Annotated in this window: 59 protein-coding genes, 1 tRNA gene and 2 pseudogenes (2 of these 62 only partly in view); 34 read left to right on the top strand and 28 right to left on the bottom strand. The window is 63.4% G+C overall.

The window, feature by feature from the left end; all coding sequences use genetic code 11:
- A protein-coding gene (locus PCLY_RS03350; RefSeq protein ID WP_061237822.1) for an FMN-dependent NADH-azoreductase crosses the window boundary here: on the top strand, positions 1-268 show its 3' portion. The gene continues 434 nt to the left of window position 1, outside the view; the window shows 268 of its 702 coding nt (coding positions 435-702); its start codon lies off the left edge, out of view; its stop codon occupies positions 266-268.
- Positions 269-305: 37 nt separating this feature from the next.
- Here PCLY_RS03350 and PCLY_RS03345 read toward each other — a convergent pair whose 3' ends face one another.
- Positions 306-1319 (bottom strand): sterol desaturase family protein, encoded by a 1014-nt coding sequence (locus PCLY_RS03345; RefSeq protein WP_061237821.1) that lies wholly within the window; start codon positions 1317-1319, stop codon positions 306-308.
- 85 nt (positions 1320-1404) lie between these two features.
- On the bottom strand, positions 1405-2148 hold the full coding sequence (locus PCLY_RS03340) for a class I SAM-dependent DNA methyltransferase (RefSeq protein ID WP_061237820.1): 744 nt from the start codon (positions 2146-2148) through the stop codon (positions 1405-1407).
- Positions 2149-2327: 179 nt separating this feature from the next.
- Between PCLY_RS03340 and PCLY_RS03335 the strand changes: the two genes are divergently transcribed.
- Complete coding sequence (locus PCLY_RS03335; RefSeq protein ID WP_061237883.1) at positions 2328-3638, top strand: methyl-accepting chemotaxis protein; 1311 nt, start codon at positions 2328-2330, stop codon at positions 3636-3638.
- 36 nt (positions 3639-3674) lie between these two features.
- On the opposite strand, the gene PCLY_RS03330 is transcribed toward PCLY_RS03335, so the two are convergent.
- A complete protein-coding gene (locus PCLY_RS03330) occupies positions 3675-5702 on the bottom strand; it encodes a methyl-accepting chemotaxis protein (RefSeq protein ID WP_061237819.1) in 2028 nt (675 codons plus the stop codon).
- A 190-nt stretch (positions 5703-5892) separates the two neighbouring features.
- Between PCLY_RS03330 and PCLY_RS03325 the strand changes: the two genes are divergently transcribed.
- On the top strand, positions 5893-6240 hold the full coding sequence (locus PCLY_RS03325) for a cupin domain-containing protein (protein ID WP_061237818.1): 348 nt from the start codon (positions 5893-5895) through the stop codon (positions 6238-6240).
- Between the two features lie 111 nt (positions 6241-6351).
- On the opposite strand, the gene PCLY_RS03320 is transcribed toward PCLY_RS03325, so the two are convergent.
- Positions 6352-6621, bottom strand: a complete 270-nt coding sequence (locus PCLY_RS03320; RefSeq protein WP_061237817.1) for a DUF2798 domain-containing protein — start codon at positions 6619-6621, stop codon at positions 6352-6354.
- Positions 6622-6735: 114 nt separating this feature from the next.
- On the opposite strand from PCLY_RS03320, the gene PCLY_RS03315 reads away from it, so the two are divergent.
- From PCLY_RS03315 to PCLY_RS03305, 3 genes are all read left to right on the top strand, one after another.
- Positions 6736-7689: a LysR family transcriptional regulator gene (locus tag PCLY_RS03315; protein ID WP_061237816.1), complete on the top strand. Its 954-nt coding sequence runs from the start codon at positions 6736-6738 to the stop codon at positions 7687-7689.
- 114 nt (positions 7690-7803) lie between these two features.
- A complete protein-coding gene (eco, locus tag PCLY_RS03310) occupies positions 7804-8280 on the top strand; it encodes a serine protease inhibitor ecotin (protein ID WP_061237815.1) in 477 nt (158 codons plus the stop codon).
- Between the two features lie 187 nt (positions 8281-8467).
- Complete coding sequence (locus tag PCLY_RS03305; protein WP_061237814.1) at positions 8468-9289, top strand: HDOD domain-containing protein; 822 nt, start codon at positions 8468-8470, stop codon at positions 9287-9289.
- Positions 9290-9372: 83 nt separating this feature from the next.
- Here PCLY_RS03305 and PCLY_RS03300 read toward each other — a convergent pair whose 3' ends face one another.
- Positions 9373-10017 carry a YecA/YgfB family protein gene (locus PCLY_RS03300; protein WP_061237813.1) on the bottom strand — a complete coding sequence of 215 codons (645 nt, stop codon included), beginning with the start codon at positions 10015-10017 and terminating at the stop codon, positions 9373-9375.
- A 154-nt stretch (positions 10018-10171) separates the two neighbouring features.
- On the opposite strand from PCLY_RS03300, the gene PCLY_RS03295 reads away from it, so the two are divergent.
- Positions 10172-12181 carry a peptidase U32 family protein gene (locus PCLY_RS03295; RefSeq protein ID WP_061237812.1) on the top strand — a complete coding sequence of 670 codons (2010 nt, stop codon included), beginning with the start codon at positions 10172-10174 and terminating at the stop codon, positions 12179-12181.
- Between the two features lie 88 nt (positions 12182-12269).
- Positions 12270-13478, top strand: a complete 1209-nt coding sequence (locus PCLY_RS03290; RefSeq protein WP_197432132.1) for a hypothetical protein — start codon at positions 12270-12272, stop codon at positions 13476-13478.
- An 8-nt stretch (positions 13479-13486) separates the two neighbouring features.
- Here PCLY_RS03290 and PCLY_RS03285 read toward each other — a convergent pair whose 3' ends face one another.
- Positions 13487-13966 carry a DUF2938 domain-containing protein gene (locus PCLY_RS03285; protein WP_231740100.1) on the bottom strand — a complete coding sequence of 160 codons (480 nt, stop codon included), beginning with the start codon at positions 13964-13966 and terminating at the stop codon, positions 13487-13489.
- 73 nt (positions 13967-14039) lie between these two features.
- Here PCLY_RS03285 and PCLY_RS03280 point away from each other — a divergent pair, with 73 nt between their 5' ends.
- Positions 14040-14474 (top strand): helix-turn-helix domain-containing protein, encoded by a 435-nt coding sequence (locus PCLY_RS03280; RefSeq protein ID WP_061237810.1) that lies wholly within the window; start codon positions 14040-14042, stop codon positions 14472-14474.
- Positions 14475-14722: 248 nt separating this feature from the next.
- On the opposite strand, the gene PCLY_RS03275 is transcribed toward PCLY_RS03280, so the two are convergent.
- Complete coding sequence (locus tag PCLY_RS03275) at positions 14723-15019, bottom strand: putative quinol monooxygenase (protein ID WP_061237809.1); 297 nt, start codon at positions 15017-15019, stop codon at positions 14723-14725.
- A 152-nt stretch (positions 15020-15171) separates the two neighbouring features.
- On the opposite strand from PCLY_RS03275, the gene mdaB reads away from it, so the two are divergent.
- Complete coding sequence (mdaB, locus tag PCLY_RS03270; RefSeq protein WP_061237808.1) at positions 15172-15759, top strand: NADPH:quinone oxidoreductase MdaB; 588 nt, start codon at positions 15172-15174, stop codon at positions 15757-15759.
- A 9-nt stretch (positions 15760-15768) separates the two neighbouring features.
- Here the strand turns inward: mdaB and PCLY_RS03265 are convergent, their stop codons facing one another.
- Entirely contained in the window at positions 15769-16629 is an 861-nt protein-coding gene (locus tag PCLY_RS03265) for a CAP domain-containing protein (protein ID WP_082768001.1), read from the bottom strand.
- Positions 16630-16814: 185 nt separating this feature from the next.
- Between PCLY_RS03265 and PCLY_RS03260 the strand changes: the two genes are divergently transcribed.
- Positions 16815-17855, top strand: coding sequence for a GGDEF domain-containing protein (locus tag PCLY_RS03260; protein WP_061237806.1), 1041 nt, complete (start codon positions 16815-16817; stop codon positions 17853-17855).
- Positions 17856-17866: 11 nt separating this feature from the next.
- Here PCLY_RS03260 and PCLY_RS03255 read toward each other — a convergent pair whose 3' ends face one another.
- Both PCLY_RS03255 and PCLY_RS03250 read right to left on the bottom strand, forming a co-directional pair.
- The gene (locus tag PCLY_RS03255; protein ID WP_061237805.1) at positions 17867-18316 is read right to left on the bottom strand and encodes a hypothetical protein; all 450 of its coding nucleotides are present in this window, start codon (positions 18314-18316) and stop codon (positions 17867-17869) included.
- A gap of 135 nt (positions 18317-18451) precedes the next feature.
- Positions 18452-18793, bottom strand: a complete 342-nt coding sequence (locus tag PCLY_RS03250) for a hypothetical protein (RefSeq protein ID WP_061237804.1) — start codon at positions 18791-18793, stop codon at positions 18452-18454.
- Between the two features lie 167 nt (positions 18794-18960).
- On the opposite strand from PCLY_RS03250, the gene PCLY_RS03245 reads away from it, so the two are divergent.
- The 3 genes from PCLY_RS03245 to PCLY_RS03235 all read left to right on the top strand — a co-directional run bounded on the left by PCLY_RS03245 (position 18961) and on the right by PCLY_RS03235 (position 21457).
- Positions 18961-19242, top strand: a complete 282-nt coding sequence (locus tag PCLY_RS03245) for a peptidylprolyl isomerase (protein WP_003462270.1) — start codon at positions 18961-18963, stop codon at positions 19240-19242.
- A gap of 88 nt (positions 19243-19330) precedes the next feature.
- Positions 19331-20857 carry a sensor domain-containing diguanylate cyclase gene (locus tag PCLY_RS03240; protein ID WP_061237803.1) on the top strand — a complete coding sequence of 509 codons (1527 nt, stop codon included), beginning with the start codon at positions 19331-19333 and terminating at the stop codon, positions 20855-20857.
- A 60-nt stretch (positions 20858-20917) separates the two neighbouring features.
- Positions 20918-21457 (top strand): DUF1003 domain-containing protein, encoded by a 540-nt coding sequence (locus PCLY_RS03235; RefSeq protein ID WP_061237802.1) that lies wholly within the window; start codon positions 20918-20920, stop codon positions 21455-21457.
- 7 nt (positions 21458-21464) lie between these two features.
- On the opposite strand, the gene PCLY_RS03230 is transcribed toward PCLY_RS03235, so the two are convergent.
- Positions 21465-22358: an EamA family transporter gene (locus PCLY_RS03230; protein ID WP_061237801.1), complete on the bottom strand. Its 894-nt coding sequence runs from the start codon at positions 22356-22358 to the stop codon at positions 21465-21467.
- A 139-nt stretch (positions 22359-22497) separates the two neighbouring features.
- On the opposite strand from PCLY_RS03230, the gene PCLY_RS03225 reads away from it, so the two are divergent.
- A complete protein-coding gene (locus PCLY_RS03225; RefSeq protein ID WP_061237800.1) occupies positions 22498-23232 on the top strand; it encodes a sulfite exporter TauE/SafE family protein in 735 nt (244 codons plus the stop codon).
- Between the two features lie 13 nt (positions 23233-23245).
- Here PCLY_RS03225 and PCLY_RS03220 read toward each other — a convergent pair whose 3' ends face one another.
- Positions 23246-24286: a DUF1176 domain-containing protein gene (locus tag PCLY_RS03220; RefSeq protein ID WP_061237880.1), complete on the bottom strand. Its 1041-nt coding sequence runs from the start codon at positions 24284-24286 to the stop codon at positions 23246-23248.
- A 370-nt stretch (positions 24287-24656) separates the two neighbouring features.
- Here PCLY_RS03220 and PCLY_RS25275 point away from each other — a divergent pair, with 370 nt between their 5' ends.
- The 6 genes from PCLY_RS25275 to PCLY_RS03195 all read left to right on the top strand — a co-directional run bounded on the left by PCLY_RS25275 (position 24657) and on the right by PCLY_RS03195 (position 28218).
- Entirely contained in the window at positions 24657-24791 is a 135-nt protein-coding gene (locus tag PCLY_RS25275) for a hypothetical protein (protein WP_269451513.1), read from the top strand.
- Between the two features lie 165 nt (positions 24792-24956).
- A complete protein-coding gene (locus PCLY_RS03215) occupies positions 24957-25658 on the top strand; it encodes a YebC/PmpR family DNA-binding transcriptional regulator (protein ID WP_061237799.1) in 702 nt (233 codons plus the stop codon).
- 41 nt (positions 25659-25699) lie between these two features.
- Positions 25700-26101: an NUDIX hydrolase gene (locus PCLY_RS03210; protein ID WP_061237798.1), complete on the top strand. Its 402-nt coding sequence runs from the start codon at positions 25700-25702 to the stop codon at positions 26099-26101.
- Positions 26102-26242: 141 nt separating this feature from the next.
- A complete protein-coding gene (locus PCLY_RS03205) occupies positions 26243-26572 on the top strand; it encodes a DUF2025 family protein (RefSeq protein WP_061237797.1) in 330 nt (109 codons plus the stop codon).
- Between the two features lie 80 nt (positions 26573-26652).
- Positions 26653-27063, top strand: a complete 411-nt coding sequence (locus PCLY_RS03200; RefSeq protein WP_061237878.1) for a GNAT family N-acetyltransferase — start codon at positions 26653-26655, stop codon at positions 27061-27063.
- Positions 27064-27171: 108 nt separating this feature from the next.
- Positions 27172-28218: a GGDEF domain-containing protein gene (locus tag PCLY_RS03195; RefSeq protein WP_061237796.1), complete on the top strand. Its 1047-nt coding sequence runs from the start codon at positions 27172-27174 to the stop codon at positions 28216-28218.
- Between the two features lie 4 nt (positions 28219-28222).
- Here the strand turns inward: PCLY_RS03195 and PCLY_RS03190 are convergent, their stop codons facing one another.
- From PCLY_RS03190 to PCLY_RS03180, 3 genes are all read right to left on the bottom strand, one after another.
- Positions 28223-28549, bottom strand: a complete 327-nt coding sequence (locus tag PCLY_RS03190; RefSeq protein ID WP_061237795.1) for a hypothetical protein — start codon at positions 28547-28549, stop codon at positions 28223-28225.
- A 142-nt stretch (positions 28550-28691) separates the two neighbouring features.
- Positions 28692-28767 (bottom strand) — tRNA-Thr (locus tag PCLY_RS03185).
- A gap of 54 nt (positions 28768-28821) precedes the next feature.
- The gene (locus PCLY_RS03180) at positions 28822-29664 is read right to left on the bottom strand and encodes a CvfB family protein (RefSeq protein WP_061237794.1); all 843 of its coding nucleotides are present in this window, start codon (positions 29662-29664) and stop codon (positions 28822-28824) included.
- Between the two features lie 240 nt (positions 29665-29904).
- Between PCLY_RS03180 and PCLY_RS03175 the strand changes: the two genes are divergently transcribed.
- Positions 29905-30096, top strand: coding sequence for a hypothetical protein (locus tag PCLY_RS03175; RefSeq protein ID WP_003462311.1), 192 nt, complete (start codon positions 29905-29907; stop codon positions 30094-30096).
- A 199-nt stretch (positions 30097-30295) separates the two neighbouring features.
- Here the strand turns inward: PCLY_RS03175 and PCLY_RS03170 are convergent, their stop codons facing one another.
- The gene (locus PCLY_RS03170) at positions 30296-31441 is read right to left on the bottom strand and encodes a PQQ-dependent sugar dehydrogenase (RefSeq protein ID WP_061237793.1); all 1146 of its coding nucleotides are present in this window, start codon (positions 31439-31441) and stop codon (positions 30296-30298) included.
- A gap of 83 nt (positions 31442-31524) precedes the next feature.
- Complete coding sequence (locus PCLY_RS03165; protein ID WP_061237876.1) at positions 31525-32226, bottom strand: substrate-binding periplasmic protein; 702 nt, start codon at positions 32224-32226, stop codon at positions 31525-31527.
- A gap of 171 nt (positions 32227-32397) precedes the next feature.
- Here PCLY_RS03165 and PCLY_RS03160 point away from each other — a divergent pair, with 171 nt between their 5' ends.
- On the top strand, positions 32398-33375 hold the full coding sequence (locus PCLY_RS03160; RefSeq protein WP_061237792.1) for a zinc-dependent alcohol dehydrogenase family protein: 978 nt from the start codon (positions 32398-32400) through the stop codon (positions 33373-33375).
- A gap of 154 nt (positions 33376-33529) precedes the next feature.
- Here the strand turns inward: PCLY_RS03160 and PCLY_RS24750 are convergent.
- Positions 33530-33670, bottom strand: a pseudogene (locus tag PCLY_RS24750) (MFS transporter); the annotation flags it as partial.
- Between the two features lie 232 nt (positions 33671-33902).
- On the opposite strand from PCLY_RS24750, the gene PCLY_RS03155 reads away from it, so the two are divergent.
- Together PCLY_RS03155 and PCLY_RS03150 are read left to right on the top strand one after the other, a co-directional pair.
- Complete coding sequence (locus tag PCLY_RS03155; protein WP_061237791.1) at positions 33903-36074, top strand: hypothetical protein; 2172 nt, start codon at positions 33903-33905, stop codon at positions 36072-36074.
- A 64-nt stretch (positions 36075-36138) separates the two neighbouring features.
- Positions 36139-38319, top strand: a complete 2181-nt coding sequence (locus PCLY_RS03150; RefSeq protein ID WP_061237790.1) for a putative bifunctional diguanylate cyclase/phosphodiesterase — start codon at positions 36139-36141, stop codon at positions 38317-38319.
- Positions 38320-38405: 86 nt separating this feature from the next.
- Here PCLY_RS03150 and PCLY_RS03145 read toward each other — a convergent pair whose 3' ends face one another.
- The 4 genes from PCLY_RS03145 to selD are packed head-to-tail and all read right to left on the bottom strand — an operon-like array spanning position 38406 to position 42255.
- Positions 38406-39185, bottom strand: coding sequence for a hydroxypyruvate isomerase family protein (locus tag PCLY_RS03145; protein ID WP_061237789.1), 780 nt, complete (start codon positions 39183-39185; stop codon positions 38406-38408).
- On the bottom strand, positions 39182-40072 hold the full coding sequence (locus tag PCLY_RS03140) for an NAD(P)-dependent oxidoreductase (protein WP_061237788.1): 891 nt from the start codon (positions 40070-40072) through the stop codon (positions 39182-39184). The genes PCLY_RS03145 and PCLY_RS03140 overlap by 4 nt, the downstream gene beginning before the upstream one ends.
- Before the next feature lie 48 nt (positions 40073-40120).
- Positions 40121-41221 (bottom strand): tRNA 2-selenouridine(34) synthase MnmH, encoded by a 1101-nt coding sequence (gene mnmH, locus PCLY_RS03135; protein ID WP_061237787.1) that lies wholly within the window; start codon positions 41219-41221, stop codon positions 40121-40123.
- Entirely contained in the window at positions 41221-42255 is a 1035-nt protein-coding gene (gene selD / locus PCLY_RS03130; RefSeq protein ID WP_061237786.1) for a selenide, water dikinase SelD, read from the bottom strand. The genes mnmH and selD overlap by 1 nt, the downstream gene beginning before the upstream one ends.
- Positions 42256-42409: 154 nt before the next feature.
- Between selD and PCLY_RS03125 the strand changes: the two genes are divergently transcribed.
- Genes PCLY_RS03125 through phnE form a run of 4 tightly spaced genes read left to right on the top strand, consistent with a single transcriptional unit; the run spans position 42410 to position 45628 of the window.
- Positions 42410-43252, top strand: coding sequence for a putative selenate ABC transporter substrate-binding protein (locus PCLY_RS03125; protein ID WP_061237785.1), 843 nt, complete (start codon positions 42410-42412; stop codon positions 43250-43252).
- Positions 43249-44049 carry a phosphonate ABC transporter ATP-binding protein gene (locus tag PCLY_RS03120; protein ID WP_061237784.1) on the top strand — a complete coding sequence of 267 codons (801 nt, stop codon included), beginning with the start codon at positions 43249-43251 and terminating at the stop codon, positions 44047-44049. The genes PCLY_RS03125 and PCLY_RS03120 overlap by 4 nt, the downstream gene beginning before the upstream one ends.
- A complete protein-coding gene (locus tag PCLY_RS03115) occupies positions 44043-44870 on the top strand; it encodes a PhnE/PtxC family ABC transporter permease (RefSeq protein ID WP_061237783.1) in 828 nt (275 codons plus the stop codon). The genes PCLY_RS03120 and PCLY_RS03115 overlap by 7 nt, the downstream gene beginning before the upstream one ends.
- Complete coding sequence (gene phnE, locus PCLY_RS03110; protein WP_061237782.1) at positions 44867-45628, top strand: phosphonate ABC transporter, permease protein PhnE; 762 nt, start codon at positions 44867-44869, stop codon at positions 45626-45628. The genes PCLY_RS03115 and phnE overlap by 4 nt, the downstream gene beginning before the upstream one ends.
- Positions 45629-46067: 439 nt before the next feature.
- Here the strand turns inward: phnE and PCLY_RS03105 are convergent, their stop codons facing one another.
- Positions 46068-46784 (bottom strand): hypothetical protein, encoded by a 717-nt coding sequence (locus PCLY_RS03105; RefSeq protein ID WP_061237781.1) that lies wholly within the window; start codon positions 46782-46784, stop codon positions 46068-46070.
- A gap of 128 nt (positions 46785-46912) precedes the next feature.
- Positions 46913-47335 carry a hypothetical protein gene (locus tag PCLY_RS03100; RefSeq protein WP_061237780.1) on the bottom strand — a complete coding sequence of 141 codons (423 nt, stop codon included), beginning with the start codon at positions 47333-47335 and terminating at the stop codon, positions 46913-46915.
- Positions 47336-47512: 177 nt separating this feature from the next.
- Here PCLY_RS03100 and PCLY_RS24745 point away from each other — a divergent pair.
- Positions 47513-47656: pseudogene (locus tag PCLY_RS24745) on the top strand (VOC family protein); the annotation flags it as partial.
- Positions 47657-47666: 10 nt separating this feature from the next.
- Here PCLY_RS24745 and PCLY_RS03095 read toward each other — a convergent pair.
- The gene (locus PCLY_RS03095; protein ID WP_061237874.1) at positions 47667-48152 is read right to left on the bottom strand and encodes a hypothetical protein; all 486 of its coding nucleotides are present in this window, start codon (positions 48150-48152) and stop codon (positions 47667-47669) included.
- 180 nt (positions 48153-48332) lie between these two features.
- Between PCLY_RS03095 and PCLY_RS03090 the strand changes: the two genes are divergently transcribed.
- Positions 48333-49022: a phytanoyl-CoA dioxygenase family protein gene (locus tag PCLY_RS03090; protein WP_061237872.1), complete on the top strand. Its 690-nt coding sequence runs from the start codon at positions 48333-48335 to the stop codon at positions 49020-49022.
- A gap of 8 nt (positions 49023-49030) precedes the next feature.
- On the opposite strand, the gene PCLY_RS03085 is transcribed toward PCLY_RS03090, so the two are convergent.
- Positions 49031-49903, bottom strand: coding sequence for an AraC family transcriptional regulator (locus tag PCLY_RS03085; RefSeq protein WP_061237779.1), 873 nt, complete (start codon positions 49901-49903; stop codon positions 49031-49033).
- Positions 49904-50041: 138 nt separating this feature from the next.
- Here PCLY_RS03085 and PCLY_RS03080 point away from each other — a divergent pair, with 138 nt between their 5' ends.
- Positions 50042-50797: an SDR family NAD(P)-dependent oxidoreductase gene (locus PCLY_RS03080; protein ID WP_061237778.1), complete on the top strand. Its 756-nt coding sequence runs from the start codon at positions 50042-50044 to the stop codon at positions 50795-50797.
- 66 nt (positions 50798-50863) lie between these two features.
- Here PCLY_RS03080 and PCLY_RS03075 read toward each other — a convergent pair whose 3' ends face one another.
- Positions 50864-51751, bottom strand: a complete 888-nt coding sequence (locus PCLY_RS03075; RefSeq protein WP_061237777.1) for a LysR family transcriptional regulator — start codon at positions 51749-51751, stop codon at positions 50864-50866.
- A 94-nt stretch (positions 51752-51845) separates the two neighbouring features.
- Here PCLY_RS03075 and PCLY_RS03070 point away from each other — a divergent pair, with 94 nt between their 5' ends.
- Both PCLY_RS03070 and PCLY_RS03065 read left to right on the top strand, forming a co-directional pair.
- Positions 51846-52622 carry an SDR family NAD(P)-dependent oxidoreductase gene (locus PCLY_RS03070; RefSeq protein WP_061237776.1) on the top strand — a complete coding sequence of 259 codons (777 nt, stop codon included), beginning with the start codon at positions 51846-51848 and terminating at the stop codon, positions 52620-52622.
- Positions 52619-53392 (top strand): SDR family NAD(P)-dependent oxidoreductase, encoded by a 774-nt coding sequence (locus tag PCLY_RS03065; protein ID WP_061237775.1) that lies wholly within the window; start codon positions 52619-52621, stop codon positions 53390-53392. The genes PCLY_RS03070 and PCLY_RS03065 overlap by 4 nt, the downstream gene beginning before the upstream one ends.
- Here the strand turns inward: PCLY_RS03065 and PCLY_RS03060 are convergent.
- Positions 53386-53901: the 3' portion of a substrate-binding periplasmic protein gene (locus PCLY_RS03060; RefSeq protein ID WP_061237774.1), read on the bottom strand. The gene runs 234 nt beyond the window's last position; 516 of the gene's 750 nt are visible here — the last part of the coding sequence; its start codon lies beyond the right edge, outside the window; its stop codon occupies positions 53386-53388. The genes PCLY_RS03065 and PCLY_RS03060 overlap by 7 nt on opposite strands.

Genomic DNA, 53901 nt, shown 5'->3' with positions numbered 1-53901 from the left:
GCGTGATGTGGTGATTCTCACCGCACGCGGTGGCATTGGTTTCGATGCGGGCGGCGAGATGGCGCACATGAACCATCTGGAGCCGAACCTGATCACCGCGCTCGGCTTCATCGGCCTCACCCGCGTGCACCAGATCGCCATCGAGGGTCAGGAAGTCGGCGGCGAGCTGCTCGCCGAATCGGTCGCACGGGGTTTGAACAAGGTCGATGCACTGGTAGCCGAGCTGCAGCGTTTATTGCAAACCGAGCGCGTCGAGCAGCCGGCGTGACGGCCACCCGCGCCGTGGAGGGGCGCACCGCCACGCGCTACACCCTGCGGCGCAGGCCTCGGTTGTCGGTGCTTTCCAGCAGCTTGCGGGTGGTGTCGATGAAGGGCAGCACGATCAGGCTGTAAAGGCTCTGGTAGCGATGCGCATCGCGCTCGGCCGTGCCGAAGCTGAGGCGCTCCGGGGTGTGCGTGGTGGTGTAGAGCGTGCCGAACATCCAGTCCCAGATCGACAGGTTGGTGCCGAAGTTCCTGTGGAAATGGTGCGGGGCATCGCTGTGATGAATCTGATGCTGCGCCGGGCTGTTGAGCACGTGCTCCAACCTGGGCCCGAAGGAAAGCCAGATGTGCGTATGGCGCAGGTTGGCCGCCAGGCAGTTGAAGATGAATACCAGATAGGTGACGCCGAACAAGGTATAGCGGCTGACCTCGCCCCCGCACAGATACCAGAACGCCCCGGAGTAGGCGCCAAGCAGTACCAGGGTGAGCAGGCTATCGGCGAGCTTTTCCACGACATGCACGCGGCTGGCCGTCAGCGGCACCAGCACGGGCGCAACGTGGTGAACCTTGTGAAACTCCCACAACCAGCGCGAGTGAAAGGCGCGATGCGTCCAGTAGCTGGCGAAGTCGTTGATCAGGAACACGCCGAGGCCATAGAACAGGCTCAGGCCGAGGTTCTCTCCCAGCTGCGGCCGGGCGCCCCAGAGCCGGGTGAAGAAGGCCATGTAGTCAGCCGAATGCAGCACATGGGGGTCTACCAGGCCGATCACCGGAACGATCAGCACCACACGTAGCAGTGCGCGCACGAAGTAGTAGCGGTAGTCGAGCAGCGCCGACGGATGCAGCAGCACCTGTCGTCCACCGATGAACTGCCAGAACGATGCGCAGCCACTGCCCACGCGGCGCTGGCGATAAAGCAGGTAGGCCACGCTGTAGGAAAGCAGGATGAAGAGCAGGCCGATGCGCCCGTTGAGGTCGAAAAGCCCCTGAAACTGCCTGACCAGAGCGTCCAGCAACTCGGTCAATGGATTGGCTGCCAGCGACAGCTCTTGCATCACTCCAGCCTCCCCCGGCAAAAGTGGCGCAATGATAAGCAGGATTGATGCTTTAGCAAATGAGAATAGTTATCCAGTCTGCGGTTCAGCGCTTGCTGCAGGCGAACAGCGCATTGCCGGACGTGGTATCCCACTGACTCAGGCGCTGATAGTCGTGCTCCAGCACCTGCACCTCGAAGTACGGTGCCAGCAGGGCCTGCAGTTCGGCGAAGCTCACCGCCACCATCGGGTGCTCGTCGTGCCAGACCTCGGTCTGCTCGCCCTGAGTACGCTCGATGCGCAAACGCAGCGCCTGTTGTTCACCCTCACCGCGGTAGTACCAGCCGGAGCTGAAGCGCAACTGACCCTCGGCATGCCGCGCACTGTGAGAAACGAACGAGGTGTTGTCGATGCGCTGCTTGTCCACGGCGTTGAAGCAGAACACCCCGCCCGGCGCCAGGGCGTCATGCACGCTGGTGATGCACGCCTTCAGACGTTCGATGCTGGCGCTGTAGTGGATTGAGTAGAGAAAGCAGGTGATCAGGTCCAGCGGCTCGTCGACCTCAAAGCCGCACATGTCCTGCCGCGAAAAGCGCGCCTCGGGGCAACGCAGGGCGGCGCGGTCGAGCATCGGCTGGTTGATGTCCAGGCCACGACTGGCATAGCCAGCATCGAGGAAATGGCGCACATGCGGGCCGGTGCCACAGGCCAGATCGAGGTGGCGTTTGCCGCCGTTACCGAACAATTGCTGCAGACGATGCACGCAGTGACTCTGCGCGGCGTAGTCGATGTCCGCGCACATCAGATCGTAGTAGCCCGACAGGTCGGTATAGAGGGCGTTGCCGGACATGATGACCCGCCAGGGTGTCGAGGGGCGCGCATCATAGCCCAAGCGCAGCTGCGCGCCGATAGAGAAAGCAGCGCAGCCCTGCTGGTTTCTGCACGGGCCTGTACGCATGCTATGCCCCGACTAAACTCCTGACACTTGCAGCCGAAACAATGGCGTCAACTTTCAGCGAGATGGCCCTCATGTTCAATGGACGACTGAAGCAAGAGTTGCAGGCATTGCGTGATGATTTTTCTTCCGTGACGCAGGTTTGCACCAGCCTGGAAGAGGAAATGCTGGTGCTGATGCTTGACCCGCAAGGTCGCATCGAGCGCGCCAACGACAATTTCCTCAAGGAGATGGGCTATACGGCAGATCGCCTGCAAGGCCAGCACGTGCTGCAGCTGATACCCGAACATGTGCACAATCTCGACTTCCATCACCGTGTGCGCCAGGCCCTGGAACGTGGCGAGCACCTCTCCGGGGTAATCCGCCTGCTGCGCGGCAATGGCGAAGAGGCCTGGCTGCGCTCGATCCTGCAGCCGGTGCGCGACAGCAGCGGGCGCATTCGCCTCTTCTCGATCCATGCCAGCGACCTGACCCGCACCATCGAAACGTCGCGCGAACATGAAAACCTGATCAAGGCCCTGCAGCGCTCCACTGCGGTTATCGAGTTCAATCTGAATGGCGAGGTACTGACCGCCAATCAGCGCTTTCTCGATGCCATGGGCTACAGCCTGGCGCAGATCCAGGGCAAGCATCACCGCATCTTCTGCGACCCGAGCGAGTACAACGCCCCCGAATACCAGCGGTTCTGGGAGCAACTGCGCCGTGGCGAGTTCGTCGTCAACCGCTTTCGTCGTATCGATAGCCACGGCCGCGACGTGTGGCTGGAGGCGTCCTACAACCCGATTACCGACGCCCATGACAGGCTGTACAAAGTGGTCAAGTTCGCCACGGTGATCACCGACCAGGTGCAGCGCGAAGAGGCCGTGGCCCAGGCCGCCGGCATCGCCTTCGAGACCTCCAAGGGCACTGACGAAAGCGCGCGCAATGGCGCCTCGGTGGTGCAGCAGATGCTCGACGCCATGACCGAGCTGGCCTCACGCATGCAGGAAGCCGCGCAAGGCATCGAAGCGCTGGACAAGCAGTCGCAGCTGATCGGCTCGATCGTCAAGAACATCAGCAGCATCGCCGACCAGACCAACCTGCTGGCCCTCAATGCCGCCATCGAGGCGGCGCGAGCGGGCGATCAGGGCCGTGGCTTCGCAGTGGTGGCCGACGAGGTCCGTCAACTGGCTTCGCGTACCAGCGCGGCCACCGAGGAAATCACCTCGGTCGTCGGTCAGAACCAGCAACTGGCCGAACGCGCCGTGCAGATCATCGATCGCGGCAAGACCCAGGCCGAGCTGGGCCTCGAGCTGTCGGGCCAGGCCGGCCAGGTAATCGAAGAGATCCAGGACGGCGCGCGGCGTGTGGTCGCAGCGGTGGAGAGCTTCGCCACCAAACTGTGAGCAGCGCTGCGGCGGCACATGCGCCGCCGCACGCAGTCAGCCGACGTTACCCGTCAGCCCGGTCAGAGTGTCGGCCAGCTCGCGGGTGCGCTGCGAGGTCTGCTCGGTCAGTTCGGCGGAATCACGCAACGAATCGATCATCCCCCCCAGCGTGGAGACCTCGCTGACCTGCTGCTGGATATGTCCGGACACCACGCTGATGGCCTGGGACAGTTGATCGACGTCGGTACCGATCTCGGCGGCGTTCTTGTGAGTGATCTGCGCCAGGTTGCGCACCTCGTCGGCCACCACCGCGAAGCCACGACCCATTTCCCCGGCACGCGCCGCCTCGATGGCGGCATTGAGCGCCAGCAGGTTGGTCTGCCCGGCAATCTGCTGGATCACCTGAACGATGGACTGGATGCGTAGACTGGATCGCGCCAGCTCGTCGGCACTGCGTACCACCGATGTGCCCTGCTCGCCCAGGCTGCGTACCACCGCCTCGGCCTGCTCGGTGACATCGCCCTGGCGAGTGATGTTATCGCCCAGCGCATCCATGCTCTGGTGCAATTCATGGGCATGCAAGTGTAACTGCTCGCCAATCTCGCGCTGCCGCGCCTCGGCCGCACGCAACACCTGACCAAGATCGGCCAGCCCCTCGAAAACCGGACGAATGTGCTCGTCGAGGCCGTGGCTGTCGATGCAGCTGTCGTAGTCATGCCGTTTGAAGGCGTTGATCTGACTGACCACCACCTGGCTGAGCCCGGCGAGCTTCTTGATTTGCCGACGCAGGAAGAAGGCCTTGAATTCGCCGTAGTGGATGGGAAAGCGGTCGATGTAATCGTCACTGAACGCCGCGCCCGGCGGGACCTGGAAGAAGAAGATCGCGGTCAGTGTCTGGTTGAGGTTGAGGCCGAGAATCTCGCCGAAGGTGGAAAAGCCGATGACCGGCACCCGGCCGAACACCGCCCCCATCTTCCCCAGCTCCGCCGCGTTGTTGAGCCGGCGCAGGATGCAGTCGTTGAGTAGGCCGAGCAGGGGCGTTCCCCCCTTGCCCTGCAGAAAGCGTTCGAAATCACGCCGAGTGCCCTCGACCAATGGCGTGCGCCTGACCAATACCAGTTCCTCGCCCGGCGCCACGTCACAGAACAGGTGGACGATCTCCTGCTGCAGGTCGATGCGCGCGATGGAACGCACGAACAGCTCGCTGCCGACGCGAATGGCGAACGAGTAACTGGCTAGCTTGCCCTCCAGCTCCTGCGGCTGGCACTGCAATTCGGCGCACAAGGCGGCGACCATACTCAGAATATTGCCGCGCGCGTCGATCACCTGACGGATGCTGCGCTCCTCGAGCGAGGCGGTGAGCACACTGAGGCTGATCGAAGTCGGCTCGAAGTTCTGGCTTTTGAACACGCCAAAGCGAACGCCGGGTGCGCTCTTGAGAAACACCACCAGGGCATGGTTCTCGTAGCGGCGCTGGCCGTCATGCAGGAAGGTCTGGCGAAAGTCGCCCTTGCCACCGGCCGAGCCACCGACGAACAGGCAGGGAAAACGCCCTGACTCATAGAGCGCTTCCATGAAGAACGACTCGGAGGCCGACAAACCGTCGAACAACACATAAGCCAGGGTGTCGCGGGCATCGATAGGCGTCTTTACCTGCAACGCCTGCAGCGATCGAGTCAGCTTGGCGATGCGCTCACGCAGCGACATGCGCGCGCCACCAGCCCGAATGTCCTGGCTCTCCAGCGGCACGCTGACCAGCTCCGCACTGAGCAAAACACGGCTGTCGAACAGCGCCAGCACCAGGCGATCCCACTGCCCAGTGGCGTCACAGTAGAGCCGCCCTTCGCTGCCACACAGTTCGCCAGCGCTGCTGCTCAAGCTCAGCGTGACACCGGGAAAGCGCTCGTGAATCTGCCGGGCGATGCGTTCGAGATCCAGGTGCGGTGAAACGTAGCCAGTGATGAAGCTCGGCCGCATGCGCACCGCCGCCAGCTCAGCGGCAAGCTCGCCGCCGCGACAACTGATCTGCGCGGTTGCCCCCTGCAGCGATTGAGTGAAGCGTTCACGACGGAAAAAACCCATAAGCGCCTCTCTTCTCGAACGGTTCTCCGTCTCAAGAGTAGAGGCAAAGTCGCTCCGCTTCTCTCGTCCTTTGGGCGTAAAAATGTAGCAGGCGACAGCGCAAACGACTAGCCAGAGGTCGACTCCAGACAATCTCTCCATGCCTCCGGCGCCTATGGTGAAGGCCCTTTTTTTGCACCGGGAGCCAGACATGGCCAACAAACCGATCACCGTTCTGCGCGACACCCAGCCGATGCCCGTCGTCGATGCCTGCAAATGGGAGCGCATCGAAGGTGACCCGCATACCGTCAACCTCAACGCTTACAACTCCGATGATGGCAGCAAGATCATGGGTACCTGGATCTGCACGCCCGGCAAGTGGCGCGTGGAGTACGTGAAGTGGGAGTACTGCCACTTCCAGGAAGGCTATTGCATCATCACCCCGGACGGCATGGAGCCAATTCACCTGAAAGCCGGTGACATCTTCGTGGTCGAACCTGGCATGAAAGGCACCTGGGAAGTGGTCGAGACCGTTCGCAAGTACTTCGTCTTCGCCTGATCCCCTTGCATCGGTGGGTGTCACGCACGGCCCCCGCCGACTGGCCTGAGCGTGCTTGATTAGCGCAAAAGCAGGCCGCCCTCCCTCGCCCGTGAAAGACTGCGCAGTTTTTCACGGAGCGTGCACGGTCAGACTCACCAGCTTGATCACGACCGGTCGCACCAGCATCACGCAGCAGAAAGCCACCGGCATGGCCAGGCTGTAGGCACTCAGTACCGCTTGCAGATAACCGTCACTGAACCCTCGGTTTGCAGCGGTGATCACCAGCGACATGAGCATCGCCATGATCCCCGACATGAAGAAAGCGAAAGCCACCGGCATGGCTCGGGCAGGCAGCTTCCAGCTACGCGCAGGCAGCGGCGTTGAGTCGAGATCGGACATGTTCTGATTTCCTGATCATTGAATGTGCCAGCACTTTAGCGACCAGGACGATTGCTCCGGTAGAGGCCGGAAGGTAAGTTGAGTATCAAGCTCAACTTACGACCGAGGCCAGCATTGCAAAGCAAAAGCACGGACACCCTTCGCGGCCTTGAGAGCTTCGTCAAAGCGGTGGAAAGCGGCAGCATTGCCGCCGGAGCGCGCCTGCTGGGTATCAGCGCCGCTGCGGCGAGCCAGAACATCGCCCGCCTGGAACAAAATCTGGGTACCCGCCTGCTCACCCGCACCACCCGCAGCCTAGCGCTTACCGACGCTGGCGCGCTGTACTTCGAGCGCGTGCAAGCGGTGCTTCAGGAACTGGAACTGGCCCGCGCCGACGTCGCCGACCTGCAGGATGAACCGCGCGGCCAGTTGCGCATCGCCGCCAGCGCGGCCTTCGGCCGCCACGTGCTGGCACCACTGATCCCCGGTTTCATGGCGCGCTACCCGCGTATACGCTGCGAGCTGCTGACCACCGACAGCTCCGTCGACCACATTCAGGAAGGTGTCGACGTCAGCATCTACATCGAGCAGCAGTTGCGCAGCGGCCTGGTTGCCCGGCGTATCGCCACCGCGCAAACTCGCTTCTGTGCTGCCCCGGCCTACCTGCAGCGCGCCGGTCGCCCCAGCGAGCCCGAGCAATTGCGCGATCATGATTGCCTGCTGTTCCGTTTCGCGACCGATGGCCGCTTTCTGCGCTGGGGCTTCGTTCGCGATGACGAGCATTTCGATGCCCAGGTCAGAGTGGCCATGAGCAGCAACGATATCGATGCCTTGGCACAGTGCGCTGCGTCAGGCGGCGGCATCACCCGCCTGGCGTCCTTCGTCGCCGACCCGTACCTGGCCCGCGGCGAACTGGTCGAGTTGTTCTCATCAGCCACCCCCGCAAGCAGTCGTGCGACCAGCGCTCCGCTGGATTACTACCTCTGCGTGCGCAATCGCTACGAGCTGACGCCCAAGGTACGTCTGTTCGCGGACTATCTTCAGCACGCCCTGCCCGCCGAGTTGGCCCCCTCGGCCGAGGCGCGTTGAGACGGCTTGAAAGGCACAGGAACTTGGCCTATCCACAAAGGTCTGTGCTGCGCTGCCGATCCGGCGGCTTCCCAACAACGGACGACCCACAAGGTCTTTCAGCAAGGAACCCTCATGAACCGACTCAAACTACCGCTGCTCTCCCTCGTCGGCGCCCTGCCACTGGCCGCCTGCGCTGCCACGCCCGAGGCGCTCAAGCCCTACCCTGCCGCTGCCGACGGCTACAGCCGCCACGTGATCGAGCTGCCGGCACAGGCCAACGAAGCCGAGCACAAGGTGGAGATCATTGCCGGCAAGACCCTGGAAGTGGACTGCAATCAGCAACGCCTGGGCGGCCAGTGGCAGGAAAAAACCGTGGAAGGCTGGGGCTATAACTACTACGAACTGAGCCAGGTCGGCCCGGCCATGAGCACCCTGATGGCCTGCCCGGATGGCAGCCGCAAACCGGCGTTCGTGCGCGTCGGCGGTGAGCCGCAACTGGTGCGCTACAACAGCAAGTTGCCGCTGGTGATCTACGCACCGAAGGATATCGAGGTGCGCTACCGGGTGTGGTCCGCCGCTGCAGAGATCAGCGCGGCGCCACGCCAGTAAGGCTATAGCTACAAGCACCAGCCCTCTTCCCGGCTGGTGCTCTGGCGTGCCTGTTCTAAGCCGGTAGCACGACGAAAAAGGCTCTAACAAGCGGCTGCGAGACTGGCTGCGACCGCAGGCGCGGCTATGCTCAAAGAGCACTTTCTCACCGAGCGCGAGCGCCGCGCCCGTAGCTATCGGAGCCAACATGGATATTGACAGTCTCTTTGCCCAGATTCACACACTGCCGAGCATTCCGAAGGTCGCGCAGGAGCTGATCCAGCAGTTCGACAACCCCTCCTCCAGCCTGGAAAGCGTGGCGCGCAACATCGAGCGCGACCCGGTTATCGCCGCCAAGGTACTGCGCCTGGCCAACTCGCCCCGTTTTCGCGGCGCGCGTGAAGCCGTGAGCGTCGAGGACGCGGCCATGCGCCTGGGATTCAACACCCTGCGCACGCTGGTGCTGGCTTCGGCGATGACGGGCGCGTTCAAGGTCGATACCGGCTTCGACCTCAAGGGCTTCTGGATTCACAGCTTCCGGGTGGCCAGCATCGCCCGCAGCCTGGCCAAGCAACTGAAGCTGGACACGGACGCCGCCTTCACCTGCGGCATGATGCATAACATCGGCGAGCTGCTGATCCAGACTGGCGCACCGGATTTTGCCCGGCGCATGAACCGCCATCCGAAGCGCGAGGCCGCGGCACAGGCCGCCGAGGAAACCCTGCAACTGGGTTTCGGCTACCCGGAAGTGGGCGCCGAACTGGCACGCCGCTGGCAACTGCCAGCGCTGATCCAGCATGCCATCGCCTACCAGGCGCGCCCAAGCCAGGCGCCCAGCGACGGTCATTACGCAAGGCTGATGGCGCAGTCGGTGATCATTGCGGAAACCATCGAACTCGATGGTGTCAGCGAACAGGCGCAGCAGAGCCTGGAAGGCCCATTGTTCGAGGAGGTCGACCTGGCCACGCTGTTCGAAGCCTTGCCAGCCGTGCTGGAGGCGGACAAGGCGTTTGCCGAGTTGCTTGGCTGAGCAGCGGCCCCAATGGCTTGAACTGACGCAGCCGGCCGACTGAGGTAGCGACCCTCAGCCGGCCGGTACCGGCGAAGATGCTGTCAGCGCATGCAGCACTGCTTGTACTTCTTGCCACTGCCGCAACTGCACGGGTCGTTACGCCCCACCTTGGCATCGTCACGACGTACCGGCAGCACCGGCTCCAGGTTCTGCTGCCAGTATTGGTAAAGCTCGACAGCCGCCGGTTCGAGCAGTGCCGTGCTGGCATCGTACTCGGCGTCGGACATGGCCTTGAGCGTCGCGCTGCCGCTCTCATCACCGTGCAGGGTGATCAGCGCACGAGCTGCTGCCACCGACTCGGGCAACGCTGCGTCCAGCCAACCAGCAACCGTAGCGCCGCGCAGATAGCCCGCGCACCACTCGGAGACGATCAGCTTCTCGCCCTTGCCGTTGCCGTCGGCGAGGAAGATCGCCTCGTAGTCGTCCGGCTCCTCGCTGAGCATGTAGGTGGCTTCGCTCATCAGTTCGATAGCCAGTTTCATGAAGCGCTCGCCATCCTTGTCGCTCGGCCACTGCGGCGGCTGGTCGGCCCAGATCGCCGAGTACCAGACGGCCGGGGCGACCTGGCGCGGGGCGGAGACGATGGCGGCGAAGTAGCCATCCAGCTCGCTGGCGGACAGGATCGAGTCATCGTTGCCGTACTTGAGCAGCCACTGATCGAGCTTCTCCAACCCTCTGTTGTCCATCGCCACACCTCCCCTGAAAAAGGGCGCTACTGTCCCACAGATGAGGCGCTGCAAACAGCCCGAGCCGCCGTCCGGCATATCACGGATGCCCCGTGCCCCCAGGCCCGCTACAATGCGCAGCTTGCCCGTGCCCAGCCTGATAAAAGAAACCACCATGTCCCTGCCCAAACACCACCTGGAACTGCTCAGCCCTGCCCGCGATGTCGAGATCGCCCGCGAGGCCATCCTGCATGGCGCCGACGCCATCTACATCGGCGGCCCGAGCTTCGGCGCGCGGCACAATGCCTGCAACGAGGTGAGCGAGATCGCCAGGCTGGTGGAATTCGCCCGGCGCTACCACGCGCGGGTGTTCACCACCATCAACACCATCTTGCATGACGACGAGCTGGAGCCGGCGCGCGCGCTGATCCATCAGCTCTACGACGCAGGTGTGGATGCACTGATCGTGCAGGACATGGGGGTAATGGAGCTGGATATTCCGCCCATCGAGCTGCATGCCAGCACCCAGACCGACATTCGCACCCTGGCCCGCGCCAAGTTTCTCGACCAGGCCGGCTTCTCCCAGCTGGTGCTGGCGCGCGAGCTGAACCTGCAGGAAATCCGCGCCATCGCCGATGAAACCGATGCGGCCATCGAGTTCTTCATCCACGGTGCGCTGTGCGTGGCCTTCTCCGGCCAGTGCAACATTTCCCACGCGCAGACCGGGCGCAGCGCCAACCGTGGCGACTGCTCGCAGGCCTGCCGTCTGCCCTACACCCTCAAGGATGAGAAAGGCGGCGTGATCGCCTACGAGAAACACCTGCTGTCGATGAAGGACAACAACCAGAGCGCCAACCTGCGCGCCCTGGTCGAGGCCGGCGTGCGCTCGTTCAAGATCGAGGGCCGCTACAAGGATGTGGCCTACGTGAAGAACATCACCGCCCACTACCGCCGCGAACTCGACGCCATTCTCGAAGACCGCCCGGACCTGGCCCGCGCCTCCAGCGGCCGCACCGCGCACTTCTTCGTGCCCGACCCGGACAAGACCTTCCACCGCGGCAGCACCGACTACTTCGTCACCGAGCGCAAGGTGGACATCGGCGCCTTCGACTCGCCAACGTTCACCGGGCTCGCTGTTGGCGTTGTCGAGAAGGTGAACAAGCGCGACCTGATTGCCGTCACCCATGAGCCGCTGTCCAACGGTGACGGCCTCAACGTGCTGGTCAAGCGCGAGGTGGTGGGTTTTCGCGCCAACATCGCCGAACTCAAAGGCGATTTCGACGAAGATGGCGAGAAGCGCTACCGCTACCGCGTCGAGCCCAACGAGATGCCCGAAGGGCTCTTCCGCCTGCGCCCGAATCATCCGCTGTCACGCAACCTCGACCACAACTGGCAGCAGGCGCTGCAACGCACCAGCGCCGAACGCCGTATCGGTGTTAGCTGGCAGGCCGAGCTGCGTGAAGAAGCCCTCAAGCTCACCGCCACCAGCGAGGAAGGCATCAGCGTCGAAGTCGCCCTGCCCGGCCCGTTCGGCGTGGCCAACAAGCCGGAGCAGGCACTCGATGGCCTGCGCGACCTGCTGACCCAGCTCGGCACCACCATCTACCACGCCCAAAGCGTCAGCCTCGACGCGCCGCAAGCGCTGTTCGTGCCCAACTCGCAGCTCAAGGCGCTGCGCCGCGACGCCATCGAAGCGCTGACCGCAGCCCGTGTCGCCGCCCACCCGCGCGGCAGCCGCAAGGCCGAGAGCGACCCGGCGCCGGTGTACCCGGAATCGCACCTGAGCTTCCTCTACAACGTCTACAACCAGAAGGCCCGCGACTTCTACCATCGCCATGGCGTGCAGCTGATCGACGCGGCCTACGAAGCGCACGAAGAAGAAGGCGAAGTGCCGGTGATGATCACCAAGCACTGCCTGCGCTTCTCCTTCAACCTGTGCCCGAAACAGGCCAAGGGCGTGACCGGCGTGAAGACCAAGGTTGCGCCGATGCAGCTGGTGCACGGCGATGAAGTGCTGACCCTGAAGTTCGACTGCAAGCCGTGCGAGATGCACGTGATCGGCAAGATGAAGGGCCACATCCTCGACCTGCCACAGCCAGGCAGCGCGGCGACCCAGGTGGTCGGCCAGATCAGTCCGGACGACCTGCTCAAGACCATTCGCAAACCCAGCGGCTATTCGCACTGATTCACCGCACGCGCCCGCATGCTTGTGGCGGCGGGCGCATGGCGCCTGAATGGGCGCCCTCGAACCCTTGACCACCGGAGGTCCGCGAGTGACCGCGATGATCGTGCTGACGCTGCTACTGGTAGCGGCCCTGCTGTTCTGGCCACGCGTCGCCAAGGCACCGATGTGGCGCGCCACCGTGACCCCGCTGGCTTCGATCATCGGCAGCGGCTTTCTCATTCTCGGCCCGGTGATGCTGGTCAACTTCGGCAGTTGGGCGCCACTGGCCATGCTCGCCCTGTGCACCCTGGGCTACGCCTTCGGCAGCGCCATGCGCTTCAACATCCGCTACCTGGGCGACAAGCCACAGGGGCGCGGTACAGCGCTGCAGAATGCGGGCGAGCGCCTGTCATCCTGGGTACTGGCGTTCGCCTACTTCATCTCGGTGGCCTATTACCTCAACCTCTTCGGTGCCTTTGCCGCGCGCATCGTCGATGTGCGTGGCGGCACGCTGCCCAAGGTCATCACCACGGTGATCTACCTGCTGATCCTGGCCGCCGGTTACCTGCGTGGGTTCAGCGTGATGGAGCGCCTGGAAAAATTCTCGGTGAGCCTAAAACTGGCGATCATCGCCAGCCTGCTCGCCGGCCTCGCCGTGCATACCGCGTATCAGGATGTGGCCAGCTCACTGACCTACAGCCCGGCCAGTGCACAGGGCACGCTGGCGTTGCAGCTGCTGCTCGGCCTGATCGTTACCGTGCAGGGTTTCGAGACCTCGCGTTACCTCGGTCAGCACTACGACGCCGCCATGCGCGTGCGTTCGATGCGCCACGCGCAGTGGCTCGCCAGCGCCATCTACCTGCTCTACGCTGCCCTGCTGACGCTGAGCTTCCACCAGCAGAAGATGACCCTCGACGAGACCGCGATCATCGACCTGATGGGCGTGGTCGCCGCGGTGCTGCCGCCGCTGCTGATCGCCGCCGCCCTCAGTGCCCAGTTCAGCGCTGCCGTCGCCGACACCAGCGCCTCGGGCGGGTTGATCAACGAACTCAGTGGCCAACGCCTGCGCGCCCGCCACGGCTATGTGCTGCTGACCCTCATCGGCCTGCTGCTGACCTGGCTGTTCGATGTCTTCGAAATCATCAGCCAAGCCTCGCGCGCCTTCGCCCTGTACTACGGCATGCAAGCGCTGCTGGCCGCCGCACGGGCCGCCCAGGCGCCAGCCAGCGCCCGACGCACCCTGCAGATCGTCGGCTTCAGCCTGCTCGGCCTGATCGGCCTGGCGGCGGTGGTGTTCAGCATTCCGGTCGAAGGCTGAGTACGGCGTCAATCCAGCCAGGCCAGTGCCGCTCCACTCAGGTACAGCCCCAGGCCGAACACCAGGTGCGTCAACAGCGCGCGCTGGCGCACCAGCCAGGGCTTGGGCGCAAGCCTGGCGGCGATGCCCATGCCGAACGCCGGCTGCATCAGCAGCAGCGGCGCGGCCATCGTGAGCACTCCGAAGGCCAGCGCAGGCAGCAACGCCGGACGCTGCAGCCAGGCCTGACCGACCCAGGCCAAGAAGGCAGCGGCGAACAGCAGCCCGGTCAGGTAGTGAAAGCCCCACCCCAGCAGACGCTCGCCGCGCAGCGGCGGCGCCTTGGCAATCGCCGCATGGCGGAACTGGCCATGGCGCATATGCCCCAGCCAGCGCCCGACCCAGCCATAGTCCAGCGCGGCGATAGCGAACCAGCGTCGCCTCAGCAGCGCCCACAGATCCATGAGCAGTGTCGCGCCGATACCCAGCACAATGATTTCGACTACCATGACCACCTCCATCCAATATTGCTGAAATGCTTGCAACACAAGGCTGCCAGCTAAAGTCGACTTGAGGTCAAGGATGAAAGAGCTGGATATCGGCAAGGTCGCGCGCTGGTCGGGTCTACCGGCCTCGACCCTGCGTTACTACGAAGAGAAAGGGCTGATCCGCTCCATTGGCCGCAGTGGTTTGAAGCGGGTCTTCGCCGAGTCGGTGTTGCAGCGCCTGTCGCTGATCGCACTCGGACGCACGGCGGGCTTCTCACTGGATGACATCGCCGAGATGCTGGCCGCCGAAGGTGGCCCCGCCATCGACCGTGAGCGCCTTCAGCACAAGGCCGAGCAGCTGGATCAGACCATCCGTCGTCTGTCCGCCATTCGCGACGGGCTGCGCCATGCGGCGCTGTGCCCAGCCGACAACCACCTGGACTGCCCGACCTTTCAACGCCTGATGGGCATGGCCAGCAAGCAGGTCAGCCGACACAGACCGGCGCCGGCCGTTCCCGAGCAGGGTTGAGCGGCCGCAGCATTAAGGGCACCAAAAACTACCTGCGTTGCCAACGCGGCGGCAAAAACAGGCTCATGCGCGAGCCCGATCAAAATGCTCATTTACAACACGTAAAGTCGAACGCGACTCCGAGCGTTTTTCGCCTGTTATTGCGGGGCCGCCACCGGTATTGCGTTGGCTGCCTCGGCTCGGGCTTCCTGCTTCGCTCTACCTCCTGCATCCTTGCAGTCGTCGCCTACGTTGTTAGCGGCGCCCATTCATGGGGCCGGGCTGAGCATCTCGATCTGGCGAATCTCGAAATCACGGCGCAGGTAATCCATGCGCTTGTCATGGAAGTCGCGCATATGCGGCAGCGCCGTGTGCTCGGCCAGCGCCGCCGGTGATGCCCACACCTCGTAGAAGATGAACAGCGTCGGGTCCTGCGCGTCGCGCAGCATGTGGTATTCGATGCAGCCAGGCTCGGCGCGGCTGGGTTCGACATAGGCGCGAAACAGTTGCTCGAAGGCCTCGGCCCGCTCGGGCTTGGTGTGGGCATGAAGGATGAAGCCGTGCATGGGCAGGTTCCTCAGCGGGGGAAGAGGCCTCACCTTAACGCAGCATTCAGCGCGACTTTCATGACTTTAAGTCAATAATGATTTGACCGTTCCGGGGTGTTTCGCCCGCGCAGGGCCCGATAACCTGCCGCCACATTTTCTGGAGAACCCCGATGAAAAAGATCCTCCTGCTCAACGGCGGCAAAGCCTTCGCACACTCTCACGGCCAATACAACACCACCTTGCATGACGCGGCACTGGCCTTCCTCGACCGAGCCGGCTGCGACGTCAAGACCACCTTCATCGACGGTGGCTACGACGCTGAAGAAGAAGTGCAGAAGATCCTCTGGGCGGACGTGGTGATCTATCAGATGCCCGGCTGGTGGATGGGCGCCCCCTGGACGGTGAAGAAGTACCTCGACGAGGTATTCACCGTCGGCCACGGCAGCCTCTACGCCAACGACGGCCGCACCCGCTCCGATGCGTCGCAGAAGTACGGCAGTGGCGGGCTGATCCAGGGCAAGCAGTACATGCTGTCACTGACCTGGAACGCCCCGTTGCAGGCCTTCGAGGATCCGAGCGACTTCTTCGAAGGCAAGGGCGTGGACGCGGTGTACTTCCCCTTCCACAAGGCCAACGAATTTCTCGGCATGACCGGCCTGCCCACCTTCATCTGCAATGACGTGATGAAAGTGCCGAACATCGAGCACGACGTGGCGCGCTACGAGCAGCACCTGGCCAAGGTGTTCGGCGTCGCCTGAGACAAGTGCTCACTGCCCGCCAAACAGCGCCGTCCAGTAGATCCCGGCATCGCTCTGCGGATCGTTGGCATAGGCGGCGCCTAGCTCGCTGAACTCCGGGTTCATGATGTTAGCGCAATGCCCGGAGCTGGCCAGCCAGCCCTCGACCACCTTGGCAGTGGTATCCAGCGCGGCGGCGATGTTCTCCCCCACCTTGGTGCCGCTGTAGCCCGCCAGTTCCGCGCGGTCACCCGGTGTCAGACCATCAGGCCCCTGGTGGGCGAAGAAGTTGCCGTTGGCCATGGCCCGGCTGTGGCTCTCGGCGGCACTGCCCAGCTCGGCGTTCCATACCAGTGGTGCGCTGGCGGCAAAGCGCTGATCCCCACATTGGCGCGCCTCGGCGCGGGCCGAGTTGATCAGCAGCAGCAGACTTTCCCCCTCGGTCTGCCAGGTTTGCAGACGCCCACTGAGCAGCGGACGAGCCAGTACGATGCGCCAGTCGCGATCATGCTGACTGACGCCTATGTCGATGAACTGCGGATCGAGCAGCACGCGGCAGAAACTCTCGCTCAGTGCCTGCATCGCAGCCTGGGCATTGCGCGGCCCGGAGAGCGTGATGGCCTGTACGTTGACCAGCGGATAACCGGCAGCGCTCAGCGAGTCCTGCAGATCACCGGTGCCATTGGCGGGCAGTATCAGGCGCGGGTCGTTGCTCAGCGGCGGCAGCGGCTCGGAGGCCTGCACGCCACAGCGTTGCACCTCAGCGCGATAGGCGTTGATCGTTTCGATCAGTGCCTGATCCTCGGCAGCCTGCGCCGCCCCCCAGACGCCCAGCAACAGCAGCGCCATCAGGCAACGCTGCCATCCCCAGTTGCTCATTGTTGTTGTCATACAGCCCTCTCCCAACTAACGTCGTGATTCTGACGCATTACCCGGCGCTGGATCACCGCCGGCTTCCTAGTCCCGTCGAACGTCCGCGCACACTGGCATCGCGGACGAACGGCAGGGTTCCTGCATGACGCCATCTATCGCCATCACACAACTTGCGCACTCGCTCTTCCAGCTCGAGAACATTGATGCCCGGTTACTTCGCAAAGACCGAACAACATCGCCGCCAGGTCCTCAAGGCATTGCTATGGATCACCTTGAGCGGCGGTTTGTTCTTCTCGGTGGTCAATCTGCTGCACGACAACTGGCTGTTGGCCGGTCTGGAAATCGCCTACGCCGGTGTGTCGCTGTATCTACTGAACATCATCGATAGAACGCGTAACCTGCAGCTATTGACCGCGATTTACCTGCTGCCGTTCTTCAGCATCATGATTGTGGCGCTGGCTCAGACCACCACAACCTTCGCGGTGTTCGCCTGGATACAGACAATTCCGATCATCTGCTACCTGCTGCTGGGGCTGCGCCTGGGAATGTATGGCTCGATTCTGTTCGTCGGCATCGGCCTGTTCGTGTTCAGCCGACGGTTTTCCTCCGACGAACTCCTGGCAAACGTGGAGATCGTCGCCAATCTCGGCCTGTCCAGTCTGGCGGTGATGATCTTCGCCCATATCTATGAACGCAGCCGTCTGCTCAACGAGAAGCACCTGACCGAGCAGGCCACCACCGATGCCCTGACCGGGCTGCCGAACCGGCTGAAGCTGGCCGAGGTGTTCGAGCGCGAACGCGCCCACGCGCTGCGCAGTGGCAAGCCTCTGGCGCTGGTGTTCATCGACATCGATCACTTCAAGCAGATCAACGACCGTTTCGGTCACGACGTCGGCGATCGTGCCCTGGCTCACTTCGCCAAGGTGCTGGCACAGCGCCTGCGTATCAATGATCTGTTCTGTCGCCTGGGCGGCGAGGAGTTCGCTGTGCTGCTGCCGGGCAGCACGGCGTGGCAGGCTCGCGACATTGCCGAGAGCCTGCGCGAGCGCCTGGCTGCGCAGCCGCTAAGCGTGGATGACAGCCCACTGCAGATGACCTTGAGCGCTGGCGTCGCCTGTTTCGGGGTGGACGGGCAATCACTGGACGAGCTGATGCTGGCAGCGGACAGACGCACCTATGCGGCGAAACGCGCCGGGCGCAACCGGGTGATCAGCCGCGAGAACATGCAGCCGGCCCTGGGCTGAACGGGCATGAGTCAGGCGTAAACGCTGAGCCCGCCCTTCTCCTGCAGCCACTGGCGGTAGGTTTCCAGCGAGTCGGTCTGCTTATCACCGTTATGACCGGCGATCACGACGCTGCCATCCATGCCGGCATCCACCATCTTCTGCACCTGCGCCAGCAGTTTGGCGGCATCGTCGCGATCGAGCTGCATCACGTCAGGCAACTGAATCACCGAAGGTTGCGCTGGCTGGCTGTCAGCGTTGCGCTGCACGGCTTGACTGGAGCCCGATGCACCGCCATTCATGGCGCGCAACAGCCCGCCTTCGCTGCGCGCCACCACCTGCTTGGCAAAACGGCGCAGGTCGGCAATCGGATCCTGGCTGGCCTGCCCTTCTGCTCCTGCACTGTTCGACGCCGACCGATTGTTGAGCTGACTGCCGTAGTAGCTGAGCATGGCAGGCATGCTGTTGTTGATGCTGGTCATGGAGCCTCCGTGAAATCCGTTTGCCTCATGCAAAGCAGATTCCGGGCCAGCCGCTGCAGACCAGTGATGACGGGCTTTGCTCACACCGCTGCGGCATGGACTTGCCACCCCGAGGCAAGGTGTTGCCCGCCACGCTCAACCCAGTTGATCGACCATGACCGCGTTGCTGTAGATCAGGCAGCCATCTTCGGCGCTGTAACCGAGCAGATGAAACTGGCCACGTGCTTGTTCACCGCCGATGTACACGCGCCACTTGCATTCGCTGAGCGCCCCGAAGCCGTCCGGCATGACCAACTCCAGCGCCTGCGTGTCGGCGTCGATCATCATGTCGCGGATTCCACTGCGCTGAAGCTCCTCCTCGGCCTGCTCAAGGCGCAGGTGCTCGGCCTCGCTGACATGGAAGCGCAGGGTACCGATGGGAATGGATTTGCTGTCGTCATCGGCTTTGCGCCAACCGTCGATGCTCAGAGTGTTCATCTGCAAGTCTCCTCAGTCAGGCCTGAGTTCAGGGCAAATGCCCGCCTACAGAAGTTGGGACAAGCCAGGTACAGAAACGACTCCTGACAGATGGACGAACGGCCTACCGTTTGCTTGTCGAAGCGATTGCGCTAGGCTCTGCACCTTCACTTAAAGGAGGTACTCCCATGGCCCGCGCCACCGCCCGCCACATCCTGGTTGCCAGCGAAGACAAGTGCAACGAACTGAAAGCCGCCATCGAAGGCGGTGCCGACTTCGCCCAGTTGGCCAAAGACAATTCCTCCTGCCCGTCCGGCCGCAGCGGCGGCGACCTCGGTTCGTTCGGCCCGGGCCAGATGGTCAAGGAATTCGACACCGTGGTCTTCAGTGCGCCGGTCGGCGTGGTGCAAGGTCCGGTCAAGACCCAGTTCGGCTACCACCTGCTGGAAGTCACCAGCCGTCAGGACTAATGGCCGATGATGGAAGGGCCGCCAGCGCGGCCCTTCTTGTCCCAAGCCTTTTTTCGATACTCCTGCAGTAGGGCTCTGGGTTTCAGCCATGAAACGCGGTATTCGGCTCACCTCCATTCTGCTGGTATTCATTTGCCTGTCGCTGGCGTTGCTCACCGCCTGGCAGGTCTGGTTCTCTCGTGAGCGCGCGTTGCATGAGCTGAACGTCGCCAACCTCAACCTGGTTCAGGCGCTGGACAACTACACGGAAGGGGTCATCCGGCAATCCGAACTGGTACTGATCGAGTTGAGCGATCGTCTGCAGAACGGCCTGGCGATGCAGCAACCAGAGCGCCTGCGGGCCTTGCTGCAGAAGCAGAGAGCAGTGCTCGGCCTGGCCAATGCAATCATCATCTATGACCCGGTGGGCAATCGCCTGCTGTCATCGCCCCGGCCTCCCGAGCAGAGCCCCAACGCCGCTGATCGCGCCTTTTTCCTTCATCACCGCGCCGATCCCTCTACCGACACGTACATTGGCCCCACCATCAAAAGCCGTATCACCGGAGACTGGGTCTTCACGGTAAGCCGGCGGCTGAACGACAGTGACGGGCATTTCGCTGGCGTGGTTGCGGTGACATTGGATGTCGAGCATTTTCTGAGTTTCTTCGGCAGTCTGGACCTCGGCGAGCACGGCTCCATGAGCCTGTCCACCGGCGACGCCAAGCTGCTGTTTCGCCAACCCTTCCGTGAGCAGGATGTCGGCATGGACTGGTCCGACTCGCCCGTCCTGCAATTGCTGCGCAACCATCACGAAGCGACCTCCGAACAGACCTCACGCATCGACGGGGTCAAGCGTGTCTACGCCTTGCGTCGCAACGATCGCCTGCCGCTGATCACCATCGTCGCGCTCAGCCGCGAGGATGCCCTCGCCCCCTGGCGCCACGATGCCCAACTGTTCACTGGCCTGATTCTGCTGTTGCTGATCGCCGTCGGGGGCATCGGCCAGAGCCTTATCGTCGATATCCGCCGCCGCTCGCGCACCGAGCGCCAGTTGTTGCTTGCTCAGGAAGAGCTGCTCGACGCCAACTCGCGACTGGAAGTGCTCGCCTCGCAGGACAGCCTGACCGGCCTGGCCAACCGCCGCAGTTTCGACCAGACCCTGGAAGTGGAGATCCGCCGAGCGCAGCGCCGGGGCTCGTCACTGTCACTGCTGCTGTTCGATATCGATCTGTTCAAGCGCTACAACGACCGCTACGGCCATGTCGCCGGCGATGACTGCCTGCGCACGGTGGCGGCGCTGCTCAAGCAGTGCGTGCGCCGACCAGGCGATCTGGCCGCGCGCTATGGCGGCGAGGAACTGGCGGTGATCCTGCCGAACACCACGGGCGAAGGTGCCGAGGCCGTGGCACTGGGCTTCATGCAGGCGTTGGAGCAGCGCCACCTGGCTCATGAAGCGAGCCCTTTCGCACGCGTCACCGTCAGCGCCGGCGTGGCCAATCTCACGCCTGACCAGCAAGACAGCTCGGTACTGGCGCTGGCATTGATCGAAGCAGCCGATCAGGCGCTGTATCGGGCCAAGAGTAAGGGCCGCAACCGCATGGAAAGCACCGAGGTCGATAGCGAACATCGGAGATGACAAGCGGTCTGAAGCGGTTCAGCATCGCCTCAACGTCTCTGCCTCGGATAAATGGCCACGATGAGCAACAACACCGCACACCCACTGCAACAACTCGCCCAGCACCTGCTTGGCAAAGCCATTCACGAACTCGAGCCGGAAGAAAGCCATGTGCTCGAACAGATCCGCCAGCGCCGCCCTATCAGTCGCGACGTAGCCGATGTTTCGGACCAACAGTCGAGCTTCGGTGAGCGGCTCTCGGACAAGGTCGCCGCAGTCGGCGGCTCCTGGACCTTCATCATCAGCTTCGGGCTGATCATGCTCGGCTGGATGCTGATCAACACCGACGTGCTGTCGCACTTCGGCATGGCCTTCGACCCCTACCCGTACATCTTTCTCAACCTGATGCTGTCGACCCTGGCCGCGATCCAGGCGCCGATCATCATGATGAGCCAGAACCGCCAGGCGGCGAAGGATCGCCTGGCCGCGAGTCTGGACTTCGAGGTGAACCTGCGCGCCGAACTGGAAATCATGCGCCTGCACGAGAAGATCGACCAACGCATCCAGCAACGCCTGGATCAGATCCTCGAACGCCTACCGGAAAAAAAACCGCAGGACTGAACAGCCCTTACGGCAGCGTCGCCGCGCGCTGCCGCCAACTATCGAGCAAACGCCCGCCCCAGACGTTGATCAACAACCCGGCCATGACCAGCGCGGCGCCGACCATCTGCAATGCACCAAGGCGCTCGCCCAACAGCAGCGCCGAAGAACTGATGCCCACCACCGGCACCAGCAGCGAGAACGGTGCCACCTGGCTGGCCGGGTAGCGCGACAACAGGCGGCTCCATAGCCCGTAACCGAGAATGGTCGCGCCGAATGCCAGGTAGGCCAGCACCAGCAGCGAGTCCAGGCTGAGCGTGCGCAGCGAGTGGCTGATCAACTCCGGCCCCTCCAGCCATAGCGACAATGCCAGGAACGGTAGCGGCGGGATCAGGCTGCCCCAGACCACCAGGCCAACCAGGTTGACCTTGCCCAGCTTGCGCGTGACCACATTGCCCAGCGCCCACATCGACGCGGCGGCGATGGTCAGGGCGAAACCGGCCAGGGTCATCGCCTGCCCGCCCTGCAAACCGATCAGTACAAGACCGCTGGCCGCCACCAGCAGGCCGAACAGGTTGCTGCCTCGCAGCCGTTCGCCGAGAAACAGCGCGGCGAAGAACAGGGTGAAGAAGGCCTGCGACTGCAGCACCAGCGAAGCCAGGCCGGCCGGCATGCCGACGTACATGGCATAGAAGAGAAAGGCGAACTGCCCCAGGGAAATGGTCATGCCATAGGCCAGCATCCAGCGCAGCGGCACTTGTGGCCGACGCACGAAGAGGATCGCCGGGAACGCCGCGAGCATGAAGCGCAGCGCGCCCATCAGCAGCGGCGGCATGCCGTGCAGGCCGATCTTGATGACCACGAAGTTCAGCCCCCAGACGACGATCACCAGCAGTGCCAGCAGCAGATCCTTGGGTGACATGAGCACGAGCCTCGCATTGAGTGAGCGGGCATTAGAGCAGCCTCGCCCGGCAGCAGACAGACACAGACGCCGAGGAAAAAAGCCACACAGCAGTAAGCGACTGCTAACCTGCGCGCCTCTGCATCGTTACTGCACATTCATGACCCTGCACGACTTTCTCCTGTTCGCCCTGCCGGCGGTGTTTCTCACCGGACTGTCCAAGGGCGGCTTCGGTGGCGCCCTGGGTGGCATCGCTGTGCCGCTGCTGGCACTGGCCACCTCACCGAAACAGGCAGTGGCGGTGATGCTGCCGATTCTCTGCCTGGCCGATGTGGTGGGCCTGAAGGCCTACTGGGGCAAATGGGATAGCGCCAACCTCAAGGTCATGCTGCCCGGCGCGGTGATCGGCATTGCCATCGGCTCGCTGACTTTCGGTTTGTTCGACGAACGCGCCATCGGCCTGCTGATCGGGGGGATCGCCATCGTCTTCGTCGGGCTTGGGCTGGTGATTGGCAACCAGGCGCCGCGACCGCTGCACAAGGGCCGTGGCACGCTGCTGTCGAGCCTGGCCGGATTCACCAGTTTCGTCGCCCACGCCGGCGGCCCGCCGGTGATGATGCACCTGATGCCACAGCAACTGGACAAGGTCCGCTTCGTCGCCACGATCAACCTGTTCTTCCTGCTGACCAATGCCGCGAAGCTGTTTCCCTACGCGGCTCTGGGCCAGTTCACCCAGGAAAACCTGCTACTCAGCCTGATGCTCGCGCCCATCGTGCCGCTGGGTGTATGGAGCGGCCTGTGGCTGCAGTCACGGGTCAACCACCTGTGGTTCTACCGCATCGCCCGGCTGGGCATTCTGCTGGCAGGCATCCAGCTGATCTGGCGCTACCTCTGACCCGTGCTCTCGCTCAAGGCTCGGCTACGCGCCACAGCTGCGGCCACTCGCCGGGGTTGCCGCCCACGCAGCGCCCCATGAAGCTGAACGAGGCCAGTCGAAAACGCTCACCGTCGAAGCGCCAACTGCCGGTCTCGCCGCAGTCGGCAATTCCGCGCCCCTTGTACAGATAGGCCAGCTCACCGGTATCGGGACTGTAACTCACCCATCCGGACAATCCGCCATGCCCCAACGGTAGCGGATCGAGCTGCAGATCCCGCTGCGCATGTGGCCGCTGACGATCCACGCGATACACCGCGAAATCGCAGTTGTAGGCCGCGCACCAGGTACGAATGATCACCAGCGCCTCGCGCTCGTTGAGGGCGAAGGCCTCGGCCTCCGGCTCGTCGTCCATTTCTTCCTCGATCCAGGCGTCACGCGTCTGCGCCATCACGGCCTCAGCAATGCTCCGACTCTCGGCCTCCGACAGCGGCGTGGTACCCGGATAGGCAGGCAGATGCGCTGCCGGCGCTGCAGACGGCACCTCGCTGTCCGGCCGCGGCCCCGGGCGGTACAACGCACTGCGGGTAGCGACCCGGCCCTGGACGGCATCCATCAGCAGCAAGGCGGCGGAAAGCCCACTGAGCGACACCACAGCGTCGGATTCGCGCTCCGCCGGCATGCTTAACTGCTCGCCATTGCGCAACTCGGCCAACAGCGCCTGCGCATCGGCGCCCTCGGCCAGCAGCAGCGTCTCGTCGTTCCGTTGCAACCGGTGCAAGGCCTTGGCGTTCGCCAGCGCTTTGCCGTCGAGCAACAGCGGCGCGAAGCCCCGCTGCTCGACGTCACGCACATACAGCTTCACCGGCGCCTGCGCACCGGCATCACGCTGCAGGTGCAAAGCCAGTGGAGTGTATTCGAAACCGTCACGGGCGCTCAGCGCCTGGCAACCGCGCTGGTTGTCGCAGGCCACCACCCAATCCTTGATTTCCCGGTACAACGGCACCTGTTCGGCGGCTGCCTGGGCAATCCCCGTGGCCAGCATCAACCCGGTGATCAGCGTCCAACGCGACATGAGCAACTCCTTCTGACGAATGCGCAGGGCCGCCATGTTCCTGCGCCCGGCCAAGTCAGGCAAGCGTCGTCAGAGATCAAGCAGCTCGCGCGCCGCTGCCGTGGCTCCGAGCGCACAGGTTGTAGGCAGTGATGGCATCGAAGGCCTGGAAGCAACTGTCGCGAGGCCAGCACGGCGCCCACCTCGACAGCCGCCTCGACCGCTGAACAAGCCACCCAAATATCGACCGGCGCTTGGCCACAACCTGTTACTCTCCAGCGACTATGCTTCATACAGCGCATGCGCTTTGCAGACGGCCCGGTGGCCGAGGAGGTGGTAGTGACCAGTACGTATACGTCCAGTCCATGATCCATTTTCCGGAGTAACCACCATGAGCAAGAGCCAAGATTCACACAAGGAAAGCAAGAAGAAGCCGCAGAAGACCGCGCATGAAAAACGCGAAGCCAAGCGATCGAAGAAACAGGGCCATACCACCCTGTTGGGCAGTCATTCTCCCCTCGCCTGACCTGCGCTTTGCCCCGGCACAGCCCTCCTGTGCCGGGTTCTACCTCCCGTCGACGGAAATTGCAGGTGCCGTTGAGCGCGCAAGGCACTAGAATCCGCAGCCTATCCGATCGTCACGCCGCAACCTGCGCTGACGCCGTATCACCTATCGGCCAGGAGACCCCAGATGGGCGCCCAGTGGAAAGCCAAACCCAAAGAAGCCGCCGCCAATGCCCGAGGCAAGATCTTCGGCAAGCTGGTGAAGGAAATCATGCTCGCCGCGCGTAACGGCGCCGACCCGGACATGAACCCCAAGCTGCGCCTGGCCGTGCATCAGGCCAAGAAAGCCTCGATGCCCAAGGACACCCTGGAGCGCGCCATCAAGAAAGGCGCCGGTCTGTCCGGTGAGGTGATCAACTACGAGCGCACCCAGTACGAAGGATTCGCCCCGCACCAGGTGCCGGTGATCGTCGAGTGCCTGACCGACAACGTCAACCGCACCGTCGCCGAAATTCGCGTGCTGTTCCGCAAGGGCCAGCTCGGTGCCTCCGGTTCGGTGAGCTGGGACTTCGACCACGTCGGCCTGATCGAAGCCACCACCGAAGATGACTCCGACCCGGAACTGGCGGCCATCGAAGCCGGTGCCCAGGACTTCGTGCCCGATGACGAAGGTTCGACCCTGTTCATTACCGACCCGACCGACCTCGACGCCGTGTGCAAGGCGCTGCCGGAGCAGGGCTTCACCGTCAACTCGGCCAAGCTCGGTTACCGCCCGAAGAATCCGGTAAGCAGCCTGACGCCGGAGCAAATGGAAGAAGTCGAGGCCTTCCTCGAAGCCATCGACGGTCACGACGACGTACAGAACGTCTACGTCGGCCTCGCCGGCTGATATTCGTTGGGCGCCCGGCTCGGGCGCCCAACGCTGACCTTATGAAAACCACTCTCCACATAGCCGCAGCCTGCCTGTTCGACGAACGTGGCCGCCTGCTGCTGGTGCGCAAGCGCCACACCCGTTTCTTCATGCTGCCTGGCGGCAAGCGCGAAGCAGGCGAAGACGCACTGTCGGCGCTCGAACGTGAACTGCTGGAAGAGCTGGAGCTGCAACTGCCTGCCGCCGCGCTGCAACCTGTCGGCCAGTTCCAGGCGCCCGCCGCCAACGAGGCCGACACCTGGGTGCACGCTGACATCTTCCGCGCCACCCTGCCCCACGCCGTTCAGCCCGCCGCCGAGCTGGAAGAACTGCGCTGGCTCGACACCACCGAGCCGCTGCCTGATGACCTGGCGCCCCTGCTGCGCGATCAGGTGCTGCCGGCTCTGGCGGCCACCCTTTAGGGCCGTCGCGAGCGACGTCAACACGACCTCCAACGGTTTCTTGATCCACGGCAACGCAGGCGACAGCCCCAGCGATTAGGCTGCGCCGATAACCAGAACCATTCGCCTTGCCTGCAAACCCCACAGGAAACGAGGTTTGCCATGAGTATCACGTCCGCCCAGATCTGCCAGGCAGCCGACCAGTTGCAAGGCTTCGTCGGCTACAACGCCAAGACCGAGCAGTACCTGCTGCGCTTCTCCGAAGACAGCTTCGGCCTAGATGTACCGGCCGATACCATCACTCCAACCTGCGAATACGTCTGGCACGCCGCTGAAGGCGAGCTGATGCGCCTGGATCGCCAGCGCCTGGCCTGGCTGCAGGAACAACGCATCGATGACCGGGTCAATCTCAGCGAGCCGTTGCGCGTGTATCTGCGCCGCAGTGATCTGCCGGAAATACGCGCCGAGCGACGCCGCCTGGCCCCAGCCTGAATCGCCGCCAGGGTGCGCACCGCGCACCCTGCCGGCCGGATTCTGCTTAAATGGCCCACCGCCCCGCTGCTTCCATACCGATGACCCCACTGCACTACCGCCCTCTTCCGCCGCTGCTGCGCCCACTGGTCGACAAGTTCTACCGTAGCCAACGCTCACCGATGCGCAGCCAAGCGGGCGACGAGATCTGGGTCGCCGAACAGGTGGGGGAAATCGTCGCAGCACTCAGCCTGCGGGCAGTCGCCGGTGGGCAGTGGCTCACCGGCCTGTTCGTCGCTACCGCGCTGCGCCGCCAGGGGCTGGCCGCGACCCTGCTCGATCACGCTCTGGCGCAGCATCCCGAGGCGATCTGGCTGTTCTGCCATCCTGATCTGCAAAGCTTTTACCAGCGCCACGGCTTCGAGGCTGGCCACCCCCTGCCGGCAGAACTGGCCGAACGGCTGGCCCGCTACCAACGCAGCAAGTCGTTACTCTCGCTGCGCGCCCACTGAGCAGCCTCTCGGCCTGGGCCAAAACACTGGCACTTTGCTCAGGAATGCCCCTTGCCATTAGCGGTCAAAGCTCTGCATGCTAGGTCCATAACGACGAAAAGAAACGCTATGGCCACCCAGACCGCTCGTTTGCTGAAGCGCTTGCGCAAGGATTTCCAGCTATCGATCATCACCCTGATGGGGCTGTTCGGGGTCCTTGGCATCTCTCCTTACGCCGTCTACCGTTTGCTCACTGGCAACTACCTGGTCGGCATCGCCGACACCGTCATCGTCTTCTCCACGCTGGCCGCCGTGCTCTACGCCTGGATAACCCGTGACACGGTCAAACCCGGCATCTACCTGGCCGCCGTGTTCTCCGTCAGTGCCACGCTGATCGCCATCAACCTGGGGGTCAATGGCCTGTTCTGGATCTACCCACTGATCCTCTTCAATTTCTTCATGGTCACACCCGGCAAGGCCCTGCTGGCCACCTCACTGGTGTTGGTCAGTCTGGTCAGCCATGCCCTGCTGGTGCCCGGCAGCGTGTTCGAAAGCCACTACCAGATGGTGTCGTTCCTGGTCACCTGCATGATGGCCAGCGTGCTCAGCTTCATCTTCGCCTTCCGCACCCGTACCCAGCGCGACCAGCTGCAACTGCTGGCCATTCATGACCCGCTGACCGGCGCGCACAATCGCCGGGCGATGAACGAAGAGCTGAAAATCGCCATGGCCAGCCATCGCCGCCACAGCGACAGCTACGGCCTGCTGGTGATGGACCTGGACCATTTCAAGCAGATCAACGACCGTTTCGGCCACCATGTCGGCGACCAGGTGCTGGTGGCGTTCGTCGAGCTGATCAAGCGCTGCTCACGCAAGGAAGACCAGCTGTTTCGCTTCGGCGGCGAGGAGTTCCTGCTGCTACTGCCCAATACCGAGGTCGAGGGGCTGCGCGCCGCTGCGCAGAACCTGCTGAGCCGCGTCGCCAACGAACTGCAGAGCCCGGGCGGCGCGGTGACCGTCTCCATCGGCGGCGCCATCCTGCACGGTGGCGAGCACTGGGAAAGCTGGCTGCAGCGCGCCGATGAATGCCTGTATCGAGCCAAGAGCGAGGGACGCAACCGCGCGGTGATCGCCGAAGCCCCGAGCGGCCAGAGCAAGACCACCGCCAGCCATTGAGGCGTCAGCGGCTGCGCTGTTGTTGATAACTGCCGCTGCCAGGCTGGCGCTCGATGATCAGCCCACCTGGATATTCGGTGCTCTGCCGGATGCCACCACGGCTTTCGCTGGAGTAGCTGCCATAATTGCTTTCCTGGCGCACGCTGCCCTGCGGCAGACGCTGCCCACCATACAGGTTGTGCTGCTCATAGCTCGACGAACCCGAGACGCTACCGCTGGCCCCTGGACTGACGTAGCTCTTGGGAATGACGCGAATGGTCTGCGGCTGGTCGGCGAACGCAGCACCGGCCAACGTCGCAGCCAGGATCAACACCAGCGAACGAATGAACATGAGCACCTCCCATCTGAGCCCGGGCAGACATCGAACGCCTGAAACCCGAAAACCATCATCACCCCGGCTTTGACAACAGCGCGAGGGAATTTTCAGCGCTGAAACGACAAAGGGTCAGCCGAAGCTGACCCTTTGCTGGAAATGGTGCCGGAGATAGGAATCGAACCTACGACCTTCGCGTTACGAGTGCGCTGCTCTACCGACTGAGCTACACCGGCGGGAAACGTCGGCATTATGCGAGTTGCCGCGCTCGTGCTCAAGTCACGGCAACATCAGTTGTCGAGCAGTTCGATGCGGTCGTCGTGGATGCGAATCAGGCCCTGCTTGTAGAGACCACCGATGGCCTTCTTGAAGTTGCCCTTGCTGACCCGGAACTGCTCGGCGATCAGCTCTGGCGAGCTCTTGTCGCCCAGCGCCAGCATGCCGCCCTGCGCCCGCAAGCGCTCGATGATCTGCTCGGCCAGGCCACTGGCAGCTTCTTGGCCGATGGGCTGCAGGCTCAGGCTGATCTTGCCATCGGCGCGCAGCTCCTTGATGTAGCCCTTCTCGCGCATGCCACTGCGGATGAACTTGAACAGCTCGTTCTTGTGGATCAGGCCCCAGTGCTTGCCGTCGATGATGGCCTTGAAGCCGAGATCGGTACGCTCGACCACCAGCAGATCGACTTCCTGGCCGACCTGATAGTTGGCCGGCACCTTGTCCAGGTAGCGGTCCAGGCGCGCAGTGGCGGTGAGGCGACGGGTGCGCTTGTCCAGATAGAGGTAGATCACGCAATAGTCGCCGATCTGCAGCGGGCGCTTCTCTTCGGAATGCGGCAGCAGCAGGTCCTTGGGCAGGCCCCAGTCGAAGAACAGGCCGACGCGGTTGATATCCACCACCTTGAGGCTGGCGAACTCGCCCAGCTGGATCTTCGGTTTCAGCGTGGTAGCGATCAGCTTGTCTTCGCTGTCGAGGTAGAGAAACACGTTGAGCCAGTCTTCGACTTCGCTCGGCGTGTCCTTGGGGATGTAGCGCTTAGGCAGGAGGATTTCGCCATCCGCACCACCGTCCAGATACAGACCGAAATCGGTGTGCTTGACCACCTGCAAAGAATTCATCCGCCCAATCAAGGCCATCGCGTTTCACCTCACCAAAACAGCCGGCCATTCTACCCGAGTTAATCCGCGACCGGGCTGGCAGCGTGGCGAAGCGACGGCCGGTCGAATGGCGGCATAAGTACCTGGGAAACAAGCCATAAATTGCAGCGAAAAGCCCTCCATGCGCAGCGTTATGGTATGTATCCGGGCGATTAAGCGAGCAGAAATAGGCGAATTGAGGCATAATGACCGGCCGCCCTTCTGAAAGAGATCAAGGTCATGGCCACCCTGCGCGTGAAGTCTTCCTCCAGCAAAGTCAGCAAACCCGCCCCTGCCGTGGAAACCCGCGAGTCCATCGAGGCGCAGATTGCTGCCTTCCTGCAGGGTGGCGGCGAGATCCAGCAGATCGCCAAAGGCGTCAGCGGCCAGACTTACGGCGGCACTCGCCAGATCACCATCAGCAAGAAGTGATCGCTTCGGGTGTGCATCGCGCACCCAGCCCCTCCCCGCTCAGGGCACCTCTTAAAACTACCTGCGTTGTCATCGCTGCGTTAAAAACAGGCTCGTGCGCGAGTCCGATCAAAATGCTCATTTACAACTCGTAAACTGCGCTTTTTCGCCCGTTTTCGCCTTGCGCTGACTGCCTCGCCTACGTTTTTAGAGGCACCCTTTACTCGCTCGCCAGCCCCAGGCGCAGCAACTGCCCTTTCGGCGCATCCGTCAGCACGTAGACATAGCCGTCCGGCCCCTGCCGCACGTCGCGTACCCGCACCTTCAGCGATTCCAGCAAGCGTTCCTCGTGGGTGATCCTGTCGCCGTCGAGCTGCAGGCGAATCAGCGCCTGGCCGGAGAGCGCACCGATGAACAGGTTGTGCTGCCAGGCCGGGAAACGCTCGGCGTCGTAGAAAGCCATGCCGCTGATGGCCGGTGATTTTGCCCAGACATGATGAGGCGCCTCGGTGCCCTCAACGGTTTTGCCCTTGGCCTCGGGAATCGCCAGCATCGAATAGTTGATGCCGTAGGTCGCCAGTGGCCAACCGTAGTTCTTGCCGGCCTCGGGAATGTTGATTTCGTCACCACCGCGCGGGCCATGCTCATGGGTCCACAGGCGGCCACTCCAGGGGTTGAGCGCCGCGCCCTGCTGGTTGCGATGGCCGTAGGACCAGATTTCCGCACGCGCGCCGTCACGGCTGACGAAGGGGTTGTCCTCGGGGATGCGCCCGTCGGGGAGGATGCGCACCAGCTTGCCCTGCAGCTTGTCGAGGTCCTGCGCGGTGGGACGATTGTTGTTGTCGCCCAGGGCGATGAACAGGTGACCATCGCGATCGAACACCAGGCGCGAACCAAAGTGCGTGCCACTGGACAGTTTCGGTTGCTGGCGGAAGATCACCTCGAAACCCTCCAGCGCCGTGGCATCGGCCGACAGCTTGCCGCGCCCGACAGCCGTACCTGCCGCGCCGTCGCCCTGCTCGGCATAGGACAGATAGACCAGACGGTCCTCGACGAAATCAGGCGACAGCACCACGTCGAGCAAACCGCCCTGACCGACGGCGAAGACCTCGGGCACGCCACGCAGCGGCGCGGACACCTCACCCTCTGCACTGACCCGGCGCAACGCTCCCGGCCGCTCGCTGACCAGATAGCCCTGCCCGTCCGGCAGGAAGGCGACTGCCCAGGGGTTGGCCAGACCTTCGGCGACGGTGTGAACGTTCAGCGGCCCCAGCTCGGAGCTCAGCTGGCGGTCTTCGGCGAGGCTTTGCTGGTAACCGAACAAAGCGACCAGACCGAGGGCAGCGAGGGGTTTCAGGCGCGGCATCGTGGCGTCTCCAGGCGTCAGACAAGCGGCCATAGTGCAACAGCCCCTCAGCTGTGGCAGCCCTGCAAAAGTTTCCTCAGGTTTCAGTCCATCTGGTAACGCTGCTCGATGCGCTGGTATTCGCCGGACTCACGCAACAGGCGCAGCCCTTCGTTGAAACGCCGGCGTTGTTCGTCAAGACGAAAGCCGACGCGGTAAAGCGTGGGCGGAAAAATATCGAACCAGGCCAAGGGCTGGGTCACGTCAACCTGGTCGGCAACATCACGATCCAGGTAGCGGATGATGCGCTTGTCGCCCACCACGATATCGATGCGCCCGCTGTAGAGCAGGCGGTTGCGATTGATCTGCGATGCCTCCTCGCGGTAGCGCGGATTATTCTTGGCCATGCGCTCGAACTCCGGCCCCATCAACCACCTTGCACGCTGAAAGGTGCTGATGGAGTAATTGCCGAGATCGGCGATTCGTTCGATGTGATAACCGCGCTTGGCCAGCGCCACCGCCATGTTCTGATAATGGATGTAGACGTCCGAGTAGAACGCCGGCACGCCACTACTTTCGTTAGTGGTGGTGATGGCATCAATCTCGCCGCGACGCAGCATCAGGTGCAGACGTTCCATGGGCGCGTAATAGGCGGTCAGCTCGAAGCCGGCATTATGCGCGGCGCGCTCCACCAGCTCATATTCCAGGCCACGCGGCTCCCCCTCGAACACATAAGGCGGCTTGTGCGTACCGAAGCCGACGTGCAGCACCTGCGCCGCAGCCGTCGCACTCAGGCACGCCAACATCAACACCAGCCACGCTCTGAACATCATCTCCCCCACTGTCGGTCCCGCCAGAGCATAGACGCCAGGCCACCTTCATAACCACAGTGGATGCCGGCCGATTCATTCCGCTTTGCCTTATCGAGGCTAGACTGGCTGCACGCATTTTGCGCCTGCCTTCAGGAGACCAAGACCATGCTCAAAGCCGAATACCAGCAACGCGGCCCGGTGCCGCAGGACGTGATCAGCGCAGTGCCACTGCAACTGCCGGAGCCCGCAGCCGGGCAAGTGCGGGTCAAGGTACTGGCTGCGCCGATCAACCCGTCCGACGTGCTGACCCTGACCGGCGCCTACGGCATGCTGCCGCCGCTGCCCGCCGTGGGCGGCAACGAAGGTGTGGGCAAGGTCGAGGCGCTCGGTGAAGGCGTGAGCAACTTCAAGGTCGGCCAGACCGTGCTACTGCCGGTCGGCTGCGGTACCTGGGTCACGGCTCTGAATGCCCCGGCGGAGAAACTCATCCCGCTGCCGGACGCCGACCCGCTGCAACTGGCCATGCTCACCGTCAACCCGCCCACCGCCTCGCTGCTGCTCAGCGAGTTCGTCGACCTCAAGCCGGGCGACTGGGTGATCCAGAACGCCGCCAACTCTGGGGTCGGCAGCTACCTGATCCAGCTCGCCAAGCTGCGCGGTTTCAAGACCATCAACGTGGTACGCCGTGATTCGGCCATCGCGGGCGTCGAGGCCGAAGGCGGTGACCTGGTGCTGGTCGACGGCCCGGACCTGGCCAAGCGTGTGCGCGCAGCCACTGGCGGCGCCGAAGTTCGTCTGGGCATCGATGCGGTCGGCGGCGTCAGCACCGACAACCTGGCAGCAGCCCTGGCCAACGGCGGCGTGCTGGTCAACTACGGCATGATGAGCGGCCAGTCCTGCCAGGTTTCGCCCTCCTCGTTCGTGTTCCGTGACGTGACCCTGCGCGGTTTCTGGCTGGCCAAGTGGTTCCAGCAAGCCAGCCCGGCGCAGCAGATGAAGGTGTTCGGCGAGCTGGTGCAACTGATCGCCAGTGGCAAGCTGAAGACCCGCGTCGCTGCTACCTATGACCTGGAACACATCAAGGACGCCGTAGCAGCCGCCGCCAGCGGCGAACGTGACGGCAAGATCCTGCTGGTGCCCTGAGCGCACCAACCGAGCGCCGTAGGGTCGGTCACGCTTTACCGATCCACCGCTCTGGTGGATGTAAAAAGCGACGCACCCTACGGCTTCACACTGCCCAAGGTGCGCCGGCCAGGCCATGGCCGATGGTGACGGCCGCACCGATCAGACCGGGCTACAGGTCGCTCAGGCTCCACCTCCGGCTAATCGCCTCGGTGATGCTCGCCGCAATGCTGCGGTCGAAGAAGTTGAACAGCTTGGCCAGAACAAGCAGGAAGAGAATGCGCCAGGCATTCGCGGCTTGCTGGGTAGGCTGCACGACAAGCCCTCCTTTTTTTGTCCGCGTGCGGCTTACTGCGGTGGCGCCTACCGAGCGCGGAATGACGCGCTGCGACCATTGGTTTGATTGATGCAGACCGATGAGGTGACGGCAAACCGGCGTCAATATTAGACCGAAGAACGCAAAGTGCTTTTTTCCGTGCTAGAACCAATGGGACTGGTCAATTCATGGCCAATGGCCAATACCCCACGGACTCGCCGGATTGTCACTGATGAAAACAAAAAAAGACGCCGTACCCCCCACCAAGGAAGCCACCCTGGCGGATATCGCCGACAACCTACTGGCGCCGCCCGCGCTGCCGGCGTTGAGCGAAACCAGTGAGCAGTATCTGTATTTCACCGAGCGCGATATCGAGCGCATCCTCGATAACCTCGATGGCCTGCGCAACATGGTCTTCCCGCTGGGCGAACCGCTCGACGAGGGCGAGTCCAGCCGTATCCAGCAATTTCCCTCGGTATGCCTGATCGGCCTTGGCCGCTGCGGCTCGAACATCGCCCTGGATGTCGCTTCCTTGGTCTACAACGCTCGGCAGTTCTATCTGGAAGAGTTTCACAGCGAAGCCAGCGCCGCCATCGAGCAGGCCTCGCGCCCCAGCCGTTGGATTCGCAGCAACCTGCTGCGCGCGCCGAGCAAGAGCAGCAAGCCGGTGTTTCTGATCGAGCCGCTGGTGATGCTGGGCGACCTGGACAAGGACATCGCCGGGCGTATCCGTTTTTCGCGCAAGGGCGAGATCAGCGGCTTTCTCGACGACTACAGCAAGATGAAGATCATGGACCTGTCCGAGGTGCACGCCGGTGGCGCCGGCAATGCGCCGATCCTCGGCCAGTACCTGGCCAAGATCATCCTCAACAAGGACACCCAGCGGTTCTCCAACGAAGACTGGAAATTCATCCACAGCTACCTGATCGACTCATGTGGCATCAAGGCCAACCAGTCGCGGCTGTACTTCTATATCTTCAGCGCTGGCGGTGGCACAGGCTCGGGCATGGCCTCGGAGTTCGGCCTGGCCCAGCAGTTCGCCTACATGAGCAAGACCTTCGACAGCAAGGCGCCGGAGGAAGACGACGCCGAACGTGATCGTGGCTTCGTCTTCGAGCCGATCTTCACCAGCGGCATCTGCATCCTGCCGAACATCTCCGACCAGCGCAGCGAGATGTCCGAAGCCCTGCACATCAACGCCGGGCGCCTGCTGTGCAAGTACCTGGCCGAGGAATGGGATTTCTCCTACAACTTCGACAACGAGCAAAGCAGCGCCGACAGCGTGATGCGCCGTATCCGCCCGTGGAACGCCATGATGCTGATTTCCAACGACATCATGCGCTACGCCGAGGAAAGCGGTGACGGCAGCATCCACCACATCGACGTGACCGCCATGGAGCGCCACGCCAACCAGTACATCTCGCAGCAGATCTTCAACATCCTCACCGCCCAGGCGGTAACCAGCGACTACGACCAGAACTACTTCCGCCGCGCCGGCATCGACATCGGCGAGACCATCCGCCTGGATGCCAACGACCTGTTCATGAGCCTGGCCGGCCCGGTGGCCGTGGCCTACGCCGAATCCGTGGTGCCCGAGCAGGCGGCCCAACTGTCGGAAAAATTCCGCGTGCTGGACAAGGAGCAACACCCGCCACGGCTGAACATCGACGATCTGTTCTTCCGCTCCATAGACCTGCCGCATTTCAACAAGGTGACCCAGGCCATCGAAGGCATCAGCCTGCTGCCGATCGAATCCAAGCGCTATCGCCAGGCGCTGGAGCAGTACAAGGCCAGCGGCTACGACGCCTCCCAGCTGAGCGACCTGCACTTCTTCAAGAACTGCTCCTCGGTGGTGTCGATCGTCTCGCTGCCCAAGGACTACAAGCTGTCCTACATGGACCTGAACCGCCTCAAGACCCACCTCAACAACCTCTTCCCCAACACCACGCTCAAGCGCTATGCACTGGTGATCGGCGCCTCGGCGAACCTGTCGCTGACTACGCTGATCGTCAAGAGCCCGTGCCTGTCGGACGACTTCCTGACCCTGATCGTCGCCTACATCAAGCGTTGCTTCGCGCGCGACCAGTACCGTTTCGACGACAGCCTGGACGACGCCATGCTCGACTTCATCGTCTCCGAGCGGTTCAACGAGGCGCAGCTCGACGCCATGCTCAACGAGTACGAAGACCCGGCGAAGATCCTCGATACCAACTGGTACGCGATCAAACCCATGTATGAGAAGAAGTACCGCGAGCTGATTCACGACGCCGAGAAGTTCGTCTCGATCAACGACATCCGCCTGTCGCGCGAAAGCGTCAAGCAGGCGATCAAGTACCTGCGCGAGATCTACCGCCATCGCATCGGCAAGACCCGGGTGATCTCACTCAACGACTACGGAAAATAGGTGGAACAAAAGTGCCTGTGCTTGACTGAACAGAGCACGCCAGCTGCCACCAAGCGGGGTGACTATGGACGGACTATCGATCCGCTTTCTCGCAGACCTGCCCGAGCACGGCCAGATGCTGCTCAATTGCGAACACGACCCCTGGCTCGTGGCGCTGTCATACGTCCTCGCCAGCGTCGGCAGCCTCAGTACCCTGACCATCGCCAGACACCTCGATCAGGTGCAAAGACGCGGCATGCGCCTGGTCTGGGGCCTGCTCGGGGGCTTGTGTCTGGCCGGCGCCATCTGGTCCATGCACTTCATCGGCATGCTGGCATTCCAGGCGCCGGTCGCCATCCGTTACGACCTCGCCACCACAGTGCTGTCGTTACTGGTGGCCCTGGCAGCCGCCCTGCTCGCCCTTTACTACATGGCCATGCCGCGTCCCGGCCTGAGCCGCCAGCTACTGGCGGCGATCATCATCGGCCTGGGCATCAGCGCCATGCATTACAGCGGCATGGCGGCGATCCGCTCCGATGCCCAGGCCTACTACCACGGCGGCCTGTTCACCCTGTCCATCGTCATCGCCATCAGCGCCAGCTTCGCCGCCCTGCTGCTCAATCGCTACGTGCGCCACGGATCACTGCAGCGCCAGCGCTGGATGAAATATTCCGCGGCGCTGGTGATGGGCGCTGCCATCGCCTCGATGCACTACACCGGCATGGCTGCGCTCCACCTGGTGGTGGCGCCAGGGACGCCGCTGCAGCTGCGTAGCGCCGACAACAGCGTGCAACTGGTGCTGATCGTCGCTTCCATCACCTTGCTGATTCTCAGCCTGAGCCTGGCGGCGGCCTGGATCGGACGCAAACTGGACGACCAGGAGCGCGACCTGCAGCGGGTCAACACGTTGCTGGTGCAGCTCGATCAAGCCAAGGCGTCGCTGGAACAAGTGGCGCATTTCGACCCACTGACCGAGTTGCTCAACCGCCGCGGCTTCAACCGGGTATTCGCCGCCGCCCTGGAGGAACACGCGATCACCGGCCGCAGCCTGGCGGTGATGTTTCTCGATATCGATCACTTCAAGCGCATCAACGACAGCCTCGGCCACGATGCCGGCGACGAGTTGCTGCGCGTGGTGGCGCAGCGCATCCGCAGCGCACTGCGCGAACGCGACATCATCGCGCGCTTCGGGGGCGACGAGTTCTGCGTGGTCGCCAGCCTCGACGCCAATGCCGACCCGCGCGCCCTGGCCGCACGCATGCTGGAGCACATGAAGGAGCCGATTGGCCTGGCCGGCCGCAAGATCGTGATGACCACCAGCGTCGGCATCAGCCTGTTTCCGCAGGACGGCAGCAGCGCCGACGAACTGCTCAAGCACGCCGATCTGGCGCTGTACCAGTCCAAGGGCAGCGGGCGCAACGTGGTGCATTTCTTCAACCCGCACCTGAAGCAGAAAGCCTCGCTCGAGCTGCAGCTGGAAGAAGACTTGCGCCAGGCCCTGCAGCAGGACAATGGCCTGATCCTCTACTACCAGCCGATCATCGATCTGCGCAGCGGTGCCCTGAGCAAGCTCGAGGCCCTGGTGCGCTGGTCTCACCCGCAGCACGGCCTGCTCACCCCCGAACGCTTCATCGCCATCGCCGAAGCCAACGGTTTCATCGATCTGCTCGACAACTGGGTGCTGCGCCGTGCCTGCCTCGACCTCAACAGACTGGATCACATGGGCTACCCGGGGCTGAAGATCGCGGTCAACTGCTCGGCGCTGAACCTGGCCAACGACCAGTTGCCCGGGCGTATCGAACAGTTGTTGAGCTCAACCCGTTGCCCGGCTCATTGCCTGGAGCTGGAGGTGACCGAGAGCGCACTGCTGAGCAATATCAACCGCGCCATCGGCCTGCTGGAGAATATCCGCGCGCTGGGCGTCAGCCTGTCCATCGATGACTTTGGCACCGGCTATTCCTCGCTCGCCTACCTGCGCCGCTTACCGCTGGACACGCTGAAGGTCGACCGCTCCTTTATCCAGGACGTAGCCCACTCCAGCCAGGACCGCGAGATCGTCCACGCCATCATCGCCATGGCCCATGCCCTGCATCTGAAGGTCGTCGCCGAAGGCGTGGAAACGGTCGAGCAGTTGGCCTTTCTGCAGCAGCGCGACTGCGATCAGGTCCAGGGCTATCTGTTCAGCAAGCCGGTACCGCTGGAAGAAATCCTGGCCCGCTTCCCTCCGCATTACCGGCCGCTGGAACGGGTGGCGGCCAGGTTCTGAGCCTTCGCCTCGCCGCTGAAGCGCCTCCCACAGCAGCCATGCAGCCCTGTAGGAGCGGCTTCAGCCACGACCCAGGCACCTCGCACTCAAGCCCTGAACGCCTGCAACCAGCCCAGACTCGCCTGCGTGCCCATCTCACCTGGCTTGTACTCGGCGCCCAGCCAGCCGCTGTAACCGCAGTCACGCAACGCGCCGAGCAGCGCCGGAAACGCCAGTTCCCCCGTACCCGGCGCACCACGCCCCGGCACATCGGCGAACTGCACATGGCCGATGCGCCCGGCCAGTAGGCGCATGCCGGCCGCCACGTCCAGCCCCTGACGCGCCATATGGTAGAGGTCGTACTGCGCGGCCAGATTCGGGTGATCCACGGCGCGCAGCAGCGCATCCAGATCCTGTGGCGTATTGATCAGGAAACCCGGCATGTCAATGGGGTTGATCGCCTCCACCAGCACACCAATGCCCAACGTGGCGAAGGCTTCGGCACTCTTGCGCAGGTTGGCGGCCAGACAATCCAGCGCCTGCTCGCGGCTCACGCCTTCGGCCAGGCGGCCGGGCAGCACGTTGACGCACGCCGGGCGGACCATGGCGGCGTAGGTCAGCGCCTCCTGCAATGCAGCGTCGAACGCTGCCTGTCGTGCCGGCACGCTGGCCAGGCCGGGGCCGCCGGTCATCAGATCGCCCGCCGGTACGTTGATCAACACCAGCGGCAGCGCGGTCAACTCCAGCACTTCCTTCAGGGCGAGCGCTGGCAACTCGTAAGGGAACTGAATTTCCACGCCATCGAAACCCGCGCTCATCGCCGCCAGCACGCGCTCGCGCAGGGGCAACTCGGTGAACAACATGGACAGATTGGCGGCAATCTTCATGGGCATTGCTCCCGCAGCATTTCCACCAGCGTGGCCGGGTCGCGCTGCAGGTTGCCCTGGCTGCCGTGCAGACGCATCAACTGCGCAGCCAGCCCGCTCATGGGTGTAGCACTGCCCTGCTGATGCGACAGCTTCACCGCCGTATCGAGGTCCTTGAGCAGCGTGCGCACATGCCATTTGATCGGCTCGAACTGGCTGGCCGCCATCTGCGGCGCCAGAATTTGCAGCGGCTTGGAATCGGCGAAACCACCGGCCAGGGCCGGGGCGATCAGGCTGGCATCGACCCCGGCGCGCTCGGCCAGCGCCACCACTTCGGCGATCACCAGGGCGTTGCAGGCAACGATCATCTGGTTGCACACCTTGGTCACCTGCCCCGCACCCACCTCGCCCATGCGCGTCAGGCGCTGGCCCAGGTGCGCGAGAATCGGGCGCACGCGCTCCACATCCTCTTCACGGCCACCGGCCATGATAGCCAGCGTACCGGCCTCGGCGCCGGGCGTGCCTCCGGACACCGGTGCATCCACCCAGCGCATGCCGCTGCGCGCCTCCAGCTCAGCGGCCATCTCACGCGTGGCAGCCGGCTCCAGGCTGGAGAAGTCCACCAACAGTTGCCCCGGCCGTGCGCCTTCGACGATCCCGCCCGGGCCGAACACCACCTCACGCACCACCTCGGTATTGGCCAGGCAGAGCATCACCACATTGGCATCGCGACACAGCTCGGCGGGGTTCTCCACCCGGTGCGCGCCCAGCTCCAGCAACGGTGCGCATTTATCCGGCGTGCGGTTCCAGAGGGTCAGCGGGTAACCGGCAGCGAGCAGGCGGCGGGTCATCGGCAGCCCCATCAGGCCGATGCCGGCGAAGGCCAGGGCGGGCAGTGAAGTGCTCATCTCAAACTCCGTTGTCAAAACGCGGTTGAAGGTAATCGGCGTACCGCTTCAGCGGCTCGATGAGCGCTCGGTCAGATAGGCGACGAGCGCCTCGGCATCGCCACTGAACTCCACTCGCGAAGCCTTGCTGTCGCGCTGGTAGGCATACATCGGGTCGTAATACTCGCGCAGCAGACCTTCGATCCAGCCCCGATGCAGTTCCACCAAGCCGGTGCTGCGCTGCACGTCCAGCGCTTCCTGCATCAGGCCGCGCAGGCGTGCATGACGCTCGCCGCCCAAGCGCCGCTGGATGTTGTCCAGACTCTGCAGCAGGCGTCCGGCGAAGCGCTCGAAGCCCTGCTCCTGGCCATGCACGGCAAGAAACTCGGCCGCCAGGTCGATCACGTAATCACCGAGGATACGCTCCACGCGCCCCTCGAAGCTGTCTTCGAGCCAGACCATCGGGTACTGCTGCATCCCCAGGTGCAGCGGCAGGGGCAACGAGCAGGTGCCAATCAGGCGGCTCTCATCCTCCAGTACGAACTGCTGCTGGCCGCGGGCGCGGCGCTTGAGCAGTTCCACCGCCAGGCGGTTCTCGAAATCGATCTGCGAGGGCTGGCTGGTGGCGCGCTTGCCGAAGCTCGACCCCCGATGATTGGCGTGCCCTTCCAGGTCGATGCTGTTGGCCAGGCGCGCCACCACTTCGGTCTTGCCGGTGCCGGTCATGCCACCGACGATGACAAAATCGCACTCGGCCACCGCCTGCTCGAGGGTTTCGATGAGGAAGGTACGCATCGCCTTGTAGCCGCCAACCACCCGGGGGTAGTCGATGCCGGCATCCTTCAGCCACTGCTGGACGATCTGCGAACGCAGGCCGCCGCGAAAACAGTACAGGTAGCCATCGGGATGGGCATTGGCGAAGGCCGCCCAGGCCTCGACGCGCTGCGCCTTGACCTTGCCGGAAACCAGTTGGTGGCCCAGTTCGATGGCGGCTTGCTGGCCCTTCTGCTTGTAGCAGGTGCCGACCTTCTGCCGCTCGATGTCGGTCATCAGCGGCAGGCTGGTGCTAGTGAGAAAGGCGCCCTTGGTGAATTCCACCGGGGCGCGCATATCCATCATCGGCACGTCGTTGAGAAAAAGTTCGCGATAGCCGGCGGTGTTGTCACGCATCAGGCCACCTCTACCGCGTAACGCTGTCGTTCGATCATCTGGCCGATGGGCGCAAGATTCAGGCCCAGCTCGGCCGCCACGGCCAAAAACTCTGCCTCGCCTTCGGCGGCTACCGCCACCAGCAAGCCGCCGCTGGTCTGTGGATCACACAGCAGGTTACGCTGCGCCTCGCTGATCGGCGCAATCTTCTCGCCATAGCTGTCGAAATTGCGCAGCGTACCGCCCGGCACGCAGCCCTCGGCCAGGTAGTGCTCGACACCCGGTAGGCATGGCACGGCCGCGTAGTCCAGTTGCGCGGTCAGCCCGGCGCCCTCGGCCATCTCCACCAGGTGGCCGAGCAAGCCAAACCCGGTCACGTCGGTCATCGCCTGCACACCGGCGAGCTTGCCGAAGCGGCTGCCCGGTTTGTTCAGGGTGCACATCCAGTCTCGTGCCAGCCCGACGTCCTGCTCGCGCAGCTTGGCCTTCTTCTCGGCGGTAGTGAGGATGCCGATGCCCAGCGGTTTGGTCAGGTACAGCTTGCAGCCGACCGTGGCAGTGTCGTTGCGCTTCATGTCTCGCTTGTCCACCACGCCGGTCACGGCCAGGCCGAAGATCGGCTCCGGTGCATCGATCGAGTGTCCACCGGCCAGCGGTATGCCCGCGGCATCGCACACCGCGCGGCCGCCACGGATCACCTCTCGGGCGACCTCCGGTGTAAGCACGTTGACCGGCCAGCCGAGAATGGCGATGGCCATCAGCGGCTCGCCGCCCATGGCGTAGATGTCGCTGATGGCGTTGGTGGCGGCGATGCGGCCGAAGTCGAAGGGGTCATCGACGATGGGCATGAAGAAATCAGTCGTGGAAACCACGCCGCGCTCTTCATCGAGCGCATAGACCGCAGCGTCGTCGCGCGAGGCATTGCCGACCCACAGCCGTGGATCGAGGTTCTGCGCGCCGCTGCCCGCCAGGATCACATCCAGCACCTTGGGAGAAATCTTGCAGCCACAACCCGCACCGTGGCTGTACTGGGTCAATCGGATCGGCTCGCTCATGGCATCGCTCTCGGCAAATCGGAAACAAGGCGCGGATTCTAGCAAAGCTGTTCTTTAACCAGCTCGCCCCTATAATCGCCCGCGTCTCGACTACCCTCAGCAGGCGCACCTGCGCCACTGCGAACCTTTTCCGCCATTGAACCGGAGAATCTTCATGTTCAAACATATCCTGGCCCTGGCCGCCGGCTTGACCCTGTCCTTTTCCGTTGTCGCCGCCGACGTTCTCAAGGTTTCGGCCATCCCTGACGAGGCTCCCACCGAGCTGCTGCGCAAGTTCAAACCGCTGGGCGCCTACCTGGAACAGGAGCTGGGCATGAAGGTGGAGTTCGTGCCGGTGGCCGACTACGCCGCCGTGGTCGAGGCGCTGGCCGCCGACCGTATCGACATGGCCTGGCTGGGCGGCTTCACCTTCGTCCAGGCGCGCCTGAAGACCGGCAACGCCGTGCCGCTGGTACAGCGCGAGCAGGATGCCGAGTTCACCAGCAAGTTCATCACTGCCGATCCGGCGGTCAAATCCCTGCAGGATCTCAAGGGCAAGACCTTCGCCTTCGGCTCTGTGTCCTCCACCTCCGGCAGCCTGATGCCGCGCTACTTCATGCTGCAGGACGGCATCAAGCCGGAAGACTTCTTCAGCCGCGTGGCTTACTCCGGTGCGCACGACGCCACTGCAGCCTGGGTCCAGGCCGGCAAGGCCGACGCCGGCGTGCTCAACGCCTCGGTGTGGCAGAAGCTGGTGGACGCCAAGAAGGTCGACACCGACAAGGTCAAGGTCTTCGCCACCACCCCCACCTACTACGACTACAACTGGACGGTACGCGGCAACCTCGACCCGGCGCTGCAGGAGAAGATCAAGACGGCCTTCCTCGCCCTCGACCCGGCCAAGCCGGAGCAGAAGGCGATTCTCGACCTGCAGGCCGCCAGCCGCTTCATCGAAACCAAGCCTGAGAACTACGCAGGCATCGAGGAAGCCGCTCGCGCTGCCGGCCTGTTGAAGTGAGCATCGCCCTGCGTGGCGTGGGCCTGGCCCACGCCAACGGCAAGGTCGCGCTCGACAACATCGATCTGCGGGTAAGCCCCGGCGAACGGGTCGCCATCATCGGCCCCTCCGGCGCCGGCAAGACCACCCTGCTGCGCCTGCTGGCCACCAGCCTGCAACCCACGCACGGCGAGATCGAACTGTTGCAGAGCAACCCCTGGCGCCTGGCTGCCCGCCAGCGCCAACGGCTGCGCGCGCGTATCGGCCTGATCCACCAGTCTCCGCCGCTGCCACCGCGCCAGCGCGTGGTCACCGCCGTGCTGGCCGGCAAACTTGGTCAGTGGTCGCTGGCCAAGGGCCTGATCAACCTGCTGCATCCGCTGGATGCCAGCGGCGCCCAGGCAGCCCTGGCACGCCTGGACATCAGCGAACAACTCTACCAGCGCTGCGACCAGCTCTCCGGTGGCCAGCTGCAGCGCGTCGGCATCGCCCGCGTGCTGTATCAGGCGCCCGAGCTGATCCTCGCCGACGAGCCAGTCTCGGCCATGGACCCGGTGTTGGCCGGCCATACCCTGGCCGTGCTCAACCGCGAGGCCGCCGAGCGTGGCATGACCCTGCTGGCCAGCCTGCACGCCGTCGACCTGGCACTGGCGCACTTTCCCCGGGTGGTCGGCATTCGCGACGGGCGCATCGCTTTCGACCTGCCGGCAGCTGAGGTGCAGCCCGCGCAACTGCAGGCGCTGTACGCCAACGAGCAGTTGCAGGCCGCGCCCAGCCCGTCCGTGCAGGCGCAACCGGCGCATATCCCACGATGCTGAGCACCGCTCCACGCGACCCCGCTGCCCTGCCGCGTCTGCTGATCACCGCGCTGGCACTGCTGTTGTTGTGGCCGGGCATCCACCTGAGCGAGCTGGACCTGAGTGTGCTGGTCGATGGCGACAACAGTCGCGCCATGGGCAATTTTCTCGCTGGTTTCTGGCCTCCTGCGCACGATGCCGAGTTCCTCGCCCTGCTCGGCCGCGCCACCCTGGAAACCCTGGCCATCGCCACCGCCGGCATGAGCCTGGCGCTGCTGATCGCCATTCCCGCCGCGCTGCTGGCCAGCCGTGCGCTGTCGTTGTCGGCCGTACACCGTGGCGGCCGCCCGGCCTGGTGGGCGAACCTGGCGCGCTGGCCGGTGCGCGGCCTGCTGATCTTCCTGCGCAGCGTGCCGGAGATCGTCTGGGCACTGCTGTTCGTGCGCGCCGTCGGCCTCGGCCCCACCGCCGGGGTGCTGGCCATCGCCATCACCTACGCCGGCATGCTCGGCAAGGTCTATGCGGAAATTTTCGAGTCGGTGGACGCCCGCCCGGCACGCGCACTGCTGGGTGCCGGCAGCAGCCGCCTGAGCGCCTTCGCTTACGGCGTGCTACCCAATGCCGCCGGCGAGATGCTGTCCTACACCGTCTACCGCTGGGAATGCGCCATTCGCGCTTCGGTGGTGATGGGCTTCGTCGGCGCCGGTGGCCTGGGCCAGCAGATCGACCTGTCACTGCGCATGTTCTCTGGCGGCGAAGTGGCCAGCATGCTGCTCACCTTCCTGCTGCTGGTGCTGCTGGCCGACCAGTTCAGCCGCCTGCTGCGCGCGAGGCTGACATGAGAGCCGGCAACCTGATTCTGCTCGCTGCCATCCTCGGCGCGGTGATCGCCTCGTTCCTCTACCTGGGCATCGACCTCGCCGCCCTGGTCGCCGGCGACAGCCTGGCGCAGATGGGCCAGTACGCCAGCGGTTTCCTGCGGCCGGACTTCTCTACCACGCACCTGCAGGCCATCGGCCAGGGTGCGCTCGAAACCCTGGCCATGTCCGCCCTCGGCACCCTGCTCGCCGCCCTGCTCGGCCTGGCCCTGGCCTTGCCGGCCGCCGGCCGTTTCGGCGGCGTCGCCCTGCACGCCACACGCCTGCTGCTCAATGCCCTGCGCGCCATCCCCGAACTGGTGTGGGCCGCGCTCATGGTGCTGGCCGCCGGCCTCGGCCCCAACGCCGGCACCCTGGCCCTGGCCCTGCACACAGCCGGCGTGCTCGGCCGCCTGTTCGCCGAAGCGCTGGAAAACACCCCGCGCGAACCCGCTGATGCCATCCGCGAAAACGGCGGCGGGCGCGTGGCCGCCTTCTGCTACGGCACCCTACCCGGCGTCTGGCCGCAACTGGTGGCTTACACGCTCTACCGCTGGGAGAACAACATCCGCATGGCCAGCGTGCTCGGCTTCGTCGGCGCCGGCGGCCTGGGGCAGATGCTCTACATGAGCCTCAGCCTGTTTCAGGAAGCCCAGGCCGCCACGGTAATCCTGGCCATGTTGCTGCTGGTGCTGATGGTCGATGGTTTGAGTGGCTGGGCGCGGCAGCGCTGGGTGAGCTGAGTGGCCAAGACCGCAGCGCATTGATGAGTGGCCGCCCGCTGATCCGCGCCGGAGCGGCATCGCGATATCGGTATTCTGCGTCCTCATCGACGCGGAGATATTCGGCCAACACGTGGCCAGCCGCCGAGCAAAGGCAAGCCCCACCTGTTCCTGCTCGAGGTGATGGATATATGCATTACCAACCATCTGGCGCGTACAGCACCGACTCTGCGAAGGAAACGGCGGACAAGTAGCAAACAGGCTCCATGCGGAAACCTGTCGGGAGGCGGGTTTCTACGTCGCCAAACCGCCGGTTCTGTTCGCCTAGAAGCTCCAGGATCGCTCAGCCTGTTTCAAAAGGCCTTGGCCTTGCTGCTCGTACTGCCAGCGGATGGTTTCAGGTTTGGGTGAAGCGGAGCTGACAGGCGGCAAACGGCCAGAAGCAGACATTCATCCCACTTCAATCCAGAGCATCACAAAATACGATATAGGGCGCCTGAGAATCCAAGAGTGGTTGAGCGTTGTGCATGGCGCGCTGGATAGAATGCTGCTCCATGGCCGTCAGGCGGTGCTTGCCCAGATTGCATTGGATTCCCGAGGGGTTGAGCTCTAGGGAGAACAGGCCAGTGAGATGTTCCCCTTCCTTGCTCAGCAACAGCTCCATAAATCCCTCATTTCTTGTGTTAGCCACCAGGTAGATCAGCCCTTCGACGGATGCCACGCCGCACCAATACACCTCATCCCAAAGCTGGGTAATACCTTGATCAGTAGCGACTGTCGGCAGGCTCCAAGAGTCTCCCTCAACCGTCAAAGTTTTCAGCACATCCAACAGGCGTTCACGGGCGAGAACATTGAGCGTGTACCTGCATTTGCCTCGAAGAATGAAATTTGGGTCGCGCTCTGATGGAGCCATTAACGTCGCCTCGCTGATGACTTTCGCCGTCAGCAAATAGCTCAGAGCGATCTCCGAGGGTTGTTCACTCCAGCCATTGATATCCGAAACAGGTGGTATCCAGAGCACATGCACTGTTTCTCCTGTATGCGGCAAGTGGTCTTTGTCGAAGCAGGCGGACGTGGTGCTGCCCAGGGCCGGTAGAATATCCTTCAGCCGCAGCGAAGGAGCGCCATGATCAATTTCCGATCCGTTAGGCCAAAAAGTTGGGGCATAGATGTTCACACGTTTACCCCCGATGTTGAATTAGGCCGTCGATGATCATGGTGGTGGCTGGGATTAAATTTTGAGAGTGAGTTATCTGGCAGAGTTTATCAGTAGATTCGCAGCGCCTCTTTCTTCCTGCGTCATGTTCAACGATGTGCACTCGCCTTTCGCAATGTGATAAGCGTTTGGCACCTCGCTGCCACTTCCGGGGTAGCCGCGGCTAGGGTGGACAGCACCTGATACATCTCCTGAGCGTCTGGAAACGGGTATGCATCCAGGCTTATGGCAATCGTCAGCTTGCGCGTGTCCTGCCCGTCTCTAAGCCACGTTTCGACCTCCCGCATCATGGCTGAGCCGTTGTCGTTCGTTTGCCAAACCAACAGATTGAACAGGTCGGCAACCAGCCCTTCAGGCACCGTCCTGGGAATTTCCGCGAACAGGCGATTAGCCAGATCAAGTTCGCCAAATACGCTGACTACGTCATACGCTGCGTCAAACGCTAGTGTGTACTCGGCAGCGTTGCGCTCAATAGCAATAATATCGAGCGCGTGTTGGAGAGATGGGTGCATCCAGACACTCCATAGACAAAAAAGCAGGCAGATTTATTTGGATCACAGTCTGCTTCTGGCCGATAGCCGCCTCTCATTGATGAGACAATGGCGAACAGGCCACGGTTATGGCTTGAATGATCAAGCAGAAGCGAAATTAATCGTGGTCTGTCCCACATCTACGCGCTGGCAAATGGGGGCATCTCCTGGCAGATCACCCCGCGCATCCTCAGCGCCGCCATCGCCAGCCCTGACCGCGCAGCAGCCAAGCGCGCCTTCGAGGCGATGATGACCATGAGCAGGATCGACATCGCGACGATCGAGGCGGCGCTGAATGGTTGATCCGTGATATTCAAGCGCGGGCGTTCTTTTTCTGCAGGATGTCCGAGGCTTCGTTGTAGGCGCTCTGGAAGGCTTCGCTGCCGATCCAGGCCAGCGCGGTCTCTTCGTCCTCGTCATGGAAGATGGCGCGATAGACGATCAGCAGGCCCATCATGAAATCGGTCGCGGCCTCCTGCGATTCTTCTGCGACCACCAGTTCCAGCACCGGGTATTGCAAGAATACCAGGCACAGGGCAAGCAGGCTGATGCCTTCGCCGGCCTTCATGGCCTGGAACAGGTCGTCGAAATGCGCGGGGTCGAAGCCGTTTTCCTCGATGTCCTTGAAGTCGAAGGTGGCGAGGTCGATCTCGACATCATCGAAAGGTTCGTTGATAAAGGGATTGGCCAGAATCGGGTGGACGACGTTGGCCTGTGGCTTGGGCTTGCCCATGCGGTTCTGCTTGGCCTTGGTCTTGGCCCGCTGGGCGCGCTTCTTCTGTTTGTCTGGAGAGGCCATGGGGGCGAATTCCTCGTTGGCTGCAGCCATGTTCATGGCCCGGAATGATCAGGCGCCTATTGTATGCAGTCTTGGCCAGGGCCTGCGGTTGAATTTTCTGGCCGAGAGCCGCGACCTTAACGAGGGGATTGACCGCTGCTGCCGTCAGGATGAATGGATGACAAGGACCTCGACAGTGCCATGACCAACCGCCAACATCTTCATCGAGAAGGCTACGCCCTGCTGCGCCAGGCGGTTCCTTCGGGCTGGCTGGATGAGCTGCGTAGCGCATTCGATGCCGGCGTCAAAGCCTCGGAGCAATGGCCCGTGCCGCGCGGCCCCGGTTGGCGCCACGCGCTGCTTGATCATGAGCCCAGGATTCAAGCCGTGTGCCGCTTGCCACAGCTGCTGGCGGTGGTCGGTGAACTGATCGGCGAGCGCTTCTTCCTCGCCCAGGTGGAAGGCCGTGAACCCCTGGCAGATGGCGGCCACCAGCAACTGCACCGTGATCTCTCGATGCAGCGCCCAGGCGATATCGCCAACGTCATGGTCTACTTCGACGACTACGGCCCGGACAATGGCGCCACCCGCATCGTCCCCGGCAGCCACCGCCCAAAACCGGGCGAGCCACCATTCGACTTCAACGACGAGTCGCGCTCCGTGCAACTTGCCGGTGCCGCGGGCGACATCCTGGTATTCGACGTCGACCTGGTACACGCCGGTAGCCGAAACCTAACCGGCCGACGTCGCCGTTCGATCCTGATCAGTTATTTCGCCGAGGCGCTGTACGAGTCACACCTGCAGACGCGGAACCTGCGGGGCATTCGCATGGATGCCAGCGAGCGCTTCGAACCCATGGACGGTAGCGACTCGTTGACCAGCGGGGCGTAACCGAGTGATTAACACGCGACACTCGCATCCCTGGCCGGGGGCAGGCCAAACAGGCGGCGGTATTCTCGACTGAACTGCGAGACGCTTTCGTACCCAACGGCGAATGCCGCACTGCTGGCAGTTACCCCCTCCCCCAGCATCAGCCGACGCGCTTCGATCAAACGCAGCTGCTTTTGAAATTGCAACGGCGTCAGCGACGTCTGGTTACGAAAGTGCTGATGGAAAGACGAGGTGCTCATGCCGGCCACAGAAGCCAGATATTCCACTGGCAGGGATCGGTTGAACTCGGTGCGCAGCACCTTCACCGCCCGCGCGATCCGTTGCGCATGGCCGTCCGGCCAGCCCAGACGGCTGATTGCCGAGCCGTGACGCCCAGCCAACAACCAGTAGTGCAGCTCACGCACCAGCGAAGCATGCAACACCGCTGCCGAAGCCGGTCGATCCAGCAAGCGCATCAGGCGCAGCGCAGCCTCGGCCACCTCGCTATCGGTAGGCTCGATCCTGATCGGCGCCTCGTCCGCAACCGGAGCTGACTTCATTTGCTCCATCAACTCGGTCAGCAAGGCTGGATTCAGGTCGATCACCAGCGAGATGTAAGGCTCTGCGGGACTCGCTTCGATGATCTGACTGACCGTCGGTACATCGGCGCTGATCAACAAGGAATCGCCCGCTCTGAAGGTGAACGTGCGCGCACCCGTCATGACCTGCTTGCCGCCCTGTAGCACAAGGCAGGCAAGAGGCCGGGTGATCGCGTAGTCCAGCCCACTGGGCTGCTGCGTGCGGATGATGGTCAAGCCTGGAATGGGTGTTTGGGCAAGCCCATCGGGATCGGCATGTTGATCCAGATAGTCGCGAACGACCGCCAACAACGTCTTGCTCATCGTGGCTTCCTGAGGCTGGTCATGGGCACGTTGTTCACCCTTGGAGAAATAGGCAAAAAGCGTCGAGGTTTCGGTAAGGACGGGGTTACCCCACGGATCACACAATGAAATCCTCCTTACCAACCAGAGGTTTTTACCATGACCAAGATCGCCATCGTAACTGGCTCCAGCCGTGGCCTAGGCCGTAATACCGCCCTGAATATCGCTCGTCAGGGTAACGATGTCATCGTCACGTATCACAGTCAGGCCGATGCAGCGCTGGCCGTGACAGCCGAAATCGAGGCGCTGGGGCGAAAGGCTGTTGCACTGCAACTCGATGCAGGCAATGTCAGCACATTCCCCGCTTTCGTGGAGCGCCTGCGCCAGGCGCTACGCGACACCTGGCAGCGCGACAGCTTCGATCATCTGGTCAATAACGCCGGACACGGGGACATGGCCTCGATTGCCGAAACCAACGAGGCGCAGTTCGATGCACTGGTGAACGTGCACTTCAAAGGGGTGTTCTTCCTCACCCAGGCGCTGCTGCCGCTCATGGCCGAGGGCGGTCGTATCGTCAATATCTCCTCCGGGCTGACACGTATCGCCTACCCGGGCTTTGCGGCCTACTCGGCAGTCAAAGGAGCGGTGGAAGTGCTGAGCATCTACCTGGCCAAGGAGCTGGGTAGCCGCGGTATCGCGGTCAATACCGTGGCGCCCGGCGCGATCGAGACGGACTTTCTAGGCGGTGCCGTACGCGACATGCCGGATCTGAATACGGTATTCGCAAATATGACGGCACTGGGTCGCGTTGGCGTGCCAGACGATATCGGCCCAATGATCGCCAGCCTGCTCGGTGAGCAGAATCGCTGGATCAATGCTCAGCGCATCGAAGTATCTGGCGGGCAGACGATCTGACCTCCAGGCGACACCTCATACGCCCCGGAAAGTGTTCGTATCGCTACGATCACTTGCCGGCCAGTTCTAGCTCCGAGGCGGCTGCGCCTTGATCCCCTCCCGTATCAGCTCAAGATAGCGCCGAGCCCCCAGACCAAGCGGCCGGCCGCTGTTCCAGACGATGTCGACCCAGAGCCGCAACTGGCTGGCCATGTTGCCGAACTGCACCTCCTGCAAGCTGCCCGAGGCAATCAGCGCAGCGACCAGGGGCACCGGCAGGTACGCCCAACCCAGCCCTGCCTGCACCAGGTTCAGCGTGGCCAGGTGGCTATCGGTGAGCCACACCCGGTGCGAGAGGATCACCTGCGGATCCGTCGCCGAAGGCGAACCTGCGGCGACGACGATCTGCCGTGCATCGCTCATGCTCCGCTCATCCATTTCCTTCAGGTACTCCGGCACGGCCACCGCCACCAGCAACTGGCTACCGGCTTCAAGAAAGTGTTCGCGCTCATCGATGCCGGGACGCTCGAACACCAGCGCCAGATGGGCGCTGCCCTCGTGTATCAGGCGCACGGCCTCGGCCTGCGAGGCGGAACGCACCTCTATCTCCAGCATGGGAAATTCCTGCGCCAGGCCGATCAGTGGCCGGCTCCACATGCCGGTCTGCAGCTCCGGCGCCATGGCGATGATCAGGCGCCGTTCCAGCCCCTGATGCAGTTGCAGCGCCTGGGCATCCAGGCGGTTGAGCTGGCTGGCCACCTGGCGCGCCTGGGGCTCCAGCGCCAGCGCCGCCTCGGTCGGTAGCGCCTTGCGCGTGCTGCGGTCGAAGAGTTCCAGATCCAGTTCGGCTTCGAGCTGGGCAATTGCCATGCTCACGGCCGAAGGCACGCGCCCCAGCCGTCGAGCTGCGGCGGAAAACGAGCCCGCATCGAGCACGGCGAGAAAAACGCGCAGGGTTTCGCTGTTGAATGCCATGGTTGCTGTCAGTTTTCCTGATAACTATCGTCTTTGTTTATCAGATAAACCAACTTAGGTTCCACTTATCTGCAACAGCAAGAGGAACAACGTCATGGCTCACAACTGGAAAGATCAGGTCGCACTGGTCAGCGGCGCGGGTAGCGAACAGGGTATCGGCATGGCCATCGCCAGGCGTCTGGGCGCGGCCGGGGCGAAGCTGATCGTCACCGCCAGCAGCGCGCGCATCACCGAGCGTGTAGCCGAGTTGCGTGCCGAGGGCTTCGAGGCCGAGGGCCGGGCAGTCGATCTCACCGACGAAGCCGGCGTGCAGGCGTTCGCCACCTGGGCCGAAGGGTTGTGGGGGCACGTCGACATCCTGGTGAACAACGCCGGCATGACCATGCAGGGCAGCCCCGAGAAGCTCGAGGAGGTGTCCAGCATGAGCCTGGAGAACTGGAACCAGACGATCGCACGCAACCTGACCACGGCCTTCCTGCTCACCCGCGCCGTGCTGCCGGGCATGCGCATGCGCGGCTACGGGCGCATCATCCATATCAGCTCCACCACCGGCACCAAGGCCGGCCACCCCGGCGAAGCGGCCTACAGCGCTGCCAAGGCCGGCATGGTGGGAATGAACATGGGCCTGGCGCTGGAAGTGGCCCGCCAGGGCATTACGGTCAACTCCGTGGCACCGGGCTGGATCGCGACGGGCTCGAGCACGCCACATGAACAGCGCGCCGCCGCCTACGTACCGATCGGCCGCGCAGGCCGCCCCGAGGAGGTGGCGTCAGCCGTGGCCTTCCTCGCCTCCCCAGAAGCCAGCTACATCACCGGTGAAGTGCTGGTGGTGGATGGCGGCAACTGCCTGATCGAGGACAAAGCACCATGAGCGCCACAAGCGAGGTTCGCCCCGTCGTCCTGATCACCGGCGCCGCAGGGGGCGTGGGCAGTGCGCTGGTCGCACGCTTTCTGGCCGGTGGCTGGCTGGTGTTCGCCACCGATGCCAACGCCAGCGGCCTGGACGATCTGGCCCAACGCCACGCAGTGGCCGGCAGTTTGCCGGCGGACATCCGCACAGCGGCGGCCTGCAATGCCGTGGTGAGCGCGGCAGTCAGGACATGCTCGCGGCTCGATGCAGTGATCAACGCGGCCGGGGTATGGCGCGAAGGGCCAGTGGAAGACTTAAGCGAGGAGGATTTCGACCTGGTCCTGGACGTCAACCTCAAGGCCAGCTTCTTCATCTGCGCCGCCGCTATCCCACACTTGCGTGAAACGCACGGCGCCATCGTCAATATCTCCAGCGATGCCGGGCGCCAGGGTAATCCGAATGCGGCCGCCTACTGCGCCAGCAAGGGTGGCCTCACCCTCTTCACCAAGGCGCTGGCACTGGACCTGGCGCCCTACGGAGTGCGCTGCAACGCCGTCTCGCCCGGCGACATCGAGACGCCGATGCTCAAGTTCCAGGCCGAGCGCTATGGCAATGGCGACCCGGCAGCCTACTACCGCGAGTTGCTGGAGAAATATCCGCAAGGTGAACAGGCGCGCTTCATCCAGCCGGAGGAAGTGGCCGAGCTGGCGTTTTTCCTCTGCCAGCCCGGCGCCCGCTCGATCACCGGTGCCGACATGGCCATCGACCAGGGCGTTTCAGCCGGTCACTGATCGCCCCGCCGTTCGTAGCGATGCTGGATGCGCGCCAGCTCACCCGAACGGCGCAGCTGACTCAGGGCAGCGGCCCAGGCCGCGACCAGCTCATCGTCACAGTCGCGGCTGAAGGCGATGTACAACGAAGAACGGTAAAGCTCGATGGGCACCCGCCGGAGGGTGTCCGGGGCGATGTCCAACTGGCGGCTGTAGTAGGCCACACCTGCATCGGTATCGCCGACGATCACCTCGGTACGCCCGGCCAGGAGCATGCGATAGAGCTGGTAACTCTCGGCCGCGCTCTTGTCGAGGTTCTTGAACCCCAGTGAATCGAGCGTTCTCGGCACCAGGCCTGCGTGGCGCGTGGTGATCTGCGGCGCGCGCATCAACTGCTCCAGGGACGTGATCGGCGCAGTCGAGCCGGCCAACTGATAGGGGTAGATAGACTCCTCCACGATTGGCCCGACCCATTTGTACAGCGGCTCGCGCTCGGGTGTGCGGAACATCGAGTACATGATGGTTCCGGG

This window comes from Ectopseudomonas composti (assembly GCF_001567565.1).
Classification (GTDB): Bacteria; Pseudomonadota; Gammaproteobacteria; order Pseudomonadales; family Pseudomonadaceae; genus Aquipseudomonas; species Aquipseudomonas composti_A.
The sequence above is the reverse complement of the archived record's forward strand: the minus strand, read 5'-3'. Positions and strand labels throughout refer to the sequence as shown.

What these genes read in the sequence shown, in the direction of transcription:
- PCLY_RS03225 (WP_061237800.1), top strand. Translation starts at nt 22,498, where the DNA reads ATGACCCTGCACGACTTTCTCCTGTTCGCCCTGCCGGCGGTGTTTCTC.
- mdaB (WP_061237808.1), top strand. Translation starts at nt 15,172, where the DNA reads ATGAAAAAGATCCTCCTGCTCAACGGCGGCAAAGCCTTCGCACACTCT.
- PCLY_RS03265 (WP_082768001.1), bottom strand. Translation starts at nt 16,629, where the DNA reads ATGACAACAACAATGAGCAACTGGGGATGGCAGCGTTGCCTGATGGCG.
- PCLY_RS03200 (WP_061237878.1), top strand. Translation starts at nt 26,653, where the DNA reads ATGACCCCACTGCACTACCGCCCTCTTCCGCCGCTGCTGCGCCCACTG.
- PCLY_RS03230 (WP_061237801.1), bottom strand. Translation starts at nt 22,358, where the DNA reads ATGTCACCCAAGGATCTGCTGCTGGCACTGCTGGTGATCGTCGTCTGG.
- PCLY_RS03190 (WP_061237795.1), bottom strand. Translation starts at nt 28,549, where the DNA reads ATGTTCATTCGTTCGCTGGTGTTGATCCTGGCTGCGACGTTGGCCGGT.
- PCLY_RS03235 (WP_061237802.1), top strand. Translation starts at nt 20,918, where the DNA reads ATGAGCAACAACACCGCACACCCACTGCAACAACTCGCCCAGCACCTG.
- PCLY_RS03170 (WP_061237793.1), bottom strand. Translation starts at nt 31,441, where the DNA reads ATGCCGCGCCTGAAACCCCTCGCTGCCCTCGGTCTGGTCGCTTTGTTC.
- PCLY_RS03090 (WP_061237872.1), top strand. Translation starts at nt 48,333, where the DNA reads ATGACCAACCGCCAACATCTTCATCGAGAAGGCTACGCCCTGCTGCGC.
- PCLY_RS03140 (WP_061237788.1), bottom strand. Translation starts at nt 40,072, where the DNA reads ATGAGCACTTCACTGCCCGCCCTGGCCTTCGCCGGCATCGGCCTGATG.
- PCLY_RS03145 (WP_061237789.1), bottom strand. Translation starts at nt 39,185, where the DNA reads ATGAAGATTGCCGCCAATCTGTCCATGTTGTTCACCGAGTTGCCCCTG.
- PCLY_RS03345 (WP_061237821.1), bottom strand. Translation starts at nt 1,319, where the DNA reads ATGCAAGAGCTGTCGCTGGCAGCCAATCCATTGACCGAGTTGCTGGAC.
- PCLY_RS03300 (WP_061237813.1), bottom strand. Translation starts at nt 10,017, where the DNA reads ATGGACAACAGAGGGTTGGAGAAGCTCGATCAGTGGCTGCTCAAGTAC.
- PCLY_RS03115 (WP_061237783.1), top strand. Translation starts at nt 44,043, where the DNA reads ATGCTGAGCACCGCTCCACGCGACCCCGCTGCCCTGCCGCGTCTGCTG.
- PCLY_RS03125 (WP_061237785.1), top strand. Translation starts at nt 42,410, where the DNA reads ATGTTCAAACATATCCTGGCCCTGGCCGCCGGCTTGACCCTGTCCTTT.
- PCLY_RS03325 (WP_061237818.1), top strand. Translation starts at nt 5,893, where the DNA reads ATGGCCAACAAACCGATCACCGTTCTGCGCGACACCCAGCCGATGCCC.
- PCLY_RS03220 (WP_061237880.1), bottom strand. Translation starts at nt 24,286, where the DNA reads ATGTCGCGTTGGACGCTGATCACCGGGTTGATGCTGGCCACGGGGATT.
- PCLY_RS03215 (WP_061237799.1), top strand. Translation starts at nt 24,957, where the DNA reads ATGGGCGCCCAGTGGAAAGCCAAACCCAAAGAAGCCGCCGCCAATGCC.
- mnmH (WP_061237787.1), bottom strand. Translation starts at nt 41,221, where the DNA reads ATGCGTGACAACACCGCCGGCTATCGCGAACTTTTTCTCAACGACGTG.
- phnE (WP_061237782.1), top strand. Translation starts at nt 44,867, where the DNA reads ATGAGAGCCGGCAACCTGATTCTGCTCGCTGCCATCCTCGGCGCGGTG.
- PCLY_RS03335 (WP_061237883.1), top strand. Translation starts at nt 2,328, where the DNA reads ATGTTCAATGGACGACTGAAGCAAGAGTTGCAGGCATTGCGTGATGAT.
- PCLY_RS03165 (WP_061237876.1), bottom strand. Translation starts at nt 32,226, where the DNA reads ATGTTGGCGTGCCTGAGTGCGACGGCTGCGGCGCAGGTGCTGCACGTC.
- PCLY_RS03240 (WP_061237803.1), top strand. Translation starts at nt 19,331, where the DNA reads ATGAAACGCGGTATTCGGCTCACCTCCATTCTGCTGGTATTCATTTGC.
- PCLY_RS03085 (WP_061237779.1), bottom strand. Translation starts at nt 49,903, where the DNA reads ATGAGCAAGACGTTGTTGGCGGTCGTTCGCGACTATCTGGATCAACAT.
- PCLY_RS03250 (WP_061237804.1), bottom strand. Translation starts at nt 18,793, where the DNA reads ATGAACACTCTGAGCATCGACGGTTGGCGCAAAGCCGATGACGACAGC.
- PCLY_RS03195 (WP_061237796.1), top strand. Translation starts at nt 27,172, where the DNA reads ATGGCCACCCAGACCGCTCGTTTGCTGAAGCGCTTGCGCAAGGATTTC.
- PCLY_RS03285 (WP_231740100.1), bottom strand. Translation starts at nt 13,966, where the DNA reads ATGGTAGTCGAAATCATTGTGCTGGGTATCGGCGCGACACTGCTCATG.
- PCLY_RS03245 (WP_003462270.1), top strand. Translation starts at nt 18,961, where the DNA reads ATGGCCCGCGCCACCGCCCGCCACATCCTGGTTGCCAGCGAAGACAAG.
- PCLY_RS03260 (WP_061237806.1), top strand. Translation starts at nt 16,815, where the DNA reads ATGCCCGGTTACTTCGCAAAGACCGAACAACATCGCCGCCAGGTCCTC.
- PCLY_RS03320 (WP_061237817.1), bottom strand. Translation starts at nt 6,621, where the DNA reads ATGTCCGATCTCGACTCAACGCCGCTGCCTGCGCGTAGCTGGAAGCTG.
- PCLY_RS03340 (WP_061237820.1), bottom strand. Translation starts at nt 2,148, where the DNA reads ATGTCCGGCAACGCCCTCTATACCGACCTGTCGGGCTACTACGATCTG.
- PCLY_RS03080 (WP_061237778.1), top strand. Translation starts at nt 50,042, where the DNA reads ATGACCAAGATCGCCATCGTAACTGGCTCCAGCCGTGGCCTAGGCCGT.
- PCLY_RS03255 (WP_061237805.1), bottom strand. Translation starts at nt 18,316, where the DNA reads ATGACCAGCATCAACAACAGCATGCCTGCCATGCTCAGCTACTACGGC.
- PCLY_RS03305 (WP_061237814.1), top strand. Translation starts at nt 8,468, where the DNA reads ATGGATATTGACAGTCTCTTTGCCCAGATTCACACACTGCCGAGCATT.
- PCLY_RS03175 (WP_003462311.1), top strand. Translation starts at nt 29,905, where the DNA reads ATGGCCACCCTGCGCGTGAAGTCTTCCTCCAGCAAAGTCAGCAAACCC.
- eco (WP_061237815.1), top strand. Translation starts at nt 7,804, where the DNA reads ATGAACCGACTCAAACTACCGCTGCTCTCCCTCGTCGGCGCCCTGCCA.
- PCLY_RS03075 (WP_061237777.1), bottom strand. Translation starts at nt 51,751, where the DNA reads ATGGCATTCAACAGCGAAACCCTGCGCGTTTTTCTCGCCGTGCTCGAT.
- PCLY_RS03180 (WP_061237794.1), bottom strand. Translation starts at nt 29,664, where the DNA reads ATGGCCTTGATTGGGCGGATGAATTCTTTGCAGGTGGTCAAGCACACC.
- PCLY_RS03275 (WP_061237809.1), bottom strand. Translation starts at nt 15,019, where the DNA reads ATGCACGGCTTCATCCTTCATGCCCACACCAAGCCCGAGCGGGCCGAG.
- PCLY_RS03155 (WP_061237791.1), top strand. Translation starts at nt 33,903, where the DNA reads ATGAAAACAAAAAAAGACGCCGTACCCCCCACCAAGGAAGCCACCCTG.
- PCLY_RS03095 (WP_061237874.1), bottom strand. Translation starts at nt 48,152, where the DNA reads ATGGCCTCTCCAGACAAACAGAAGAAGCGCGCCCAGCGGGCCAAGACC.
- PCLY_RS03205 (WP_061237797.1), top strand. Translation starts at nt 26,243, where the DNA reads ATGAGTATCACGTCCGCCCAGATCTGCCAGGCAGCCGACCAGTTGCAA.
- PCLY_RS03160 (WP_061237792.1), top strand. Translation starts at nt 32,398, where the DNA reads ATGCTCAAAGCCGAATACCAGCAACGCGGCCCGGTGCCGCAGGACGTG.
- PCLY_RS03065 (WP_061237775.1), top strand. Translation starts at nt 52,619, where the DNA reads ATGAGCGCCACAAGCGAGGTTCGCCCCGTCGTCCTGATCACCGGCGCC.
- PCLY_RS03070 (WP_061237776.1), top strand. Translation starts at nt 51,846, where the DNA reads ATGGCTCACAACTGGAAAGATCAGGTCGCACTGGTCAGCGGCGCGGGT.
- PCLY_RS03295 (WP_061237812.1), top strand. Translation starts at nt 10,172, where the DNA reads ATGTCCCTGCCCAAACACCACCTGGAACTGCTCAGCCCTGCCCGCGAT.
- PCLY_RS03100 (WP_061237780.1), bottom strand. Translation starts at nt 47,335, where the DNA reads ATGCACCCATCTCTCCAACACGCGCTCGATATTATTGCTATTGAGCGC.
- PCLY_RS03330 (WP_061237819.1), bottom strand. Translation starts at nt 5,702, where the DNA reads ATGGGTTTTTTCCGTCGTGAACGCTTCACTCAATCGCTGCAGGGGGCA.
- PCLY_RS25275 (WP_269451513.1), top strand. Translation starts at nt 24,657, where the DNA reads ATGAGCAAGAGCCAAGATTCACACAAGGAAAGCAAGAAGAAGCCGCAG.
- PCLY_RS03280 (WP_061237810.1), top strand. Translation starts at nt 14,040, where the DNA reads ATGAAAGAGCTGGATATCGGCAAGGTCGCGCGCTGGTCGGGTCTACCG.
- selD (WP_061237786.1), bottom strand. Translation starts at nt 42,255, where the DNA reads ATGAGCGAGCCGATCCGATTGACCCAGTACAGCCACGGTGCGGGTTGT.
- PCLY_RS03150 (WP_061237790.1), top strand. Translation starts at nt 36,139, where the DNA reads ATGGACGGACTATCGATCCGCTTTCTCGCAGACCTGCCCGAGCACGGC.
- PCLY_RS03210 (WP_061237798.1), top strand. Translation starts at nt 25,700, where the DNA reads ATGAAAACCACTCTCCACATAGCCGCAGCCTGCCTGTTCGACGAACGT.